General features: G+C 40.4%; 55 protein-coding genes, 1 tRNA gene, 1 riboswitch and 2 other annotated features (1 of these 59 running past the window's edge). Of the genes, 2 read left to right on the plus strand and 54 right to left on the minus strand.

Going from position 1 to position 57671, the window contains the following annotated elements; all coding sequences use genetic code 11:
- Nucleotides 1-1364: 1364 nt before the first annotated feature.
- The 24 genes from MLE13_RS15925 to zapA form a co-directional block, all read right to left on the minus strand.
- On the minus strand, nucleotides 1365-1970 hold the full coding sequence (locus MLE13_RS15925; RefSeq protein WP_346429180.1) for a tyrosine-type recombinase/integrase: 606 nt from the start codon (nucleotides 1968-1970) through the stop codon (nucleotides 1365-1367).
- Nucleotides 1971-2284: 314 nt separating this feature from the next.
- The gene (locus MLE13_RS15930) at nucleotides 2285-3256 is read right to left on the minus strand and encodes a tyrosine-type recombinase/integrase (protein ID WP_240750705.1); all 972 of its coding nucleotides are present in this window, start codon (nucleotides 3254-3256) and stop codon (nucleotides 2285-2287) included.
- 123 nt (nucleotides 3257-3379) lie between these two features.
- A tRNA-Arg gene (locus MLE13_RS15935) sits at nucleotides 3380-3453 on the minus strand.
- Between the two features lie 144 nt (nucleotides 3454-3597).
- Complete coding sequence (locus tag MLE13_RS15940) at nucleotides 3598-4203, minus strand: XTP/dITP diphosphatase (protein ID WP_240750706.1); 606 nt, start codon at nucleotides 4201-4203, stop codon at nucleotides 3598-3600.
- Nucleotides 4200-4949 (minus strand): ribonuclease PH, encoded by a 750-nt coding sequence (rph, locus tag MLE13_RS15945; protein ID WP_240750707.1) that lies wholly within the window; start codon nucleotides 4947-4949, stop codon nucleotides 4200-4202. Before rph ends, MLE13_RS15940 begins: the two co-directional genes overlap by 4 nt.
- A 76-nt stretch (nucleotides 4950-5025) precedes the next feature.
- Nucleotides 5026-5829, minus strand: a complete 804-nt coding sequence (racE, locus tag MLE13_RS15950) for a glutamate racemase (protein WP_240750776.1) — start codon at nucleotides 5827-5829, stop codon at nucleotides 5026-5028.
- A 16-nt stretch (nucleotides 5830-5845) separates the two neighbouring features.
- Nucleotides 5846-6298, minus strand: a complete 453-nt coding sequence (locus tag MLE13_RS15955; protein ID WP_240750708.1) for a MarR family winged helix-turn-helix transcriptional regulator — start codon at nucleotides 6296-6298, stop codon at nucleotides 5846-5848.
- Nucleotides 6299-6372: 74 nt separating this feature from the next.
- Nucleotides 6373-6840 carry an acyl-CoA thioesterase gene (locus tag MLE13_RS15960; RefSeq protein ID WP_240750709.1) on the minus strand — a complete coding sequence of 156 codons (468 nt, stop codon included), beginning with the start codon at nucleotides 6838-6840 and terminating at the stop codon, nucleotides 6373-6375.
- Nucleotides 6841-7040: 200 nt separating this feature from the next.
- On the minus strand, nucleotides 7041-7811 hold the full coding sequence (gene sdhB / locus MLE13_RS15965; protein WP_240750710.1) for a succinate dehydrogenase iron-sulfur subunit: 771 nt from the start codon (nucleotides 7809-7811) through the stop codon (nucleotides 7041-7043).
- 22 nt (nucleotides 7812-7833) lie between these two features.
- Nucleotides 7834-9582 carry a succinate dehydrogenase flavoprotein subunit gene (gene sdhA / locus MLE13_RS15970; RefSeq protein WP_240750711.1) on the minus strand — a complete coding sequence of 583 codons (1749 nt, stop codon included), beginning with the start codon at nucleotides 9580-9582 and terminating at the stop codon, nucleotides 7834-7836.
- Nucleotides 9583-9627: 45 nt separating this feature from the next.
- The gene (locus MLE13_RS15975) at nucleotides 9628-10242 is read right to left on the minus strand and encodes a succinate dehydrogenase cytochrome b558 subunit (protein WP_240750713.1); all 615 of its coding nucleotides are present in this window, start codon (nucleotides 10240-10242) and stop codon (nucleotides 9628-9630) included.
- A gap of 354 nt (nucleotides 10243-10596) precedes the next feature.
- Entirely contained in the window at nucleotides 10597-11859 is a 1263-nt protein-coding gene (locus tag MLE13_RS15980) for an aspartate kinase (protein WP_240750715.1), read from the minus strand.
- Nucleotides 11860-11985: 126 nt separating this feature from the next.
- A riboswitch (Lysine riboswitch) is annotated at nucleotides 11986-12160 on the minus strand.
- A 36-nt stretch (nucleotides 12161-12196) separates the two neighbouring features.
- Complete coding sequence (gene uvrC / locus MLE13_RS15985) at nucleotides 12197-13993, minus strand: excinuclease ABC subunit UvrC (RefSeq protein ID WP_240750717.1); 1797 nt, start codon at nucleotides 13991-13993, stop codon at nucleotides 12197-12199.
- A 51-nt stretch (nucleotides 13994-14044) separates the two neighbouring features.
- Nucleotides 14045-14359, minus strand: a complete 315-nt coding sequence (gene trxA, locus MLE13_RS15990) for a thioredoxin (RefSeq protein ID WP_215098855.1) — start codon at nucleotides 14357-14359, stop codon at nucleotides 14045-14047.
- Nucleotides 14360-14562: 203 nt separating this feature from the next.
- A complete protein-coding gene (locus MLE13_RS15995) occupies nucleotides 14563-15528 on the minus strand; it encodes an electron transfer flavoprotein subunit alpha/FixB family protein (protein ID WP_240750719.1) in 966 nt (321 codons plus the stop codon).
- A 120-nt stretch (nucleotides 15529-15648) separates the two neighbouring features.
- Entirely contained in the window at nucleotides 15649-16422 is a 774-nt protein-coding gene (locus MLE13_RS16000) for an electron transfer flavoprotein subunit beta/FixA family protein (protein ID WP_240750721.1), read from the minus strand.
- A 20-nt stretch (nucleotides 16423-16442) separates the two neighbouring features.
- Complete coding sequence (locus MLE13_RS16005; protein ID WP_240750722.1) at nucleotides 16443-17216, minus strand: enoyl-CoA hydratase; 774 nt, start codon at nucleotides 17214-17216, stop codon at nucleotides 16443-16445.
- 17 nt (nucleotides 17217-17233) lie between these two features.
- On the minus strand, nucleotides 17234-17818 hold the full coding sequence (locus MLE13_RS16010) for a TetR/AcrR family transcriptional regulator (RefSeq protein ID WP_430905221.1): 585 nt from the start codon (nucleotides 17816-17818) through the stop codon (nucleotides 17234-17236).
- Between the two features lie 123 nt (nucleotides 17819-17941).
- Nucleotides 17942-19633, minus strand: a complete 1692-nt coding sequence (locus MLE13_RS16015) for an AMP-binding protein (protein WP_240750726.1) — start codon at nucleotides 19631-19633, stop codon at nucleotides 17942-17944.
- A gap of 245 nt (nucleotides 19634-19878) precedes the next feature.
- Nucleotides 19879-20292: a DUF350 domain-containing protein gene (locus MLE13_RS16020; RefSeq protein WP_240750728.1), complete on the minus strand. Its 414-nt coding sequence runs from the start codon at nucleotides 20290-20292 to the stop codon at nucleotides 19879-19881.
- A 23-nt stretch (nucleotides 20293-20315) separates the two neighbouring features.
- A complete protein-coding gene (locus tag MLE13_RS16025; RefSeq protein WP_240750729.1) occupies nucleotides 20316-22676 on the minus strand; it encodes an endonuclease MutS2 in 2361 nt (786 codons plus the stop codon).
- Nucleotides 22677-22732: 56 nt separating this feature from the next.
- Nucleotides 22733-24442, minus strand: a complete 1710-nt coding sequence (gene polX / locus MLE13_RS16030; protein WP_240750731.1) for a DNA polymerase/3'-5' exonuclease PolX — start codon at nucleotides 24440-24442, stop codon at nucleotides 22733-22735.
- 56 nt (nucleotides 24443-24498) lie between these two features.
- On the minus strand, nucleotides 24499-25035 hold the full coding sequence (locus MLE13_RS16035) for a CvpA family protein (protein ID WP_040850398.1): 537 nt from the start codon (nucleotides 25033-25035) through the stop codon (nucleotides 24499-24501).
- 5 nt (nucleotides 25036-25040) lie between these two features.
- A complete protein-coding gene (zapA, locus tag MLE13_RS16040) occupies nucleotides 25041-25301 on the minus strand; it encodes a cell division protein ZapA (RefSeq protein ID WP_008432279.1) in 261 nt (86 codons plus the stop codon).
- Nucleotides 25302-25383: 82 nt separating this feature from the next.
- Between zapA and rnhC the strand changes: the two genes are divergently transcribed.
- A complete protein-coding gene (rnhC, locus tag MLE13_RS16045) occupies nucleotides 25384-26313 on the plus strand; it encodes a ribonuclease HIII (RefSeq protein WP_240750733.1) in 930 nt (309 codons plus the stop codon).
- A 64-nt stretch (nucleotides 26314-26377) separates the two neighbouring features.
- Here the strand turns inward: rnhC and pheT are convergent, their stop codons facing one another.
- The 9 genes from pheT to MLE13_RS16090 all read right to left on the minus strand — a co-directional run bounded on the left by pheT (nucleotide 26378) and on the right by MLE13_RS16090 (nucleotide 35244).
- Entirely contained in the window at nucleotides 26378-28777 is a 2400-nt protein-coding gene (gene pheT / locus MLE13_RS16050; protein WP_240750734.1) for a phenylalanine--tRNA ligase subunit beta, read from the minus strand.
- 14 nt (nucleotides 28778-28791) lie between these two features.
- Complete coding sequence (gene pheS, locus MLE13_RS16055; RefSeq protein ID WP_240750735.1) at nucleotides 28792-29829, minus strand: phenylalanine--tRNA ligase subunit alpha; 1038 nt, start codon at nucleotides 29827-29829, stop codon at nucleotides 28792-28794.
- 38 nt (nucleotides 29830-29867) lie between these two features.
- Nucleotides 29868-30094 (minus strand) — a binding site (T-box leader).
- Nucleotides 30095-30139: 45 nt separating this feature from the next.
- Nucleotides 30140-30907 carry a TrmH family RNA methyltransferase gene (locus tag MLE13_RS16060; RefSeq protein WP_240750737.1) on the minus strand — a complete coding sequence of 256 codons (768 nt, stop codon included), beginning with the start codon at nucleotides 30905-30907 and terminating at the stop codon, nucleotides 30140-30142.
- Nucleotides 30908-30953: 46 nt separating this feature from the next.
- Nucleotides 30954-31403: a small multi-drug export protein gene (locus MLE13_RS16065; protein ID WP_240750738.1), complete on the minus strand. Its 450-nt coding sequence runs from the start codon at nucleotides 31401-31403 to the stop codon at nucleotides 30954-30956.
- Nucleotides 31400-31900, minus strand: a complete 501-nt coding sequence (locus MLE13_RS16070) for a hypothetical protein (RefSeq protein ID WP_240750739.1) — start codon at nucleotides 31898-31900, stop codon at nucleotides 31400-31402. Before MLE13_RS16070 ends, MLE13_RS16065 begins: the two co-directional genes overlap by 4 nt.
- Nucleotides 31890-32105, minus strand: coding sequence for a helix-turn-helix transcriptional regulator (locus MLE13_RS16075; protein WP_240750740.1), 216 nt, complete (start codon nucleotides 32103-32105; stop codon nucleotides 31890-31892). Before MLE13_RS16075 ends, MLE13_RS16070 begins: the two co-directional genes overlap by 11 nt.
- A 269-nt stretch (nucleotides 32106-32374) precedes the next feature.
- Nucleotides 32375-33337 carry a nuclease-related domain-containing protein gene (locus tag MLE13_RS16080; RefSeq protein WP_240750741.1) on the minus strand — a complete coding sequence of 321 codons (963 nt, stop codon included), beginning with the start codon at nucleotides 33335-33337 and terminating at the stop codon, nucleotides 32375-32377.
- A gap of 257 nt (nucleotides 33338-33594) precedes the next feature.
- Nucleotides 33595-34683 (minus strand): M42 family metallopeptidase, encoded by a 1089-nt coding sequence (locus MLE13_RS16085; protein ID WP_240750742.1) that lies wholly within the window; start codon nucleotides 34681-34683, stop codon nucleotides 33595-33597.
- A gap of 75 nt (nucleotides 34684-34758) precedes the next feature.
- Entirely contained in the window at nucleotides 34759-35244 is a 486-nt protein-coding gene (locus MLE13_RS16090) for a dUTP diphosphatase (RefSeq protein ID WP_240750743.1), read from the minus strand.
- 95 nt (nucleotides 35245-35339) lie between these two features.
- Between MLE13_RS16090 and MLE13_RS16095 the strand changes: the two genes are divergently transcribed.
- On the plus strand, nucleotides 35340-35735 hold the full coding sequence (locus MLE13_RS16095; RefSeq protein ID WP_240750745.1) for a sigma-w pathway protein ysdB: 396 nt from the start codon (nucleotides 35340-35342) through the stop codon (nucleotides 35733-35735).
- On the opposite strand, the gene MLE13_RS16100 is transcribed toward MLE13_RS16095, so the two are convergent.
- The 21 genes from MLE13_RS16100 to icd form a co-directional block, all read right to left on the minus strand.
- Nucleotides 35732-36010 carry a DUF1294 domain-containing protein gene (locus MLE13_RS16100; protein ID WP_240750747.1) on the minus strand — a complete coding sequence of 93 codons (279 nt, stop codon included), beginning with the start codon at nucleotides 36008-36010 and terminating at the stop codon, nucleotides 35732-35734. The genes MLE13_RS16095 and MLE13_RS16100 overlap by 4 nt on opposite strands.
- A gap of 373 nt (nucleotides 36011-36383) precedes the next feature.
- Nucleotides 36384-36743, minus strand: coding sequence for a 50S ribosomal protein L20 (gene rplT, locus MLE13_RS16105; protein ID WP_008496473.1), 360 nt, complete (start codon nucleotides 36741-36743; stop codon nucleotides 36384-36386).
- Between the two features lie 167 nt (nucleotides 36744-36910).
- On the minus strand, nucleotides 36911-37111 hold the full coding sequence (gene rpmI / locus MLE13_RS16110; RefSeq protein WP_008432253.1) for a 50S ribosomal protein L35: 201 nt from the start codon (nucleotides 37109-37111) through the stop codon (nucleotides 36911-36913).
- A 27-nt stretch (nucleotides 37112-37138) separates the two neighbouring features.
- Nucleotides 37139-37645: a translation initiation factor IF-3 gene (gene infC, locus MLE13_RS16115; protein ID WP_039863440.1), complete on the minus strand. Its 507-nt coding sequence runs from the start codon at nucleotides 37643-37645 to the stop codon at nucleotides 37139-37141.
- A gap of 83 nt (nucleotides 37646-37728) precedes the next feature.
- Nucleotides 37729-37869: a sequence feature (ribosomal protein L20 leader region), on the minus strand.
- Nucleotides 37870-37926: 57 nt separating this feature from the next.
- Entirely contained in the window at nucleotides 37927-39855 is a 1929-nt protein-coding gene (gene thrS / locus MLE13_RS16120; RefSeq protein ID WP_240750749.1) for a threonine--tRNA ligase, read from the minus strand.
- A gap of 640 nt (nucleotides 39856-40495) precedes the next feature.
- A complete protein-coding gene (gene dnaI / locus MLE13_RS16125; RefSeq protein WP_240750752.1) occupies nucleotides 40496-41431 on the minus strand; it encodes a primosomal protein DnaI in 936 nt (311 codons plus the stop codon).
- On the minus strand, nucleotides 41432-42808 hold the full coding sequence (locus tag MLE13_RS16130; RefSeq protein ID WP_240750755.1) for a replication initiation and membrane attachment family protein: 1377 nt from the start codon (nucleotides 42806-42808) through the stop codon (nucleotides 41432-41434).
- 11 nt (nucleotides 42809-42819) lie between these two features.
- Nucleotides 42820-43296 (minus strand): transcriptional regulator NrdR, encoded by a 477-nt coding sequence (gene nrdR, locus MLE13_RS16135; RefSeq protein ID WP_008432247.1) that lies wholly within the window; start codon nucleotides 43294-43296, stop codon nucleotides 42820-42822.
- 113 nt (nucleotides 43297-43409) lie between these two features.
- Nucleotides 43410-43793, minus strand: a complete 384-nt coding sequence (gene speD, locus MLE13_RS16140; RefSeq protein WP_240750757.1) for an adenosylmethionine decarboxylase — start codon at nucleotides 43791-43793, stop codon at nucleotides 43410-43412.
- Nucleotides 43794-44108: 315 nt separating this feature from the next.
- Nucleotides 44109-45128, minus strand: coding sequence for a glyceraldehyde-3-phosphate dehydrogenase (locus tag MLE13_RS16145; protein ID WP_240750758.1), 1020 nt, complete (start codon nucleotides 45126-45128; stop codon nucleotides 44109-44111).
- A gap of 100 nt (nucleotides 45129-45228) precedes the next feature.
- The gene (coaE, locus tag MLE13_RS16150) at nucleotides 45229-45834 is read right to left on the minus strand and encodes a dephospho-CoA kinase (protein WP_240750759.1); all 606 of its coding nucleotides are present in this window, start codon (nucleotides 45832-45834) and stop codon (nucleotides 45229-45231) included.
- Between the two features lie 9 nt (nucleotides 45835-45843).
- Nucleotides 45844-46713, minus strand: a complete 870-nt coding sequence (mutM, locus tag MLE13_RS16155) for a bifunctional DNA-formamidopyrimidine glycosylase/DNA-(apurinic or apyrimidinic site) lyase (protein ID WP_240750760.1) — start codon at nucleotides 46711-46713, stop codon at nucleotides 45844-45846.
- A gap of 15 nt (nucleotides 46714-46728) precedes the next feature.
- A complete protein-coding gene (gene polA / locus MLE13_RS16160; RefSeq protein ID WP_240750762.1) occupies nucleotides 46729-49365 on the minus strand; it encodes a DNA polymerase I in 2637 nt (878 codons plus the stop codon).
- A 64-nt stretch (nucleotides 49366-49429) separates the two neighbouring features.
- Nucleotides 49430-50401: a protease modulator HflC gene (hflC, locus tag MLE13_RS16165; protein ID WP_240750763.1), complete on the minus strand. Its 972-nt coding sequence runs from the start codon at nucleotides 50399-50401 to the stop codon at nucleotides 49430-49432.
- A complete protein-coding gene (gene hflK, locus MLE13_RS16170; RefSeq protein ID WP_240750764.1) occupies nucleotides 50401-51366 on the minus strand; it encodes an FtsH protease activity modulator HflK in 966 nt (321 codons plus the stop codon). The genes hflC and hflK overlap by 1 nt, the downstream gene beginning before the upstream one ends.
- Nucleotides 51367-51536: 170 nt before the next feature.
- Nucleotides 51537-52754: a carboxylate--amine ligase gene (locus tag MLE13_RS16175; RefSeq protein WP_240750765.1), complete on the minus strand. Its 1218-nt coding sequence runs from the start codon at nucleotides 52752-52754 to the stop codon at nucleotides 51537-51539.
- 14 nt (nucleotides 52755-52768) lie between these two features.
- Nucleotides 52769-54166, minus strand: coding sequence for a two-component system histidine kinase PnpS (gene pnpS, locus MLE13_RS16180; RefSeq protein ID WP_240750766.1), 1398 nt, complete (start codon nucleotides 54164-54166; stop codon nucleotides 52769-52771).
- Nucleotides 54163-54870, minus strand: coding sequence for a response regulator transcription factor (locus MLE13_RS16185; RefSeq protein ID WP_240750768.1), 708 nt, complete (start codon nucleotides 54868-54870; stop codon nucleotides 54163-54165). Before MLE13_RS16185 ends, pnpS begins: the two co-directional genes overlap by 4 nt.
- 75 nt (nucleotides 54871-54945) lie before the next feature.
- Nucleotides 54946-55392, minus strand: coding sequence for a MaoC/PaaZ C-terminal domain-containing protein (locus tag MLE13_RS16190; RefSeq protein ID WP_240750770.1), 447 nt, complete (start codon nucleotides 55390-55392; stop codon nucleotides 54946-54948).
- A 158-nt stretch (nucleotides 55393-55550) separates the two neighbouring features.
- On the minus strand, nucleotides 55551-56489 hold the full coding sequence (gene mdh / locus MLE13_RS16195) for a malate dehydrogenase (RefSeq protein ID WP_240750771.1): 939 nt from the start codon (nucleotides 56487-56489) through the stop codon (nucleotides 55551-55553).
- Between the two features lie 150 nt (nucleotides 56490-56639).
- A protein-coding gene (gene icd / locus MLE13_RS16200; RefSeq protein WP_240750773.1) for an NADP-dependent isocitrate dehydrogenase crosses the window boundary here: on the minus strand, nucleotides 56640-57671 show its 3' portion. It continues 237 nt past the right edge of the window; 1032 of the gene's 1269 nt are visible here — the last part of the coding sequence; its start codon lies off the right edge, out of view; the stop codon is at nucleotides 56640-56642.

The following is a 57671-nucleotide window of genomic DNA, read 5'->3' on the forward strand; positions in this document are numbered from 1 at the left end:
TTCTCTGCGCTCTCGCGTTGTGTAGCGTTGTGATGCGTTCATTTCAATTCCTTCTTTCGTTTAGTTGTTTCCGTGGCGTTTGTGTCTCTGCTTATTTTTGCGCATTCAAAAAAGCCTAGCGCTATTGCGCCGGGCTCTTCCGTTTAATGCCTTTATATACGAAGTCCTTCAAAGGTGCTTTAGGTCTACACTAATCACAAACTTATTTACCCCTTCAATATATAGTACGACTAAAGCCCCTAATTATAACCCTCAAAACTAAAAAGGTACTAAAGAATTTTACTCCTTCATAATATAGTACGACTAAAGACCCTTTTGGACTACACGATTTTCAAAATAGCCTAAATAAATTTATCCCTTCAATATATAGTACGACTAAAGACCACAAATACAGGGTCTATACGCAAATATCTTAAATAAATATAATCAACCGCCCATCTGACGCTATAACATTATGCAAAAAGCCGCCTCTGCATCTTAAAGCGCAATCACTTCGCTATTGAAGCGCAATCAACTACGAGAAAAGCCGCTTATGTTAACGCTTTAGCGCTTTAATGCGTTGAATTATCACTATATGAATTAAGACGCCTTTCTGCGCTCCTCCATTATGGAGCCTCGCTTATGCTAATGCTATTGCGTAGCAGTGTTACGGCATGTTATCTAAACGGAAATCTTCCGCAAACTCGATGCTATTGCGCTGGCTTTCGGTATTGTGAGGGCTCCGAAAGGCTTACGCAATGATTCCGAATAGGTTCCGAATTTACTAGGTAGCGCGTTCATGACGTATGGGCCTCGGAAATCCTCAAGGAAGCGTGTTTTCTGCGGAGCTTTGACGTTGAGAAAGGCGCGTGCTTATTCGTTTAGTTCCGCTTTATCCTAAGACTGCGCCTAACGGCTTGTCTGCACTCGCGCGGCTCGTGCCCCTACGTGTTTATATACTTCTTGCGTAAATAATACCTTTGCAATGATAGATATTATAGGTACGCATGAGCTTTAGCGAATGCAGGCAAGGCTTTAGCCGCCGCCTAAGGCTCTGCCGCTTTGCGTAGCCCTTTATAGATACGACTGATATAGATAGACCAGCTTTTTTTAAATGCCTTAAATTATGCAATAATATCGTATAAAAAACCATATATAGTTATATAAAATGCATAAATAGTCTATATATTGTATATTTACGCGTTTTTATCTTTTTCGAAAGTGTTCCCTAAAAGCATGGTATCTAGCCAGTTTTGTTCCCTAAAAGCATGCTACTTTAATTAAATATATTCGGAAACCGAAGTAATTATATATAAAAAAACGGCAAAAAGCCGAATCTCTCCGCTTTCTACCGCTCCGCTTGCGTATGAATCCGCTTGCCTCACTCATAATTTAAAGTCGCGCAACGTCTCCGCTATCTCGTCATTGCGTATACCGATATACCGCTTAGTAGTCGCTTGGCTATCGTGATTAAATATCTCCATTAGCGTTGCTACATCGTGAGTACGTTTGTAATAGTGATAACCGAATGTCTTACGCAATGTATGAGTACCTATATCCTTGCGCCCTATAAGCTCTGCCGCCGCCGCGAGAATACGATAAGCCTGTGTAGTGCTGATATGACTTGGCTTAGCATTAGCGCCGCCTTTGCGCGAAGAGAATAGATACTCTTGCGAAGGCTCTAACGCATCTACATAGTCGGCAATATCCGCCATCAATGCGGAAAGATGTACTGTACGCATCTTTTCCGTCTTGCCTTCACGTATCACGAATGAGGAGCGGCCTTTTACGTCCTCTATCCGCATCTTGACTATATCGCCAATGCGGAGCCCCGTATTAATTCCGATATTGAACAGTAGCAAATTCCTCGCCGCCATTGCCGCACTCTTTGCCGATACTTTTATCGCATCCCTAAACTCTGCAATCTCTGCCGCCGTTCTCAAGGGTTGAACGTCTACCGTCATATCTTTCTTTGCCAATGTATTCGCCATGTTTGCCTCCACCCTTTCGTGTATGGTATTACGTATATACCTAAATTAGCATACATTCAAATGTAATACAATAATATAATACCGAATCTATGCGTTTCTTTACGTATCCTTTTACATAAAAGCATACATTCATTTAACGCAAAAAGAAAAGCAAGAACGATGTTAGCCGCTCCTGCTCCGATTGCTTCTTCTCTTTCGCGCATGGTTTCCGCTTCACTAATTTGAGCGGCATACCCCCCGGGGGCTATCGCATACCCCTACGCCGTCTGCCGGGTGCACCGAAATTGCCTACAAAATTTTAAATCCGTAAGCATTTACAAATAATCGCGCAAGTTCTCCGCAACATCCTCTTTATCTAAATACAGATAACGCGTAGTCACTTCAATATCGCCGTGCCCTAATGCCTTCGATATAAGCGCAATATGTGCGCCCTTATCCAGTAAGCTCTTTGCGAAACCGCGCCGCAATGCTTGAGGATTAATATTCTTTAAACCGTATTCGCGCGCATACTTGTTAAGCCGCTTCTGTATATTGTTATTCGTAGGGCTCGACGCAATACTTCCGCCATACTTCGTAATAAATACGAGACTATTGCTAACGCCGTAATGCCTCCGCACTTGCTCATTCTGTTGCAATAGTACCTCAAGCATGCGCGCGAGCTCGTCGCTAATCGGCAAGAACATCTGCTGATGATTCTTAAGCAGACTGCCGCCAACCTTTAAGAGTTTTTGCGGTATATCTATATGGCTTGCATCCAATTGTGCAACCGTGCTCACGCGTAAGCCGGTCTGACTCATTAAGAGTATTGCCGTAGCATCCCGAAACTGTACAAAGTCGCTTAAATCGAGTATTTGCAGTAGCATCGCAATATCTTTAGCAGAAGAGCCCTGTTTAACGGCACTATCAACGCGTATAACGATTGCGCGCCAAAAGTTCGACTGCAACCAACCCGAATCGAAACAACGCCCTAGAAAGGCTTTGAGGCACTTTAAGCGCGTGAGCTTCGTTTGATTGCTTACGTTCATGCTCGCAAGCCAATCGTATATATGCGATGCTTCTAGCTCTTCTAACGTCTCCGCCCCTGTAATTTCCGCAAAGTGTTTAACATGTAACGTATAATCACTTATCGTGCGCGGTCGATAGCCGGTAGTCTTCATATTTCGCGTAACGACTTCGAGCGCCTTTAGGAGCGGCACCCCTCCGCTCTTCTTCGGTTCCTCTTGCTTCTTCGCAAACATTCCGTTTAAATCGCCTTGTACCGTGAAAGCTGAATTTTTTTTCGTCATAACAAAAAAGCCTCCTAATGCGTCTGATTTACGGCTGAAATTCGGATGGTGACCGATTCAGTGACCGTTTCATTAGACGCCTTAGAAGGCTGTTCCGACGCTGTTTAAGCGCTATTCCTATAATGTCCCAGGAGGGATTCGAACCCCCGACCGACGCCTTAGAAGGGCGTTGCTCTATCCAGCTGAGCTACTGAGACGAAAGCTTTCTTAAAGTCTAGACGGTGGCGCCGGCTTTCGCTGACGGCTTTGCTTTTCTATTGAAAGACAATTTTAATTATAGAAATGATTTAAAGAAAAGTCAACGCTATTTTAAAAAAACATTAAAATAAATTTTCAATGGCTTAGTTTTGTTCACTCAACCAATTCGGCATACTGTGTTTAAGTTCACGTAACGCATTGCCGCGATGTGAAATTGCTGCTTTTTCATGCGGCAATAGCTCAGCCATAGCTTTTTCTAGGTTCGGCACATAAAAAATCGGATCGTAACCAAATCCATTTTCGCCCTGACGTGTATCTAGAATTCTACCTTCGCATGACCCTGAGAAAGTTTGCGTTTGTTGTCCTGGAGCTGCGACTGCTAGCACGCATCGGAAACGGGCTGTGCGTTCGTTTTCTGCCACGCTAGCTAATTTCTCAAGCACTTTATCGATATTCGCATTGTCGCTCTTTTCGCCACCTGCATAACGCGCAGAGTATACACCTGGTTCACCGTTTAACGCATCAATTTCCAAACCGCTATCGTCAGAAATAACCGGGATGTTCAACTCTTTTGATACCGCTTCTGCTTTTAAGATGGCGTTTTCTTCAAATGTTACACCGGTTTCTTCCACGTCCATATCTTGTGCCACATCCAAAAGCGTTAATACTTCATACCCTAGTGGTGCAAGTAGCGCTTCAAAATCTTTCGCTTTTCCTTTATTTTGAGTTGCAATTACTATTCGTTTCATAGTTCTGCTGGCACCCTTTCGCCAATTCGTTCAGCTAGTTCACCTAATGCATCTTGTTGCATCGCAATCAATTGACGAATTCCAGCTTCTCCAAGGTCCAGTAACTCGTTCAACTGAGCACGTGTAAAGGTTGATTCTTCACCTGTGCCTTGCAGTTCAACAAAATGGCCTGCACCGGTCATCACTAAGTTCATATCTACTTCCGCACTTGAATCTTCAACATAATTCAAATCTAGAATCGGTCCATTTTCAGCAGTAACACCTACACTTGTAGCCGCAAGAAAATCCGTTACTGGAAATTCTGTTAGTTCAAGCTTACCAATAGCCATTGTCATTGCTATAAAGGCACCTGTAATAGATGCTGTACGAGTTCCACCATCTGCTTGGATGACGTCGCAATCTATCCATAGCGTACGTTCGCCTAGTTTCTCTAAATCAACGACCGCGCGCAATGCACGACCGATTAAGCGCTGAATTTCCATTGTACGTCCACCGATTTTACCCGCAGAAGCTTCGCGGCGATTCCGGCTATTTGTCGCACGTGGTAACATAGAATATTCTGCTGTGATCCAGCCTTTTCCTTGGCCACGTAAAAAACCTGGAACTTTTTCTTCAATGGTTGCCGTACAAATTACTTTTGTTTGGCCCACTGTGATTAATACCGAACCTTCTGGGTGAATCAAGTATTCAACGTCCACAGTTATGGGACGCAATTCGTTTGTTTGTCTATTATCTATGCGTGTCATTAAAATCCTCCTTAATATATGCTCAATAGCTTACCATATTTCGAACATAACGACAAAAACCTGACAGCGTTAGCTATCAGGTTTTTGGAAATCGGATTGAATGAATGATCGGCTCTTCAATCTCCAACCATTTTCGAACAATCGAGCTAAAGATTTGGGTAGACCCAGATGTATAAAAACGGTGTACTGGAGGTTTTTCTCGTTTGGCAAATTGATTTTTGTAGTTTAAGTAACGTTCAACATCTTTCGCTGTTTCTTCTGCTGACGAAAGAACATGGACAGTATCTCCAAGCACTTCTTCGATAAAACCTTGTAGTAAAGGATAATGGGTACAGCCTAAAATGGCCGTATCAAATTCTTCATAAGCGATAGTTGCCAATGTTTCTTGAACAATCCGATGCGCAAATTCCCCTTCGTATTCATCACTTTCTACAAGAGGGACAAATCGCGGACATGCAAGCTGAACCACATGAGCTGAAGATACTAACGACAAGATGGCTTTTTCATAAGCTCCACTTTTTACCGTTCCTGATGTACCTAACACAGCTATTTTATTGGTTGTAGAAGATTTAACCGCAGCGCGGGCTCCCGGAAAAATAACACCGATTACTGGAATCGGCAAGTTTTTTTGTAGAGAGTATAAAGCAGCTGCTGTTGCCGTATTGCAGGCGATGACCAACATTTTTATGTTTTTTTTCATCAATGCATTCGCCATTTGCCACGTATAAGTCCGAACTTCTGATAGCGGACGCGGACCGTATGGACAACGCGCATTATCACCAATATAACAAATTTGCTCATTCGGCAATAGCCTCATAATTTCTTTTGCGACAGTGAGTCCTCCGACTCCCGAATCAATTACTCCAATTGGCGCATTCAACGTCATCGCCTCTATCCTATTTCATGTTTGTGTGCAGTTTTTCAAGTAATGCTGCAAATTGCTCTGATTCATCTTCAGTAAAATCTTCTAATACCGTATTCAAGTATTCACGACGCTTTTGAATCACTTCTTCAATTACCCGTTCGCCTTCTTTTAACAATTTAATCCGGACAACACGACGATCTTGTTCTTCTCGTATACGGACGACCATCTCATTTTTCTCCATACGATCAACCAAGTCAGTTGTGGTGCTGAACGCTAAGAACATTTTGTTCGACAAATCACCGATTGTCATATCTCCGTGTTCGAACAGCCATTGCAAGGCAACAAATTGAGGCGGTGTAATCGTATAGGAATTTAATATCTCTCGCCCTTTTTGCTTAATAATGCCCGAAATATAACGCAATTCTTTTTCCATAAATGCGATGCGTTCTAAATCATGTTTTGTTTCTTTGTAATCTTCTTTCATAACTAGTTACCACTCCTCAAAAACCCTATCGTATTTCTATAGTGCAGGTTTTTTATCGATATAGCAAGAGCTCCTTATTTTTTTGCAACAGCTAATTGTTGCGATTGAAGCATTTCAATTTCTTCTTTTGTCCACGGATAGCCTTTATTTGTTTGCTTAGAAATTTGGACAATCGCTCCTCTACCGGTAAAACAAGTTTCTCCTTTTTCATTGACTGTCCAATAATGAACATCGACAGAAGAAGTGCCAATACGCGCGATTTTAACATGAACATCTAATTTTTCATCAAAAAAGACTTGCTGCACAAAATCCACTTGCATATCTGCCACCACCGGAAACAACTCATTTCCTGCTTTGAGCCAGCGCTGCATCAAGCCCATCTCTTTCATAAATTCAATCCGTGCAAATTCAAAATAAGCGATTGGCACTGTATTGTTCACATGACCAAACATATCCGTTTCAGAAAAACGCACTTGAACGGGTGCAGAAAAGAAAAAATCTTGCTTCCACTCTTCGAAATTTTCAATGTAATTTGCTTTCATGACGACCTCCAGAAAATTGACTTGTCGATTCAGCAAAATTCACGCGAGAACGCGTAGCTGATTTGAGAATTCCACTAAAATTTCTATCGTACTTGAATTATATATTTCATTTGATTAGTATATCAAAAACTTTAGAAAAGAGCAGGCGTTTTTATTAGACAAAAAGAAAAACCCCGCCTCAGCGGGGTTTTTACTAAATACTAGTCAACCATTCTGTCACTTCCGAAGAAGTTACGGAACATTTGAACTGTTGTATCGCGGTTCAATGCTGCGATTGAAGTTGTTAAAGGAATTCCTTTTGGACAAGATTCAACACAGTTTTGAGAGTTACCGCAGCTTGCTAATCCACCTTCACCCATGATCGCGTTCAAACGAGCATCGCGATTCATAGCACCAGTTGGATGCGCGTTCATCAAACGAACTTGTGAAAGTGGTGCAGCTCCGATAAAGTCAGATTTATCGTTGACGTTCGGGCATGCTTCAAGACATACACCACAAGTCATACATTTAGAAAGTTCATAAGCCCATTGGCGTTTACGCTCAGGCATACGTGGTCCTTCTCCAAGATCATGCGTACCATCGATTGGCACCCACGCTTTTACTTTCTTCAATGAGTCGAACATACGGCTGCGGTCTATGATCAGGTCACGGACAACAGGGAATGTTTTCATCGGCTGAAGGCGGATTGGCTGTTCTAGTTGATCAACTAAAGCCGTACACGATTGACGCGCTTTGCCGTTGATGACCATAGAGCATGCCCCACAAACTTCTTCAAGACAGTTCATGTCCCAAGTTACAGGCGTGGTTTTTTTCCCGTCCATGTTGACAGGGTTACGACGAATTTCCATTAATGCCGAAATGACATTCATGTTCATCTTATATGGCAATTCGAACTTTTCCCAATACGAATTTTCATCCGTAGAGTTTCTGCGTTCGATTTCAAATATTACCGTTTTTGCTGCTTCACCCATGGTAAATTAGCTCCCTTCATAATTATGCTTTTGCTGAATAATCACGTTTACGCGGTGGAATCAACGATGTATCGACTTCTTCGTAATGGAAGATAGGTGCATCAAAGCCATTAAATTTAGCCATTGTCGTTTTCATGAATTCCTCATCGTTACGTTCCGGGAAATCCGGTTTGTAATGAGCTCCGCGACTTTCGTTACGGTTAAGCGCTCCGATTGTGATTACACGAGCTAAATGAAGCATATTGCGCAATTGACGCGTGAACATTGCGCCTTGGTTACTCCAAAGTTGCGTATCCGTAATGCTGATATGGTTAAAACGCTCAAGAAGTTCTTGGAGTTTTTCATCCGTCTTCTGCAAGCGATCGTTATAGCGTACCACTGTTACATTATCCGTCATCCACTCGCCAAGTTCTTTATGAAGAACATAAGCGTTTTCTGTTCCGTCTAATGCTAAGATTTCTTCCCATTTACGTTTTTCTTCTGCTTCGTGCTGATCAAAAATCGTTGAAGGAAGATCTTCCGCTAAGACATCAAGGCCTTTCGCATAGTCAAGCGCATTTGGTCCTGCAACCATCCCGCCGTAGATAGCTGAAAGCAATGAGTTTGCGCCTAAACGGTTACCTCCGTGCTGAGAATAATCACATTCACCTGCTGCTAAAACACCAGGAATGCTTGTCATTTGGTGATCATCAACCCATAGTCCACCCATTGAATAATGAACAGCTGGGAAAATTTTCATTGGTACTTTACGTGGGTCATCACCTGTAAACTTCTCATAGATTTCGATGATTCCGCCAAGTTTAATATCAAGCTCTTTAGGGTCTTTGTGTGAAAGATCCAAATAAACCATGTTCTCGCCATTAATACCGAGTTTTTGGTTAACGCAAACATCAAAAATTTCGCGTGTTGCAATATCACGCGGAACTAAGTTTCCGTAAGCAGGGTATTTTTCTTCAAGGAAATACCAAGGCTTGCCGTCTTTATAAGTCCAAATACGTCCGCCTTCTCCACGAGCCGATTCTGACATTAAGCGCAGTTTATCGTCTCCAGGAATCGCTGTTGGGTGAATTTGGATAAATTCGCCGTTTGCGTAGTATGCGCCTTGTTGATAAACGATAGAAGCCGCAGAACCTGTGTTTATAACAGAGTTCGTCGATTTCCCGAAAATAATTCCCGGACCACCAGTTGCCATAATGATAGCATCTGCGCGGAACGATTTAATTTCCATTGTCGTCATATTTTGAGCTGTGATTCCTTTACCTACGCCCTGTTCGTCAAGAACAAGTCCAAGGAATTCCCAGCCTTCATATTTCGTGATAAGTCCGGCTACTTCGTAGCGACGAACTTGCTCATCTAGTGCATATAATAATTGCTGACCAGTAGTTGCACCGGCAAACGCTGTTCTATGGTACATTGTACCACCAAAACGACGGAAATCTAAAAGACCTTCCGGCGTACGGTTGAACATAACGCCCATACGATCGAACATACGGATAATTCCAGGTGCTGCATCTGCCATTGCTTTCACGGGACGTTGATTCGCTAGGAAATCGCCTCCGTAGACCGTGTCATCAAAGTGGATATCTGGGGAATCCCCTTCACCTTTTGTATTGACCGCTCCGTTGATCCCGCCTTGTGCACATACTGAGTGGGACCGTTTAACGGGAACGATTGAAAATAAATCAGCGGGAGAGCCTGCTTCTGCAACTTTAATTGCTGCCATTAAACCAGCAAGGCCGCCTCCGACGATAGAAATTTTGCCCTTCGCCATGTTAGTATTCACTCCTCTTTTAGTTCACCAATGATTGAAACATTCTTAAACGAACGCAAACAATGCTCTGATACCAATTACCGATAACACAATAAATACTAGAAGTGTGAAATAAGTTGCATATTTTTGTGCTGCTGCAGATTGTGTAATTCCCCAAGTAACAAGGAAAGACCAAAGTCCGTTTGATAAGTGGAAAGTTGCTGACAACACACCAATAATATAGAATGCTAACATCCATGGATTACTTAAGATGTTCTCCATCATGTTAAAATCTGCTTCAGCTGCATTTCCAATTGCCACTTGGAATCTTGTTTCAAAGACGTGCCAAGCGATAAAGACTACTAGGAAGACGCCTGTATAACGTTGTGCAATAAATAACATATTGCGCATATAGCTATAATGTCCAGGATTGTTCTTCGCAGTAAACGCTATGTATAGACCGTAAAACGCATGATACATGAGCGGCAAGTAAATGACAAAGATCTCCAAGAAAATAACAAATGGAAGATTTGCCATGAAATGAGATGCAGTATTAAATGCTTCTTCACCTTGTGTTGCAAAATGGTTGACGATTAAGTGCTGCGTTAAGAATAAACCAATAGGAATAATTCCTAACAATGAGTGCAGCCTGCGCATTAAAAATTCACGATTGTTATCCAAAATTTTACCCCCCTCAAAACTTTAATTGGTAGCGTTCAGAGCAGACGTTTATTGGGAAAGCATCTGAAGCCACGCACCATCATGATACAATAATATGACATATTTATTGTACTCCCCCCCTTTAGGAGCGTCAAGGCAACGAATCTCTTTTAAGCACATAGTTATCACGTCTTTTAGCGGTAATAAACAAGCGATTCCCACTAAATGGTTGTGAAATGTAAACGTTTGAATAGATTTACGATAAAAAGCGATTCTCTAATTGAGAATCGCTTTTTCTGACTAATCTACTGGGTTCACTCATGTCGCGATTGTTATCTAGTTACAGTTGAGAATTTGAACATTTTGTGAATATTTTCACGAACTAGTATTTAAAGAGAACTTTGACGTATCTTCAATCAATTCTTCTTCAGACAAACCATACGCATTATGCAAAGCATTTGCGGATTTCGTCATTTCTATTTCTGGCACTACGACTGAAATTTTAATCTCAGATGTGCTGACCATTTTAACCGGAATTTCTTCGCTTCTTAAAATATCAAACATACGTGCGGCAACTCCTGGGTTTGATACCATGCCTGAACCTACTATTGAAACTTTCGACAATCCAACTTCCACATTCATTGAGAGAAAACCAATTTCCTCTTGGGACTCCGTTAACACACGGCGCGTTTCTTCAAGACTTTCTTGACTGATCGAAAACGAAACTGAAGGCGGGAATTCATCACTGATGCTTTGGACGATGATATCGACGTCAATTTGGTTTTCCGCAAGCTTATTGAAAATATTAGCAAGTGAGCCATTAAAAGGTTTTTTATAAGTTACAGTGACACGCGCGACTCCCGGTTCAAATGCCACACCTCTAACGATTAAGTTTGTTTCCACAGTGATCACCTCTTGTATGATTGTGCCAGGTTCGTCTGAATAACTTGCTCTGACAGATAATGGTACATGATTATTTTTTGCGAATTCTACTGCACGGGGATGCAACACACCCGCTCCGAGATTAGCTAATTCTAACATTTCGTCATAAGAAATTTGCTGAAGTTTCCGTGCGCCCGTAACATATCTTGGATCAGACGTATAAACACCATTAACGTCTGTATAAATTTCACATTTCTCTGCTTTTAATGCGGCTGCAAGTGCCACAGCTGTTGTATCTGACCCACCTCTACCTAGAGTGGTAATATTGCCGATTTTATCTACTCCTTGGAATCCTGCGACGACACAAAAATAGCCGTTTTCCAATACACGTTCGAGGCGTTCTGTATGAATCTGCTCAATGCGCGCATTGCGCGGAACCGATTCGGTTTCGATTCCCGCTTGCCAGCCGGTAAATGATAAAGCTTCATGACCTAATTTTTTAAAAGCCATCGCCAGTAAAGAAATGGTTACTTGCTCTCCTGTAGCTAATAGCATATCCATTTCACGCTTTGGTGGCTCTGAAGAAATTTCTCCAGCTAATCCAAGCAACGTGTCTGTCGTTTTGCCCATCGCCGAAACGACAATAACGACACGCTTGCCTTTCTCTTTTTCACGAATTGCTCTTTTTGCCACACCAATAATTTTTTCCGGTGTTGCAACAGATGTACCACCAAACTTCATAACGATTGTTTCCATTCCATCCACTCCCACATTTAGTATGTGGCCCTCAAAATGACTAGCGATTTACCTACTAGACACAAAAAGAGGCAGCTCACCGCAAACGCGGCAAACTACCTCTTTTATCATGTACGAAAAACGTCCATGTGAGATAGCCCTCCAGAGATTGACTCTGACAGCCCTGCACTTCTTAAATGCAGAACCAGCATGCGCAATAGCAGTAAAACGCACACTTCGGCGATCGCCCCTTTCACCATCCATCTCAGATTCTGCAAATCTCCGAATGCTTACTATTGACGTTCGCGCCTCTATCATCACTTTTCCAAGTGATTTAATTATTCACTACAATACCACGTTATGATTCACTTGGCAATGTATCTTCTGCAAAATGCTTTTCGATGGACTGTGCCAAAGCTTCAGGCATTCCTGCTTCTTTAATTTCTTCTACGGACGCTTCTTTAATTTTTTTGACAGATCCAAAATGTTTCAATAATTGCTGTTTACGTTTTGGACCTACTCCTTGTAGCCCATCAAGTGCAGATTGAATTGAATTTTTGCCCCGCAATTGACGGTGGAACGTAATAACAAATCGGTGGACTTCGTCTTGGACTCGTTGCAACAAGTAAAAAGCTTCACTAGTCCGTTTAAGCGGCACAATTTCAGCCGGTGAACCGTATAGCAATTGTGAAGTTTGATGCTTAGCGTCTTTTGCAAGACCTGCAATAGGGATCGACAAGCCAAGTTCGTCTTCTAAAATTTCACGCGCCGACTCCATTTGCCCTTTTCCTCCATCGATGACAATCAAATCTGGCAAAGGCAAACCATCTTTTAATACACGTGAATAACGCCGACGAATCACTTCACGCATCGCCGCGTAATCATCAGGCTTTGATGCATTGCGTGTTTTGTATTTACGATAGTCTTTTTTAGATGGTTTACCGTCAATAAACGTAATCATCGCGGAAACAGCATCAGCACCTTGAATATGCGAGTTATCAAAAGCTTCGATACGTAAAGGCGTTTCGATATTCATCGCTTCTCCTAAATCTACACAGGCACCAATTGTTCGTTCTTCTTGACGTTCTAACAGCTGAAATTTTTCTTTGATCGCCACTTCGGCATTTTTTTTCGCTAATGCCACTAATTCTTTTTTCTTGCCACGTTGTGGAACAAGTACACGGACACCGAGCCACTCTTTCAACATATCCGGATCATCCGCCTCCGGAATTAGAATTTCACTCGGTTTCACATGGTTGGCTTTTTCGTAAAATTGACCAAGAAAAGTTAAAAACTCTTCTTCCGGGTCACGGTAAAGCGGGAATAGCGAGACGTCGCGTTCGATCAATTTACCTTGACGGACAAAAAAGACTTGTACGCACATCCACCCTTTATCAACTGCATACGCAAAAACATCACGATTGGTAAAATCGTTCATCGCCATTTTTTGTTTTTCCATAACAGTTTCAATCATATTGATTTGATCACGGTATTCTTTCGCACGTTCAAATTCCAGATTTTCTGCCGCTTCAGACATTTTTTCGACCAATTGCTCTTTTACTTCACGGAATCCACCATTCAAGAACTTCGTAATTCCATCAATCAATTCTTGATAGGTCTCTTTTTCAACTGGTTTTACACATGGTGCTAAACATTGCCCCAAATGGTAGTACAAGCATACGCGATCTGGCATGGTATGACATTTACGTAATGGGTATAACCGGTCTAATAACTTTTTCGTTTCTGCCGCTGCGTATGCGTTGGGATAAGGTCCAAAGTATTTACCCTTGTCTTTCTTCACTTGTCTTGTCGTAATCAGTTTGGGATGACGTTCTCCTGTAATTTTCAAATAAGGATAGCTTTTATCATCTTTTAACATTATATTGTATTTCGGATCGTATTTTTTGATCAAGTTCAATTCTAGAATTAGCGCTTCTTTATCAGAAGACGTAATAATGTATTCAAAATCGACAATTTCGTTAACCAACCGCTGCGTTTTTGTATCGTGGCTGCCTGTAAAATAAGAGCGTACACGATTTTTTAACACCTTTGCTTTCCCGACGTAAATAACCGTATTTTGACGATCTTTCATCAAATAACAGCCGGGCTGGTCAGGCAATATTGCCAATTTATGTCGAATCAATTCGTTTGCCATGTTTATCACCCTATTAAAAAACCGGGTACCATCACTGGACCCGGTTAAGAATTATGCGTGTTTTTCAACCAATTCAGCTAATGCTTCTTTTGGTCGGAAACCAACTACTTTATCAACTGTTTCGCCGTCTTTCAACAATAGTAAAGTTGGAATTGACATAATGCCATAGTTTCCAGCTGTTTCTTGGTTTTGATCGACATCAACTTTTACGATTTTTACTTTATCGCTCATTTCAGCGTCTAATTCTTCTAGCACAGGAGCGATCATTTTACATGGTCCGCACCAAGTTGCCCAAAAATCTACTAAAACGAGTCCTTCTGATACTTCTTGTGAAAAGTTCTGATCTGTACCGTGTACAATTGCCATGAATAATTCCTCCTTATGATTAACCAAACTATATACAGAGTATAGCATGTGCCAAAAACACTAGCTATTTTTTTGCCTACTCTTTTATTACCCTCATTTAGTTCGATTAAACGGCGGGATTTTGGTTTTACACGCCGATAAAATCGATAAACAAAAACAGGTAGAGAAAGTTACGTAACTTTCTCTACCTGTTTAAATTTGATTTACATCACTTTTTTAAACTCTTCTGTTAACATCGGGATGACTTCGAACAAGTCACCAACGATTCCATAGTCTGCAACTTTAAAGATATTTGCTTCTGGGTCTTTGTTGATAGCTACGATAACTTTTGAGTTAGACATACCCGCCATATGCTGGATTGCTCCAGAAATACCAGCTGCGATATACAAGTCAGGCGTTACGACTTTACCTGTTTGGCCAATTTGTAGTGAATAATCGCAATAATCCGCGTCACATGCCCCGCGAGATGCACCAACAGCACCACCAAGAAGATTTGCAAGTTCTTGTAAAGGTTCGAATCCTTCCGTACTCTTCACACCACGACCTCCAGCTACGATTACTTTCGCTTCCGAAAGATCGACACCTTCAGTTGATTTGCGGACAACGTTTTTAATAATTGTGCGCAAGTTTGTGATATCAACAGATAGAGAACTTACATCACCAGAGCGCTCTTGTCTTTCAAGAGGTGCAATATTGTTCGCACGTACTGTAATAAAGTCAATGCCATCTTTTAGTTTTACCTTCTCGAATGCTTTACCAGAGAAGATTGGGCGAATAAATACGGCATCGTCGCCTTCACCTTCAATGTCCGTTACATCTGAAATTAATCCAGCTTGTAATTTAGAAGCAATTTTTGGTGCCAAGTCTTTACCAACTGATGTGTGACCAAAAACAAGTCCTTCTGGGCTTTCTTGTTCAACGACTGCCATGAATGCTTGACCATAGCCATCAGATGTATATGATTTCAAATGTGGATGTTCAACTGTAACAACACGATCAGCCCCGTACGCAACTAACTCAGCGCCGAAGTCTGCAACCGCATCCCCAATTAAAACACCTACTACTTCGCCGCCGCCAGAAATTTTCTTAGCAGCTGCAATTGCTTCAAATGAAACATTACGTAAAGCGCCTTCGCGCGTTTCGCCTAAAACTAATACTTTCTTCGCCATAGTCCGTTTACCCCCTAAGTAGATGTGAAAACTGTTCCTGATTTTACGAGATAGAAATTCATAGTAATCATGAATTGATTTTTAAAATTTATAGTGAATCTTTAAGAGATTTGAAATTTATTAAATAACTTTCGCTTCGTTACGTAGTAAGCTAACTAGTTCTGTTACTTGGTTTGAAAGATCGCCTTCAAGAATACGGCCAGCTGCTTTTTTCGGTGGCAAGTAAATTTCGATTGTTTCTGTTTTCGCTTCTACATCGTCTTCTTCGATATCTAAATCATCCAATTCCAATTCTTCAAGCGGTTTTTTCTTCGCTTTCATGATTCCTGGAAGTGATGGATAGCGCGGCTCGTTTAAGCCTTGTTGAGCTGTTACTAGAAGAGGTAGTGAAGTTTCTAACTCTTCTGCATCGCCTTCGATATCACGGATAATCGATACTTTTTCGCCCTCAATGCTTAAGCTAGTAATCGTCGTCACATAATTGATGCCTAGTAAATCTGCAACACGTGGTCCAACTTGTCCAGATCCACCATCAATTGCTACGTTACCTGCTAAAATCAAATCTGCTTTTTTGTCTTTCAAATATTCAGCCAGTATGTATGCAGAAGTAAATTGATCCATTTCTTCAACATCGTCTTCTGTATTGATTAATACGGCTTTGTCAGCTCCCATTGCTAGTGCTGTGCGAAGCTGTTTCTCTGCTTCATCATTACCGATTGTAATTACTGTGACTTCTCCGCCATGTGCATCGCGGACAGTTATTGCTTCTTCAATTGCGTACTCATCATATGGATTAATGATGAATTCCGCACCATCTTCCTGGATTTTCCCACCTGAAACAACGATTTTCTCTTCTGTGTCAAACGTACGTTTTACTAATACATAAATGTTCATGAACGTAAACCTCCCAAGTATTATTTCCCTTTAAATTGTGCTTCACGTTTTTCCAGAAATGCCTGGATTCCTTCTTTAGCATCTTCTGAAACAAATACCGTTCCAAAAGACTGCGCTTCTGCATCTACACCTTCATAATAAGATGCAGGTTTTGAATACTGCAACATTTGAATTGCCGCTTTAACAGAAACCGGACTTTTCTTTGCAATTTTCCGCGCAATTGTAAGCGTTTCCGAAAGTAGGTCTTCTTCTGAATATGCACGGTTAGCTAAGCCATATTGCGCAGCTTCTGTTCCAGTGATTGGATCACTCGTCAATAACATTTCAGCTGCTTTCGCTGCGCCTACATATCTCGGCAATCGCTGTGTTCCAGCAAAACCGGGAATCAACCCTAGTTGAAGCTCCGGTAATCCTAGTTTAGCATTTTCAGTGACAAATCGCATGTGACAACTCATTGCCAATTCCAATCCACCACCTAAAGCTGCCCCATGAATTGCCGCTATGACTGGCTTATGGAAAGTTTCAACTCGCTCAAAAACTTCCTGGCCACTCGCTGACAATTTCGAAAATTCTTCTCCTGAAGAAACTTGAGTAAACTCTTTAATGTCTGCTCCTGCAGAAAAGAACCTTCCTTCTCCGTGCAAGACAATCACGCGAACTTCATCATCATTCTCCACTTGGTTTAACAATTCATCAACTTCTAAAATAAGCGAACGCGATAGCGCATTTGCCGGTGGACGATTGATCGTCGCAATAGCTACACCATCTTCTTTTTTCCAACTAATAAATTCCATCTAATGAGCCCCTTTCTTTAAGCTTGCATACCTTTAAGCAGCAAACGTTGAACTTGTGGTGCGAGGTCAACTAAATTGTATTTATGTTCATTCATGACCCAAGTTGTAATGGTCTCATCCATTGTACCAAAAACCATCTGTCTAGCTAAACGAATATCCATTTCTTTATCAAATGCTCCGTCATCCATACCTTGAATCAGAATTTTATCCATCAATTTTAAATACTCCCGAAGCACATTATTTATTTTTGTACGAAGTTCAGAATTTGATTGACGCAATTCTAATTGCGTCACAATCGCCAAGTGGATATCGCTTGCTAACAAGTCAAAATGACTTTCGATCATTAATCCTAACTTTGTTGAAGCACTCAAGTCACGTGCGATAATTTGTTCGAGTTTATCAACAAAAACGCCCATCTTTTCTTGAAATACAGAAATCAAAATGTCTTCCTTGTTTTCAAAATACAAATAAATGGTTCCGTCAGCTACTCCTGCTTGTTTAGCTATTTTCGAAACTTGCGCTTGATGATAGCCATTTTCAGCAATCACAATAACTGCCGCATCTATAATTTGCTTATATTTCGGCTTATTTCTTTTCTCCACTACGTCACCACCCAAAAAAATATGAAAATATGAATGGCGATTCATTCATATTTTCATATTATAGTGTATTTTATAAAGTGTCAAGTTTTATAAGCTTTTACGTGTAAGGCTATTACAGGCTGTTTATGACGGTACCGCTTCGTTTTGTTTAGCAACTTCTTCATCCACTAACGAACGGCGTAGAATTTTACCAATTGCTGTTTTCGGTAATTCTTTGCGGAACTCGTATACGCGCGGCACTTTAAATGAAGCTAGCTGCTCCCGACAATACGCATTAAGTTCTTCTTCTGTTACAGTATACCCTTCTTTCAACACGATGTAAGCTTTTACTGTTTCGCCGCGATATGGATCTGGAATTCCGGCTACCACACATTCTTGCACAGCTTCGTGTTCATATAAAACTTCTTCAATTTCGCGTGGATAAATATTAAAACCACCTGCGATAATCATGTCTTTTTTACGATCGACGATAAAGAAATGTCCTTCGTCATCCATATATCCAAGATCTCCAGTGAGTAACCAGCCGTCAACGATGGTAGCAGCCGTTTCTTCAGGTTTGTTCCAATACCCCTTCATCACTTGAGGCCCTTGAATTGCAATTTCACCAATTTCACCATTTGGAATCGGAGTTGTGGTGCCTGTTTGGAAAATCTTACAATCTGTATCCGGGTAGGGTATTCCAACAGAACCTTTTATCCGCTCTCCCCAAACTAAATTAGAATGCGTAACTGGAGAAGTCTCTGTTAATCCATAACCTTCAACTAACTTCCCGCCCGTTAATGCTTCAAACTTTTCTTGTACTTCTGCAGGTAGTGGTGCAGAACCACTCATACAAGCTTCTATAGAAGATAAGTCGTATTTCGCAATATCAGGGTGACTCATCAATCCAATATACAATGTTGGTGCACCTGGGAACAAAGTAGGTTTTTGCTTATTAATCGTTTTCAATGCCGTTTCAGGATCAAATTTTGGTAAGAGAACCATTTTATTTCCTAGCATAACAGAAAGGATCAATACCGTCGTTAAGCCATATACGTGGAATAACGGGATAATGCCCATAATGGTTTCTTCGCCTTTTTTGCATTTATACAGCCAGCTATCACACATTGTCGCATTCGAGATCAAGTTTTTATGCGTCAACATGACTCCTTTTGGAGAACCGGTTGTTCCTCCTGTATATTGAAGCAAAGCTAAATCTTCTTCAAAATCAAAAGGGGTTTCCACAACAGTTGGTTGAGCCGTTTTCATGATTTCAGTGAACAAGTGATTAATGCCTCTATGCTCAACTTTAACCGTCATGCCGTATTGCTTTTTCTGGATAAACGGATAAACAAGATTTTTAGGGAATGTCAAATAATCTTTAATCCCTGTCACAATGACATTTTCCAATTGGGTTTCTTTTATTGCTTTCGAAATTCTTGGGAACAAAATATCTAAGCTGATAATCGCTTTTGCTCCAGAATCATTCATTTGATAGACGATTTCACGTTCTGTATAAAGGGGATTTGTCATAACGACAATACCACCAGCATACAATATACCGTAAAAGCTAATCACTGCTTGTGGACAGTTTGGCAACATAATTGAAACTCGGTCACCTTTTTTAATGCCAAGCTTTTGTAGATAGTTGGCGAACTTCATAGAAGACTGATACAGTTCTTCGTAAGAAAGTTCTTTCCCCATAAAGTGAACTGCTACTTTTTGCGGGTATTTTTTGTAAGCCTGTGTCAAATATTCTTGTACAGGCATACTTGGATAGGTCAGCGTATGGGGCACTTCTGGTGGATAATGCGCGAGCCAAGGCTTTTCAGTCATTCTTTTGACCTCCTAATTTATGATAGAATCGTGCGAATATTCCTATTTTTCATTATAGAGAAGAATGACACCGCTTACAACTTTATTTCTTTAAGCTAGAAAAAATACTTACCGGCATATAAAAAAGCCAGCTAAAAAGCTGGCTTCGATCATTATAAAAGAAACAAGAAAATAACTCCTACAATCATAAAGATTGCACAAAAAACAAACAAAATTTTTATGAGATTTTCCACAACGTCCAACTCCTATTGAATACTAGCGCCTATCACAAACGACAAGCCGACAGAAATAGTCAGAGAAATAAATCCAACTGAGCGATTATCTCGTTCAATTTCGTCATCTACTTTAAACTTCGGTGTCAAAAACTCAAACAAAATATAAGCAAAGATTAGCAAAGTAAAACCGTATAATCCCCACGCAACCATTTCAAACAATGAATTATGTTGTTCAATTGAAAAACGAAAAATATTGGTTACTCCAAATATTTTCCCGCCAGTAGCCATCGCTACCGCTAGGTTTCCTTTTTTAATTTGTTCCCAGTTATTGTACTTTGTCACCATTTCAAAAATTACCATAGCAACGATTAAACACAATACAACTACACTAAAATAGCCAGCTGACTCGACTAAAGGGTGTGTCCAAAATCCTGTTTCTGTCATTTCTTATACTCCTCTTCGGAAACTTACTTTAATTCAGCGACAGTGACACCAGAGCCGCCTTCTCCTGCTTCACCAAAACGATAGCTTTTCACGCGTGGATGCTTTTTCAAATATTGCTGAACACCTTGGCGCAAGGCACCTGTTCCTTTTCCGTGAATAATCGATACTTGGTGGTAATTTGATAATAACGCATCGTCTAAGTATTTTTCAACACGCGCCAATGCGTCTTCGTATCGTTCACCACGTAAATCAAGTTCCATTTTCACGTGACTATCACGGTCTTTCAACGTCGCCATAGTCCGCGTTTCTTTTTGCTTTTCTGGTTTTGTGAAAGACAAATCAGATTCTGGTAATTTCATTTTCAAAATACCAATTTGAACAATCCATTCATTTTTAGATACTTTTTCAACCAAAGTTCCTTTTTGCCCAAAAGAAATAACTTTAACTTCATCATTCGGCTGCAAAGGTTTCGCTGCGTTATCTTTTGCGGCTTTTTTCAAAATACGATTTTGAGGCATAGCGTCTTCTAATCGTTTTTTAGCATTAATCAATTCATGTTCTTTGACTGATGAACCTTGATTAAGTTGCATTTTGCGCAATTCCGATATAACAGATTCTGCTTCTGCTCTAGCTTCATCTACGATTTTCCGCGCTTTTTCTTTTGCTTTTTCTTCTCTTTGTTCTTTTTGTTTTTCATACTCTTCTAGCTGCTGAGCCAATTCTCTTTTCAATTGTTCAGATTCTGACAACACTTCTTGAGTACGTTCCGCATCTTGTTCTGCTTCCCGGCGGCTCTTTTCAAGTGAAGCAATCATGGAATCGACCGCTTTGCTATCGGTTCCTGTAAAGCTTTTCGCATGGCTAATAATATGCTCTGGCAATCCAAGACGCTTAGAAATTTCAAATGCATTGCTTCGTCCTGGCACACCTATCAATAATCGGTAAGTCGGACTTAATGTTTCCACGTCAAATTCCACACTTGCGTTCGCAACACCTGGACGGTTAAATCCATATGCTTTTAGTTCAGGATAATGTGTTGTTGCGATAACACGCGCACCTCTGCCGTGAACTTCATCTAACAATGAAATTGCGAGTGCGGCACCTTCTTGAGGGTCTGTACCCGCTCCAAGTTCATCAAAAATGACAAGTGAATTTTCATCAAACTTTGTTAATATATCTACTATATTGACCATATGAGAAGAAAACGTACTCAAACTTTGCTCAATCGACTGTTCATCACCGATATCTGCAAATATTTGATCGAATACTGCAAGTTCAGAGCCATCAAGTGCTGGAACTGGTAAACCAGATTGTGCCATTAATGTCGCAAGGCCTACTGTTTTCAATGTTACCGTCTTACCACCTGTGTTCGGTCCAGTAATAACAATTGCCGTAATCTCTCGACCAAATTCAATATCGTTTGGCACCACTTCATCTTTTGCAATCATCGGATGGCGTGCTTTTTTCAAGTTTATATAGCCTTCTGTATTCATTGTTGGTTTGGTGCCTCTTTGCGCCGAACCATATTTTGCTTTTGCTAAGATTAAGTCGATTTCCCCAAGCACATCTACTAATACGAAGAGCTCGTGAGCAACTTCTTGCACTTGCGCTGACAGCATCAATAAAATACGATCAATTTCTTCTTTTTCTTTCATTTTCAAACGACGGACTTCGTTATTAGCTTGTACGACAGAATCGGGTTCGATAAACAAGGTTTGCCCAGACGAAGATTGGTCATGAACAATGCCGCCGTAATGGCTGCGGTATTCTTGTTTAACCGGAATAACAAAACGGTCATTCCGAATTGTCACAATCGAATCCGACAACATTTTCGATGCATTTTTGCCACGAACCAAACTTTCTAATCGTTCACGAACGCGGCTCTCCTGTGTGCGTAACTGTTGTCGTATCGAGCGCAACTCTGTACTGGCACTGTCCAAAACACCGCCATTGTCGTCAATACAAACGTTAATAGCATGTTCGAGTGCTGTTAAAATTGGCATTGATTCTTTTTTCTCTAAAAAATGAGGAATTTGTACAACGCCTTCTTCTTGAATCGTTTCAAAAAACTGACGCAAAATACGGCTTGCCCGAACAGTCGATGAAACTTCCATTAATTCCATCGGACTTAGGCTACCCCCAATTTGCGCTCTTCTCGCTTGAAGGCGAATATCAAAAATACCGCCCATTGGGACATTGTTTTTCACTCGCAATACTTGTGCGCCTTCGTCCATTTGCTCTAACAGTCGATTGACTTCATTGATATCCGTAGACGGTAGTAAATTATCTACGTGTGCTTTTCCGAGTGACGATGTGCAAAACCTCGCTACTTGGTCTCGGATTTTATAAAACTCAAGTGTTCTTAATGCGCGTTCTGCGATCATTTAAGAACCTCCTAACTTTGAATATGTGATAAATCTTATCTTGTGTGGCTGATTTGTTATTTTGGCTTATTGATAAATGCTTTGAATTTCTCCAGTGACCATGTATTGACCACAGTGTCTTTTTTCAACCACGCTTTTTGAGCATGGTTAACCCCTGTCTCCATCACTTCTAATCCTTCAATTGCGTGAGCATCTGTATTAATAGCGACTGGCACCCCTTTTTCTTGCGCCATCACTAAATACGGAACCGCCAAATCTAAGCGATACGGGCTGGCATTTAACTCGACAATTTTGCCGTATTCTTTTGCCCAATCTAAAATCTGCTCAACGTCTGGATTATACCCCTCACGCTGTCCTACTATTCTCCCTGTCGGATGCGCAATCATGTGCACATTTGGGTTTTTCATCGCCGTTAAAATGCGGTCCATAATTTGCTCTTGTGGTTGTTGGAAACTCGAATGAATGCTGGCAATGACAAAGTCCAATTTTTGAAGCATATCGTCATCAAAATCTAAAGTTGCATCCGGTAAAATATCCATTTCTGTCCCTGACAACACTTCAATTTCTGAGTATTTCTTGTTTAATTCACGAATTTGGCCATTTTGGTCAGTTAAACGTTCCGGTGTTAGCCCGTTGGCGACTTTTAAGTATTGTGAATGATCGGTAATGACCATGTATTGGTACGATTTCGCTACACAAGCATCAATCATTTCGGTTAATGAATTAGCCCCGTCTGACCATGTTGTGTGCATATGCAGATCACTTACAATATCTTCAATCGTCACCAATTCAGGTAGTTCTTCTAAACGGTCGAGTTCTCGTCCATCTTCACGAACTGATGGCGGAATAAAAGGCTGACCAAAATGAGCGAAAAATTCGGTTTCAGTTGAAAACGTTTGGATGCTGCCGTCTTCTTGCTCGACACCATATTCACTAATTTTTTTGTTTTGCGATTTAGCCAATTGGCGCATCTTCACATTATGATCTTTGGACCCTGTGAAATGATGCAGCGCAGTCACAAATTCTTCCGGTGCAACCAACCGGAAATCCACATCAATCGGCTCTAAAACTTCCACTGTTACAGAAACTTTTGTGTCTCCAGACGCAATGGTTTCTTGAATTGGCAAAGCTGCTAGTAATTGTTCTTTTACTTTTGCAGGTTCAGCTGTTGCAATAATAAAATCGATGTCTTTACTTGTTTCTTTTGTCCGGCGGAAACTGCCAGCAACCGAAAACTCAGTAACTTCCGCAATAGATGTTAAGACGTCTTTGATAAACGCCACGGTTTCTTCTGTTTTCCAAATAGGCTGACGGTCAGGTTTTGTTTCAAACTCATTCAGCTCTTTCAGAATTTTTTCTTCTGATTTCGGACCGAATCCGGGAAGCTTTTGGATTTCTTCATTCAGACATGCAGCTTTTAATGCTTCCATCGAATCAATACCTAATTCTTTATACAGTTTGGCAATTTTCTTTCCACCCAATCCTTGAAGTTTCATCATTGGAATAAGCCCTTTTGGCACTTCTTCTTGAAGCTCTTCTAGAACCGTGGATTTATTGTCGTTGATGAGTTCAAGAATCACGTCACCTGTTCCTTTGCCGATGCCTTTAAGTTTTGTTACATCTTCAATTTCATCCAAGCTACGCTGATCTAACTCTAACGCTTGCGCGGCTTTTCGAAAAGCCGACACTTTAAACGGGTTTTCCCCTTTAAGTTCCATGTATAACGCAATTTTTTCAAGTGTTCTGATGATGATTTTCTTATTCACCAAAAGCCCTCCCCGTTTCGATTAAAAAAACTTCCCTCGTAAGAGAGAAGTTCCTACTACATATAAATATACCACCATTCTTTTACTTTCTCAGAGAAATAAGGTGTATGCTCGAGCATTGCTTGGGCAATTCCGGAATTCTCCAATTGGTTTTGTACCGCATCTATTGGAAGCAGTGCAAACACATAAATGAAAATAAACAACAGTATGTATGCTTCGATAAACCCTAATACTGCACCGAGTACTTTGCTGAAAAAACCAAGTACCGGTAAATACTTTAAGAAATCAAACATGGATGCAAGCAATTGCAACGCAAACTTAACCACAAAGAAAATAACCGCGAATGCTAATAGTTGATAAAATGTTTGGTCTAAGTCCAATTGATCGACTACTAGCGTAAACTGGGAATTTTCATTGATAGCTGGATATGGAATCCATAGAACAAAGTATTCAGATAAAGGTTTATAGTATTTATAAGCCGCGACTAAAGCAATTACAAAGCCAACCATATGAATCAACTGGACAACAAAACCTCTTTTTGCGCCCACGATGATGCCACCGATCAGTAAGACGAGTAAAAGTATATTAAGCATTCACGTCAACCTTTCAGTTTTTTCAATTCATTTTCTAATTGTTCTACTTGCTCTTTCAGTTTAAGATAGTCATGTACCGCATTTGATGCAGTCAAGACGGCAAGCTTCGCCTGATCTAGAGATGGATTCAAGGCATTAATCTCGCGCATTTTGCTATCGACCATCGATGCTACAAGACGCATATGACCAGAAGTTTCGGTTCCAACCATTTTATAGGTGTTGCCATAGATGTCAACGACCGTGTGAATTTTATGTTGCTCTGACAATGCAATATCCCCCTTTGGAATTCTATAACCCATCATACCATGAACACAAGCCGATTGTGAATCAAAGAAAGGTGACTCGCCCATGTCTAATACTGTTCTGAAACTACCGGAGGAAAGTCTCCTCCAAGTGATTGCCCATTACCAGAAAAACAAAATTGCTTCCAAAAATCCATATGCACGATTTAGTGCAAAATTACCAGACACTGTCGTGACCGTTTACACCTCCGGAAAAGTCATGTTTCAAGGAAACGGCGCAGATCGTGAAGCGGCAAAATGGGGAACTGTTCCTGCTTCTGCCAAAGTTGTCTCGACAAAAGGTGATAAATTGCCTGAAGGCTTTGCCAAACAAGCTGTCCTTGGATCTGACGAAACAGGTACGGGTGACTTTTTCGGTCCGATTACTGTTGCAGCCTGCTACGTGCCAGCCGATAAAGTTGCACTCGCATACGAACTTGGCGTTAAAGATTCTAAACAATTAACCGATGACTGGATGCGTAAAGTCGCGCCCAATTTAAAAGAAGCATTCACTCATAGTGTGCTCACTTTAAATAATGACAAATACAATAAAGTTCAAGCTCAAGGCTGGTCACAAGGGAAGATTAAAGCATTGCTTCACAACCAAGCACTCAAGCATGTACTCACTAAAATCGCACCTGAGAAACCGGAAGCTATTCTGATTGACCAATTTGCTGAACGTGCGATTTACTATAAGCACATAAAAGACGAAACGGAAATTGTCCGAGAAAATGTTTTATTCTCTACAAAAGCAGAAGGTCTTCATGTGTCTGTTGCTTGTGCATCGATCATTGCCCGCGTGGCGTTTCTTGATGAAATGGACCGGATGAGTGCAGAAGCTGGCGTTACTTTACCAAAAGGTGCTGGAAAGATTGTAGATGAAACCGCTGCTAAGATTTTATTAAAGCATGGAGAAGTTTATTTGAAAGGGTTAACAAAATTTCATTTTGCTAATACGAAAAAGGCGATTGGATTGGCTAAAAAGCGTCGGTCATAAAAAAATTTTACAAAAAGGATGAATCCAATGGATTCATCCTTTTCATATGATAATCAAACTTATTTTAACTTCTTAGCTCTGCTCCAACTTCTGTTAAGGCTGCTAATACTTTGTCGTGCGCTTTTGTTACTTCTTCATCCGTCAATGTTTTTTCAGGATCAAAGTACGTTAACGAGAAGGCTACTGATTTTTTACCTTCTTCCATTTTGTCGCCTTCGTAAAGATCAAATACGCGAACGTCTTTTAGAAGTTTACCACCAGCGCTACGAATAACATTTTCGATCGTTGCTGCTTCAACAAATTTAGAAAGGACTAAAGCTACGTCTCGTGACATAGATGGATAGCGTGGAACTTGTGTGTAAACTAACGATTCTGTTTCAAGGTTCAACAAAGCCGCTAAATTTAATTCCATAACTACGGTTGTTTTCAAGTCACGCGCTTTTTGTTCAGACGGGTGCAATTGACCAATGACACCAATACGTTGACCACCTAATACGACGAAGGCCGTTCTGCCCGGGTGTAAGTCGTCCATTTGACCGCGCTCGAATGTTAACTCGGCACCAAGTTTCGCGCCAAGACCTTCTACAATGCCTTTAAGCACGAAAAAATCAACTGGTTTTTTCTCCCCTTGCCAGCTATTGTCGAGCCACAGTCCCGTGATTGCCACTGCCAAATGTTCTTGTTCGTTTAATAGTTCGTCATTACCTTTTAGGAAAACCGCTCCCGTTTCATATAACGCTACCGAATCTATTCTTCTCGCAGTATTATAAGTCACCGATTCCAATAAATGCGGCAATAAGCTTTGACGCAAGATACTGCGCTCTTCGCTCATTGGCATTAATAAACGTGTCGTTTCTGTTTTTTCCAAAGCAAATTGTTTTGCCGACTTTTCAGACGTTAACGAATACGTCGTTGCTTGTAACAAACCTGCGCCTTCTAAGAAGTTACGAACAATGCGACGTTTTGCTTGATAAGGTGTCAAGCCACCAGGAGTTGTTTCTGCTTCTGGCAATGTTGCAGGAATTTCATCATATCCGTGCAAGCGCGCTATTTCTTCAATAATGTCTTCTGGAATTTGAATATCTTGACGACGTGTCGGTACAGAAATGACCAATTGACCATTGACGGCTTCAGTCGTGAATTTCAAACGATTTAAAATATCTAACATTTCTTCAAATGCAATTTTCATACCAAGACGGCTGTTAATGAAGTCTGGCGAAACTTTAACGATTTTTTCATCTTTTGACACTTTATCAAATACAACAGAACCAGACAACACTTCGCCACCAGCTAGTTCAGACAATAATTGTGCTGCACGTTCAGCTGCCGGGATGACACGATTTGGATCTACGCCTTTTTCAAAACGTGAACTTGCATCGCTGCGAAGACCGTGATCTTTTGATGTTTGACGAACAGATCCTGACTCGAAATAAGCAGACTCGATAACAACTGTTGTTGTTGCATCACTTACTTCTGAATTTGCGCCCCCCATTACTCCTGCAATCGCGACTGGTTTTTTACCATTTGTAATGACTAATTGATGAGCAGATAATTTGCGCTCCGCGTCATCTAAAGTTGTAATCATTTCGCCTTCTTTAGCGTGCCGAACCGTAATATTGCCTGTTCCCAACAAATCATAGTCAAATGCGTGAAGAGGCTGACCATATTCCATTAATACATAGTTTGTAACGTCAACGACATTATTATGAGGACGCACACCTGCAGCCATTAAACGTTGTTGCAGCCACATTGGCGATTCTTGCACTTTAATGTTACGAATAACTTTAGCAACATATAAAGGATTTGCTTCAGGCGCATCAACCGTTAAGGTCAACATAGATGCTGCTGTGTCTGCCGATTCTTGGTAGCTGATTTCTGGTAATTTAACTTCTTCAGATAAAATTGCTCCGACTTCATATGCAACACCCAACATACTCATCGCATCTGCACGGTTTGGTGTTAACCCAAGTTCAAGAACAGTATCGTCTAAATTGAAGTTCGCAATAACGTCTGATCCTGTTTCTGAGTCTGCTGGCAATACATAAATACCTTCAGCATAAGCTTTCGGTACAAGCTTGCCTTCGATGCCAAGTTCTTGAAGCGAACAAATCATGCCATTCGATTCTTCTCCACGAAGTTTCGCTTTTTTGATTTTCATGCCACCTGGAAGTTTTGCTCCAGGACGTGCCACAATGACTTTTTGGCCTTCTGCAATATTGGGAGCGCCGCAAATAATTTGTGTTGTTTCTTCGCCAACATCTACTTGGCAAATTGATAATTTATCAGCTTCGGGGTGTTTAACACAAGACTCAACATAGCCCACAACGACATTTGTCATGCCGTGTGAACGGTCGATTACTGCATCTACTTCGATACCTGAACGCGTTATTTTTTCACCTAATTCAGCAGGTGGTAATTGTTGTGTATTTACATAGTCTTTCAACCAATTTATGGATACGAGCATGTTTTATTTCCTCCTTAAAGTTCTGTACGTTGGAATTGAGATAAAAAGCGAACATCGTTTGTGTAGAAATGACGGATATCTTCGACGCCATATTTTAACATTGCAATACGTTCTGGACCCATACCAAAAGCAAATCCTGTTAAGCGTTTCGAGTCATAACCGGCCATTTCAAGAACATTTGGATGCACCATTCCTGCGCCCAGAATTTCAATCCAGCCTGTTTTTTTGCAGACGTTACAGCCACTGCCGCCACATTTAAAGCATGAAATATCCATTTCAACAGAAGGCTCTGTAAACGGGAAGAAACTTGGACGAAGACGGATTTCGCGATCATCACCGAACATTTTCTTAGCAAAGACTGAAAGTGTTCCTTTCAAGTCGCTCATGCGGATATCTTCGCCGATAACCAATCCTTCGATTTGTGTGAATTGGTGTGAATGCGTCGCGTCATCACTATCACGACGATACACTTTCCCAGGGCAAATAATTTTAATCGGCTCTCCGCCTTTTGCTTCCATTGTCCGTGCTTGTACAGGAGATGTATGCGTACGCAGTAAAACATCTTCTGTTATATAGAAAGAATCTTGCATATCACGAGCAGGGTGACCTTTTGGCAAGTTTAACGCTTCAAAATTATAATAGTCTTTTTCAACTTCTGGACCTTCTGCCACTTCGTAACCCATTGAAATGAATAAATCTTCAATTTCCTCGACAACTCGCGTTAATGGATGTGAGTTACCTGTTTTAACAGGGCGTCCTGGCAATGTGATATCGATTGTTTCGCTTTGCAATTTCGCATTGATCGCTTCTTCTTCTAACAGGACCATGCGACCTTCTAATTGCGATGTTACTTGTTCACGAACTACATTGACTAAAGCTCCCATTTTTGGACGTTCTTCAGCCGGAAGTTTCCCCATACCTTTTAATAAATCCGTAATCGGTCCTTTTTTCCCTAAATACGCAACACGAACGTCATTTAGTTCTTTAACCGTTGATGCCGAGGCAATTTTTTCAAGCGCCTGTGTTTTCAATTCTTGCAATTGTGCTTCCATTTTTTCTCCTCCTTAGACAGTAAAAAGCCCCGTCCCAGAAAAGGGACGAGGCATTATTCGCGGTACCACCCTAGTTATTGCAAATAGCAATCACTCATTTACATAACGGCTCTTCACCGGCCCATCTTTACAGTATGTCTACTGGTCCCGTTGGGCAGCTCGCGGGGTGAACTTCTGTGGCGTTTACATATCCACACTTCCAGTCAAGGTGCAGAATCTCTGTGATGTAAGGGCGCAACGTACTTTTCCCGTTCTTCGCTTATACTTATTTACCTCTTCATTATACGAAAGTTCTTTAGTTTTATCAAACTTAGTTTTTTGGAACTAAGCTATACAATAAAATTCCTGTAGCGACAGCTACATTTAACGATTCCGCGCTACCATATAGAGGCACCATCAAGTTTTGGTCTGTTTGTTGCAAGAGAACCGGATCAACGCCACTGCCTTCATTGCCAACGATTAATGCAAATTGTTCGAGTGTTTTTGCCTCATGAACAGGTGTCGAGTTTTGAAGCGCTGTTCCGAAAATAGGAATGCCGCTCGCTTTTGTTTGCTCAGTCCATTTCATCAATTCACCTTTAACAACAGGAATTTGGAAATGGGACCCCTGTGCGGAACGAACAGTCTTCGGATTGAACGGATCTGCGCAACCTTTGCCAAGAATAACGGCGTCAATGCCGCTCGCTGAAGCTGTACGAATCATTGTTCCGATATTGCCTGGATCTTGAACCGCATCAATCATTAGTAGCTTTGTCCATAACTTTTGTTCGTCTTCAGTAAACTCGGGTTGTGCACAATGTGCGAAAATTCCTTGCGTATGCTCGGTTTCCGAAATTTCCTTTGCCACAGCAGCAGTTACTGAATAATGAGGTACACCTTCAATATCCCAGCCTTGTGGAATATCTACGCCTTCGCGCACAATAAGTGATTTCACAAGATCTTTTTTACGAAGTGCTTCTTCTGTTAAATGAAAGCCTTCTACTAAGAATTCCGCAAATTTATCGCGCTCTTTCCGAGTAGTACTAAGCTTTTTCCAATGCTTAACGAGTGAGTTTTGACTTGATTCGATTCTTTTCATGTTATGTTCACGCCTTTATTTCAGAATAGCTCAAGTATAGCACAGCTTAGATTTTATCCGTGAAAAAATCAAATCCGAGTGCTGTCAAAAGACCAAAGACAAGCGTCCACGCAGCAATGCTAATCGTCAGCCAAACTGTCGTGTTCTTTTTTGTCGCACCAAGTGTCATACCGATGAACGCGGCAATATGCGTACCGATTAAAATAGGGCCGAGCAATGCGAGACCTGGCAAACCATATCGGTTCCATATTCTTTTAGCACGATCACTTTTTTTCGACGCTGCTTTGCCTTTTGCTTCTTGACGTTTCGTGTACCAGATCTTGAAACGATCGAAACCGATAATCAATGCCAGCACTGTTACCATGTTGCCGATAAATGCCAGAATCATTACCCAAAAAGGTGACAGGCCCCAAACGATGCCGAGCGGAATAACTACAGCGATTTCAAACCAAGGAATTGCGGCTCCTAAAAAGACGAGGAAATATTCATATATCATTCATCTTCCTCCTTAAAATGTGTACGGATTTCCACATAATAAATTACGTATTGAATTAACGCGATTAGTAAAATCACAAAAACGGTGTAAATGCGTGAGAAAGGTGAAAACATTGCAAATACTGCCAGTAGCGGCAAACTCCAAGACATAAATGTGTATACTTTTTGAGATGCTTTTCGTGTAATATGTGTCATCCCTTCATCTTGCTCTAAATATTCAGGAGGACGGATAGGAAAAATCGAAATTTTTTCTGCTGGGTTCTTTTTGTTGTGACGTTTTAATTGTGCGTAAAAAACAATCATCATCAGGCAGTATAAAATGACCGATCCAATAGCGAATACTACACCAATTGGTCCGAGTTCGACCAAAATACTTTGTTCTGTTTCCGTATTGACAATATGAGTCGTCGGCGAGCTTACTCCAAATAAGAACATTCCCAACACCACAATAAACCCCATCATCCACAACGGATATTGCTTGCGAAAATCATTTTTCATGGTCGTCGTCCTCCTCTAACCAAAATAAGTCGTTGACGTTTGTTTGCAGCGCTTTTGCTAGTTTTAGCGATAGTGTGATCGAAGGTGAAAATTCCCCTTTTTCAATAAAAGCAATGGTTTGGCGTGTGACATCTACTTGTTTGCCGAGATCGCTTTGTGTGAAGCCATACCGAGCCCTGAGTTCTTTTACACGATTTTTGAGCATCTGCTTTATCCTTCCCTCTCTTATGTTCGGTTTATATAACATAATGTATACTATACTTAACATTAAGTCAATAATTATGTACATTGTTATTTGAAATTTCTTTGATTGGTTGATATTTTTCGTTGTTTGCGGGATGAGCGAGTTTGTTTGTGAGATAGACTACGTTGTTTGCGCAATCTATCGAGTTGTTTGCAGGAAACGATCGTTTATTTGCGCAAATCGACACTTTGTTTGCAAAACGCAAAAAAACTTCTCACCTAAGTGAAAAGCTAGTCTTTGTTCTTTAAGTGATAAGTTCGGTTGCGTAATGCTCCAGCCGTTTCCAAATTGAAAGTTGCTAACAAGCGCGACGCTACGTACGGGGACTCCAGATTGCAAAATTGCCTTAATTGCTTATTACTCAATTGTGTATGAACGACTGAAAAGTATTCTTGAACCGTAGTTTCAAATGCGAGTGGATCTACCGATTGGCACAACTCGCATATCCAGCCACACCGAGATTTTCGAATCATCTGATGTTTTTTGCAAGTAACACAAAAAATTCCGGTCTTTAGTTCGGTAGAAGCTATAGTATACAACTGGCATAAAGGAAGTCGTTTATAAGGAGTTTGATGTTTTTGAAGAAGTTTATCGATTTTTGATAAATTGGGTCGGGTTTTCGTCTCGGGGAAAGAGTAGAGTATATTGAATATATAATCGATCAATTGATAAGTTTTGCAAATAGCGCTATTTTGTGGCTTTGTAATAAATTCACAATGTTTAGAAGTAAAAACGACAATTCCTTTGATCGGCAAATGAATATTATGCAGTTTAAAAAATTTTGTTAAAAAGCGAATATTTTTGTTTAATTGAATCGTGGGATCTTCCATTACCGTTCGTGCGCCTTCTGAATCCGTACGGGCAAACTCTCCTGTTTGATGATCGAAATAAAGTTGACCGCTATTGTTTTTCGACTCAATAATAATCGCCCCACGTTCTGTCAACAATAATCCGTCTATTTGGATTTTCCAATCGCCAAGTGACAAGCAAACATTCTGCATAAAACGGTAATTTTCTTCTGGACTAAATTCCACTAGTTTTCGTGCTAGTCTGTCTTCTCCTCGTTTTCCTGCAGCACTTCGGTACAATTCAACTTGAAGAAATTGGCGTTGTGGATGATGTTCAGGCAACCGGTATAACAGTCTTTCGAGCGATTCTATTTGTGACAGTAAAACGAGTTCTTTTTTATGCATAGAGCACCTCCTATCAGAATAAATAGAGTATAGCATTCTTTTGAAAACCTGAAAATCTCTAATAATGGATGCTTTTCGCATGCGAAAAGCGAAAAATCTTTGGTTATTTGCGGGATATAGTCATTTGTTTGCGGGATACACAAAGTTGTTTGCGCTAGCTTGATGTTTGTTTGCGGCAACGGAGCCTTTATTTGCGCAAAGTACCACTTTGTTTGCTAAACAAAAAATCCCTCGCCGAGGCGAAGGATTTTCCGATTTTATTCGAAAGTAATACGTGCGACTGTGTCTTTGTCTAGCTTTTTGATGACTTCGATGATTAATTTTACTGCATTTTCGTAATCGTCTCTATGCAGTATTCCTGCATGCGAATGAATATAGCGTGTAGCTACACCGATTGCGAGTGCAGGAACACCGTTCGCTGTTAAGTGAATCGATCCAGCATCTGTTCCCCCGCCTGCAATCGTTTCAAATTGATACGGAATGCCCGCTTCTTCTGCTGTGTCGACCACGAGTTCGCGTAAGCCGCGATGCGATACCATAGAAGCATCGAAAAGCAATAATTGCGGGCCATCACCCATTTTACTGTTCGATTCTTTGCTTGTAATTCCTGGCGTATCTCCAGCGATCCCTACATCAACTGCAAAACCGATATCTGGTTGAATTTTAGCGGTTGCTGTTTTTGCCCCGCGCAAGCCGATTTCTTCTTGAACTGTTCCCACTCCGTATACTATATTCGGATGGTCAACGCCTTTAAGTCCTTTTAACACGTCGATCGCAATGGCACAACCGATGCGGTTATCCCAAGCTTTTGCCATCAACAGTTTGTCGTTGTTCATCACTGTGAATTCGAAATATGGTGTTACCATATCTCCTGGCGTAATGCCCCATTCTTTTACTTCTTCACGTGAAGATGCACCGATATCAATAAACATGTCTTTAATTTCAACAGGTTTTTTGCGTGCTTCGGGAGTTAGAATATGCGGTGGTTTAGAACCAATTACACCCGTAATTTCGTTACCTTTACGCGTAGTAATGGTAACGCGTTGCGCTAGCATGACTTGTGACCACCAGCCGCCTACCGGTTGAAATTTTAAAAAGCCTTTTTCATCTACTTGCGTAATCATAAAGCCAACTTCATCTAAATGACCTGCTACCATAATTTTGGGTCCATCAGCTAATCCCTCTTTTTTGGCGATTAAACTTCCAAGACCGTCTGTTTCAATCGAATCGGCAAATGGTTCTATGTATTTCTTCATAACTTCTCGTGACTGGCGTTCATTTCCTGGAATGCCATTAGCATCAGTCAACTCTTTTAACATCAATTGTGTTTCGTCTAATTTCGTCATTATTTCGACCTCCTAAATAATCCTTTGCTTGTTTATTATAAAGGAATTTCTACCAATTATCAAAACATTCGTTTATTAATAGCCGTCGTGTTGGCGATCGTAATTGGTTTTGTTTTTTTGCATATAGGCTTCAAGGACATCTTCATAGTTAAACTCGAGTGCGCGCGCCAATCCCCCGTAACAACTCCATACTTCCATGTAATTAGACATCGAGTAATTTTCAAGAAATTCTTGAATGGCTTTTTGCGTACGAAGAAATAGTTCCGTCAATTCTTTTTCAGCTATGGGATCTGGCCAGTTTTCTAATGTATTCAAGTTTTTTTCAATGCCGAGCGACAGCAAGAAATGGATAGAATCTACGTACTCTTCTAAAATAACAGATCGTTCTGATGCGCCTTTTGTGCTCCAAAATTTAAAACAGCGTGTTTCATTGGCAAGTTCCGCCAGTTCTACTAATAAAGCCAAACCTTTCTTACGAAACACATCTTCATTGATATTTTGATTTGATTGGATAAAGCGATCGAGTTCTTCTTGCATTTTGAACAATTCTTGCAATTTCATACAAATCTCCCCTTTATTCTATTAAATCGTGAAACCATATTACTTTCAACTCGTATACTAATTAGTAGAAATATGTAAAACAGGAGGTAATTCAAATGGCTTTTTTTATACGCCTCATTGTATTGGCATTAATCATCTATTTATTTTATCGATTGATCCGTTATATCGTGGATCCAAAAAGGAAATTGGATGCCGCTCTTGAAGCAGGAAATTATTATTTTTTAGATGATGTAAAAAATGTACAAAAAAACTTCTTCATCGCACTTCGAGGTGTAATGTTCGAAGGTGAAAAATACTTAGGAACAACTGAACAATCTTTTGAGGTCGTTTCAATTTTTGTATGGGTTGCAGACCCTGATCAATTGCAGGGATTTACAAAAGAAGATTTCCATTTTCTTGAAAAGGAAATCTTGATGAATTATCCAGAAGCGCACATTAGCTGGAAAAATCCAATTGAGCGTTTAATGAAACAAGAAGAAAAAAATATTTAGTTTGGTAAGAAGTTTTGATAACTCCAAATCAAAATTGCACCATCAAGTAGGGCTAATACTAAAAAGCCAATACGGAAATTGGTGTGTTTTGTTTTATGGCGAAAAGTCATCATGCCAAGATACGCACCAATTCCACCGCCGAAAATGGCGACTGTCCATAAGTTTTTTTCTGGGATTCGTTGACCATGGTTTTGCGCCTGGTGTTTGTCGATCTTCATCATCACAAAAGCCATCACAGTCAAAATTGCCATATACACAAAGATAATTAAAAACATCGGATTTTCCTCCATAAGAAAAGACTGACGAAAAATCGTCAGTCTTTTTTATTGTTGCGTTAAATGTCTGTGCATTGCAGCTTTCTAGTTGTGTGATGTCTATGGACTGCAATGAACAGGCACTTTCGCTTTTATTATCTAGCTGCAATGACCTGCTCCTCGGGGCATAAGCTGCCCTTCCTACGCGGCTAAAGCCACTAGGGAAGTTCATCTTATGCCTATCGGGGCAAAACGGTCATTTCCGCTTTTAATTACTATCTAGCTGCAATGCCTAGACCCTCTGGACTTAAGTCAGCCCACCTGTGCGACAAAAACGCCGCTTTGGTGGTCCGCCTTAAGCCTGTGGGGTCTGAACAGGCACTTTCGCTTTTAATTACTTAGTTACTGCTTTTTTCGCTTGGTCAACCAATGCTGTGAATGCAGCTGCATCAGTTACAGCGATTTCAGCTAGCATTTTGCGGTTGATGTCGATGCCTGCAACTTTTAATCCGTGCATTAAACGGCTGTATGAAATTTCGTTCATACGAGCTGCTGCGTTGATACGTGTGATCCAAAGTCTACGGAAATCACGTTTTTTGTTACGACGGTCACGGTAAGCATAGTTACCTGACTTCATTACCTGTTGGTTTGCTACTTTGAAAAGGATGTGCTTTGCACCATAATAACCTTTTGCTAATTTAATGACCTTTTTACGACGCTGGCGCGTCACTGTTCCACCTTTTACGCGTGGCATATCACATTACCTCCTGCTGAATATAAAAAATTCGATTTTTTGTTGCATGTCTAGACTCAAGCACCCAGATTCTCGGGGTCATAAGTCAAAGTGGCTGTGCGGCAAAAAGCGCCGCTTCACCTCTTCGCCTTATGCCCATCGAATCTATACGGGCGCTTTAGCTTTTATTATTTCATGTTATAGATTAATGATTTGATGCGTTTCAAGTCGCCTGAAGAAACAAGTTTCCCTTTGCGAAGTTTACGCTTTTGTTTTGTTGATTTGTTTGCAAATAAGTGGCTAGTGTGTGAGCTGTGGCGTCTTACTTTACCAGTACCCGTTTTTTTGAAACGTTTTGATGCACCGCTATGGCTTTTCATTTTCGGCATTTCGAATTCCTCCTAAACAATGATCTCTTATTCTTTTTCGTTAACTGGTGCAAGCATCAAGAACATGCTGCGACCATCCATTTTAGGGCGCTGCTCAACTGTTGCAACTTCTTTGCACGCTTCTGCGAAACGTTCAAGTACACGTTGTCCAATTTCTTTGTGCGTAATCGCACGGCCTTTAAAACGAATAGAAGCTTTCACTTTGTCGCCTTTTTCAAGGAACTTGATCGCATTGCGAAGTTTCGTGTTGAAATCGTGATCGTCAATTGAAGGGCTTAAGCGTACTTCTTTGACGACAATCACTTTCTGATTTTTACGGATTTCACGATCTTTCTTTTGCTGCTCAAACTTGAATTTACCATGGTCCATGATCCGAGCAACCGGCGGCTTAGCTTGAGGAGCCACAAGAACAAGATCCAAGTTGACACGAGCTGCAATTTCAAGTGCTTCGATACGTGTTTTGATGCCAAGTTGTTCACCGTTTTGATCAATAACTCGCAACTCACGTGCACGAATACCGTCATTTACATTAATGTCTTTGCTAATAGTAATCCACCTCCGGATAGTGTCGCGAATAGCTTAAATGTGTGAACCGGCCGAACCGGTTTACAGGGTTCCGATCAAAACAAAAGCGGGTGAACCACAGAGGTTCACCCGCAAATATGACAACACGCGTCTTTCTGCGTGTAAAAGTCAATCGTGTATACCTGCCAACAATCGGTCGATCAGGTGAGAAGCGGGTGCTCCTGCTTGCACATATAAGTATTCTATAACCTTATTTATAATATCATGTGTACCAATCACTGTCAAGCTGATTAACGAAGTTCGCTTTGAACCAGTTTCACAAAGTCTTCAAACGGCATACTTTCTGATTTCTGTTCGCCGTATTTACGAACATTTACAGAACCATCTTCTAACTCTTTGTCACCTAGAACTAGCATGTATGGTACTTTTTGCATTTGTGCTTCACGAATCTTATAGCCTAACTTCTCATCGCGCTCATCAATATCTACGCGAATTTTGTGAGACTGCAGTTTTTCTTGAAGTTCTTTTGTATAAGCACTATGCGCGTCAAGCGATACTGGGATTAGCTCTACTTGTACTGGTGCTAACCATGTAGGGAATGCACCTTTATATTCTTCGATCAAGAATGCGACAAAACGTTCCATTGTTGAAACGACTCCGCGGTGAATAACGACTGGACGATGTTGTTTACCATCTTCGCCGATATACGACAAGTCAAAACGTTCTGGTAGTAGGAAGTCTAATTGAACAGTTGACAAAGTTTCTTCTTTGCCAAGAGCTGTCTTCACTTGAACATCTACTTTCGGTCCGTAAAACGCCGCTTCGCCTTCTACTTCAATATAGTCAACGTCCAACTCATCCATCGCTTCTTTTAACATCGCCTGTGCACGATTCCACATAGCATCGTCATCAAAGTACTTTTCTTTGTCTTCTGGATCGCGGTAAGACAAGCGGAACGAATAATCATTGATATTAAAATCTTTATACACTTCAACAATCAAATTAACAACGCGTTTAAACTCTTCTTTAATTTGGTCTGGACGAACAAATAAATGAGCATCGTTTAACGTCATTCCGCGAACGCGTTGAAGTCCTGACAATGCACCTGACATTTCATAACGGTGCATCAAACCAAGTTCAGCAATACGAACCGGCATTTGACGATACGAATGAATGCCTTGTTTGAAAATCATCATATGATGCGGGCAGTTCATTGGACGCAATACCAATTCTTCGTTGTCCATTTTCATCACGGGGAACATGTCGTCTTGGTAATGATCCCAATGTCCACTTGTTTTATACAATTCCACACTCCCCATTACTGGAGTATAGACGTGATCGTAGCCTAGACGTTCTTCTTTATCTACAATATAACGTTCAATAATACGGCGAATTGTCGCGCCTTTTGGAAGCCACATAGGCAAGCCTTGGCCAACTTTTTGCGAGTTCATGAATAAATTCAATTCTTTTCCGATTTTACGGTGATCGCGTTCTTTTGCTTCTTCTAACATTTCAAGATGCGCTTTTAAATCTTCTTTTTTGAAAAAGGCAGTTCCATAAATGCGTTGAAGCATTTTGTTGTCACTGTTTCCTCTCCAATAAGCACCGGCCACACTTAGTAATTTAAATTCTTTTAATTTACCAGTTGATGGTACGTGAACACCGCGGCAAAGATCGAAAAAGTCGCCTTGTTCATAAATCGATACTTGATCGCCTTCAGGAATCGCTTCAAGAAGTTCTAATTTATAAGGATCTTCGATTGCTGCAAAACGCTCTTGCGCTTCTGCACGTGACACGTCATGACGAATGATTTCAACATTTTCATTGATGATTTTTTTCATTTCTTTTTCAATCAATGGCAAGTCTTCTGAAGTAATCGCTGATTCTGTGTCGATATCATAATAAAAACCATTTTCAATAACTGGACCAATGCCAAGTTTTGCATCTGGGTACATGCGCTTAATTGCTTGAGCTAGTAAATGCGCACTGCTGTGACGCAAAACTTCTAACGCTTCATCTGATTCAGGTGTTACGATGGCGATTTCGCCATCTTCCGTTAACGGCGTACGTAAATCGACTAGTTTGTCGCCTACTTTACCAGCTAATGCTTTTTTACGTAATCCTGGACTGATTGATTGTGCAATCTCTTCAGTTGTTACACCTTGTTCAAATTCTTTTACTGCTCCGTCAGGGAATGTTAGTTGAATCATGTCTGCCATGCCAATCTCTCCTTTTAATTATATCTAGTGAAATGTCTATACCACAGGGTCTGGTAGACATTTCTTTATTCTTGTCTAGCTTCAATGGCCTGCTCCTCGGGTCATAAACTGTCCTTCCTGTGCGGCAAAAACGCCGCTTCGGAAGTCCATCTTATGCCTGTCGGAGCAAAACGGCCATTTCCACTTTTCTTGTCTGGCTTCAGCGGCTAGAACCTCGGGGTCTTAAGTCGCCCTTCCTGTGCGGCCAAAACATGCCGCTTCGTCAGCTCGCCTTAAGCCCGTCGGTTCTGAACAGCCGCTTCCGCTTTTCTTTTTTTCCACAGAAAAAAGCCCCATCCCAAAAGGGACGAAGCTTTAGCTCGTGGTTCCACCCTTCTTCACTTCAATATAGATAAATCTATATTGAAAGAAGCTCTGCATCGGCTAACGGACCGGTACCGTCAGCTGCTAGTTAGAAAACTGTTCACAGCTGCTGCTCAAAGGGGGTAAACGGAAAAACGATTCTTAAGAAGCTCACAGCCAAGGCTTCTCTCTCTGAAAGTCGTATATGTCCGCTCATGTCCTTGTCAAGGCATGTAAAATCTTGGTTTGATTGTTACTACTATAAACCGAATTGTTTCAAAAGGCAATAGTTCTACTGTTAATTTCGTCGGTTACGACCATCTAGTTTCACTGGCGTTGTTAGTGCACGAATACGTTCCATAATGCGTGCTGCTTTTAAATCTTCTTTTTCGCCGCGCTGCGAATATGTCAAATGATATTCAAGTTCCGAATAACTAAAATTAGAAGACATGAATGTCGGCAGTTTTTCTGACATGCGGTAATGGAGAATAGTGCCCAGCACTTCATCACGTGTCCAACTCGACATCGCTTCGGCTCCAATATCGTCTAACATTAAGACATCTGCCTTCTTCACGTAGTCAACTTTTTCTTGCAAGGTTTGATCACCAATTGCTTGTTTCATTTCACGCATAAATTCCGGCACAAAAACAAGAACAGATTTGACATTAATCTCAGCTAGCTCATTGGCCACTGCACTCAATAAATACGATTTCCCGATTCCGAATTGTCCATACAGGTACAATCCTTTTTCAGGCAAATTGTCACGTCCTGTAGCTTGATCGAGGAAATCCCCAACAGCTCGGAACGCTGCCATACGGCTGTCGTCCAAATCAAAACCAGAAAGTGTTGCTTGCATCACTTCTTTTGGCATATACATGCTGTGAATTAACGAAGAAGCATGACGTTTGTTATCATGTGCTTCTTTTAAACGGCATTTTGTATATGAAATACCTATCGTTCCACGCTCTAACACTAAGTTTGGTTCAAAGCCTTTTAGATGATTGATACAGGCATCTAAGCTCGGACACTTATTGCAGTCGTGGGATTGATCGATATACTCATACAATTTCCCGAGCCCGCGATCGATTGTCGGGGCATCGATTTCATCAGAGTTATTTTCAAGAAATTTTTGGACGCCAGGATGTGCTAGTACTTCTTTACGCATTTCACTATAACGCTCAGAAAAAGCAGGCGCATTGACCACACGTTTTAATGTTTCGCGAATCGGTTCCATTTAACCACCTTTTCCTTTCTTCAGCGCCAGTTTCGCTAGGAGCTTTTGTTTCTCCACTTCTAAACTTTCGTTTTTCGGTTCACCTTTAGGAGCGGGTGTTTGATCTTTTTTATGGAACCATTCCGGCAGTTTTTCTTCACGCACCGGCTTGCGGTTTCCATTGCCCGTAAACGGCTTTGCTACAGTCGTAGGAGAACCTTCTGATTTCCACTTCATGTATTGAGTGTGTTCGACACGCGCAATTTCCATCGCCTCTTTTGCCGTTGTCACGTTTTTCCGTAACCAATGCGAAGCAATCTTTTCTACATACGCTTTTGTTAGTTTCATATCGGTGCGCAATAACACATACTGTAGTAACACATTGACGACCGCCGGCTTCATGCCATGCGTAATCACCAATTGATTGGCTAACTCAACATCCGCAGGCAAAGGTTCACTACCGTTCGCAATATCTCGCAACACTTGAATCGGTGGAGCCGTTTCCAAATAAACGAGTAATTCGTCTTGTTTTGTTTTTGGTGTCTCTACTGCGTCATCTTGCTTTTCAGCTGTCTTATGCACTTGAACAAGCTGCGGCGCTGTCGTAGAGACTGTTAGTTTATAATACTCAGATGCTGATTTTTTCAAACCTTCTACTGTTAATTTATAATCGTCTTCAATGGCTAGTAAAATGACTTTTTGCATTTCTAGCGGTCCCCAACTATATAAATAAGAAAGTTTCGTAATAAAATCTTTAATGGTAGCGGTTAATACTTTTTTGGGCACTAACTGCTCGGATAAGCCTTGTCTAAGTAGATCGAAATCAAATTCAGAATCAGCTTCATAATTGCCCTTTTTTCGTTCTTGTAAATCTTTTTTAACGGACGGATATCCCGCTTTAGCATGCACTGGTTGAAAAATATCTGTGAATGTACGGGATACTTCTTCGTAATCCGTCGGAATTTCCGTGTATACTAAAAAGCGATTTCGTACTCTTCTATAGGAAGATTCTCCGATTTTACTGAATAAAAACATCGATAATAAAGGATCCATAAAAAAAGTTTTCGGATCGAGCGGCGGACACAACTCATAAATAAAAGAGCGGTCGCCTTCGTTACTACTATATGTTTTCAATAATCCGATGGCTTCAAGCTGAATTCTTGCATCGAAAATTTTGGCAATCGGGTTTCCTAATGTGTTCATTAATGTATAATGAGTCGTTTCTTCTCGCGATGCTTCGCCTTCAGCCCACAAAGTCAAATACAATGCTATTGCCTCCGCACCAATCATCGGTTGATACAATAGCGTCAAGAGCTGCCGATCATAATTCGAGAATGGATAAGGCAACCGAATACGATATGGATCAGCAGGCTGCAACTCTTTATAATAAGCAGTCATAAGTTACCACCTCAATCGATTTTCTTGCCTTCTGGTCCTTTGTTTAATAAATCCTTTAGTTCGTCGATAAAAACGGTAATGTCTTTAAATTGACGATACACCGAAGCAAAGCGTACATACGCAACTTCGTCGATGGTTGCTAATCGGTTCATAACCAATTCCCCAACTTCTTCAGACTTCACTTCCGGATTGCCTTCTCTTCGAAGGTCTTTTTCAATGGTAAATACGACTTCCTCCAGCACTTCTAATGATACCGGCCGCTTTTCACACGCGCGAATTAATCCGCGTAGAACTTTCTCACGGCTGAATTCTTCACGCGAGCCATCTTTTTTGACGACAATCAGTGGCATCTCTTCCACTTTTTCAAAAGTGGTAAAGCGATATCCGCAAGCTTCGCATTCTCTTCTTCTTCTGATTGATTTCATTTCGTCTATTGGCCTGGAATCGACAACGCGTGTGCCGTTATGTTGGCAAGCTGGACATTTCATTTTGACATCTCCCTAACTTCTCTATCTAGTGTATATAGTATAACAAAAAATCGTTAGAAAAATAGAAAAAGCAGAGGATTTTATCCTCTGCTTACGTGTTTTTGTTAAATGGATTATACAGTTACTGAAACTTTGGATTTTTCAACACTTACTGGACCCATACCGCGTGGTATTTCTACAAGCTCGCGTGATGTTGAACCTAGTGCTTCTGCGATATATTCCGCTGCAATAGTCGGATCAAGATCGCCGCAAGTGTAAACATCTACACTCGCATAGCCGTGTTCTGGAAAACTGTGGATTGTTAAGTGAGATTCTGAGATAATCACAACTCCGCTAACACCTTGTGGTGCGAATTTATGAAAAGCTACCTCTCTTACTTCAGCTCCAGCTTTGAGTGCTGCATCAACAAAAGTTTGTTCGATAAAATCCATATCGTTTAATTTGTCAAAATCACACTGCCAAAGTTCTGCAATTACGTGACGTCCCATTGTTTCCATGGTTCGTTTTCCCCCTTTGATATCATTTTGGTTTTTGCGCAAAATATTCAAAGTTGACTACCACGGGGGAAAGTTAGTCCAAAGAGATCCTAACCCTTTAAGCAGTCATGTGAATAAAAAATCTTACGCTCCTAATTCCTAGTTACTTTGATGGAAAGTCAGAAGTGGTAGTCGTTTTTTAACTACGATTCATAGTATAAAACGTATTTATTGTAAATGCAATAAATAAATCTTATTATCTCTGAATCCCCCCAAAAAAACCCATAAAAAAAACCCTATTTCTCCCTTGAAATATGGAGAAATAGGGTAATTATATTATTTTGATACGAGAATCATGGCATTCGCTACTTTTTTAGTTAAATCGATGACACGTGCAGAATAACCCCATTCATTATCGTACCAAGCCAACACTTTTACTTTGCGCTCACCAATTACCATTGTCGATAATCCATCAACTATTGCTGAATTTGAATTGCTGTTAAAATCAACAGAAACTAATGGTTCCATTGTGAACTCTAAAATTCCTGCTAAGTCATTTTCTGAAGCTTCTTCAAAAGCGCGATTTACCTCTTCAATTGTAACCGCTGTCTCTAAGTCGACAACTAAATCAACTAACGATACATTCGGCGTTGGCACTCTCAATGCCATACCGTGGAGTTTCCCTTGCAATTCTGGTAATACCAATGATAGCGCTTTCGCAGCACCCGTAGAAGTAGGGATGATCGATTGAGCACAAGCACGAGCACGACGAAGATCTTTGTGCGGATTGTCCAAGTTTTGCTGATCGTTTGTATACGAATGGATTGTTGTCATCAAGCCGTTTTCAATACCGAATTTGTCATTCAACACTTTTACGACTGGCGCTAAACAGTTTGTTGTACAACTTGCATTTGAGATGACATCATGTTGTTCAATATCTAATTTGTCATCGTTAACGCCCATAACAATTGTAATGTCTTCTTGTTTACCTGGTGCGGTTAAAATAACTTTTTTAGCTCCTGCTTCTAAATGTAGAGCCGCTTTTTCACGAGAATTGAACTTTCCAGTCGCTTCAATAACGATGTCAATGCCCATTTCTTTCCATGGAAGATTCAAAGGATCGCGTTCACTAACCAATTGAACTCGTTTCCCGTTAACAATTAATGCATCTTCTTCTGAAGATACGTCACCGGAGAAGGTGCCGTGATTTGTGTCATACTTAATCAAATGCGCAAGGGTCTCAGCTGGATGTGAGGCATTGACTGCTGTAATTGTGACGTCATCCATCATTATCGCCTGTCTGAAAACCATACGGCCAATACGGCCAAACCCGTTAATTGCAATAGAAACTGTCATGTAGGAATCCTCCGTTTGTAATTAAGTTATACTTATGTTTTTAATTTCTAATATAGTATAACACAATTGCTTATTTAGAGAACCTTAAAAAGCATATCTTTTATTCTTTTTCAGAAACAGCTTGCCAATTTACTAAAATCCGACTTAATTGTTGTTTCGTTTCTTCAAGAGTCCCATTGTTGTAAATAACCGCATCTGCTCCATCTTCTTTCACAGACATTGGTAACTGAGAATTAATGCGTACTCGTGCTTCTTTTTCCGTAAAGCCATTTCTTTCCACTAGTCGTTTATATTGATTTTCTTCAGTAACGCTAACGACTAAAATTTTATCTACTATATATTGCAGCCGACTTTCGAATAATAATGGGATGTCCATAATGATGGTTTTAAATCCTTGCTCAAGCAACTCATAGCGCTGCTTGAGCATTTCTTGTCGAATTGCTGGATGAATAATATTATTTAAGGTTTTACGACTTACCGGATCATTAAAAATGATTTCCCCTACTTTTGCGCGATTCATGGTGCCATCCGAACTAATAACTTCAGGTCCAAACGCTTGCCTAATTTGCTCAAGCGTTTCAGAACCTGGTTCTACAACTAGCCTTGCCACCAAATCGGCATCAATAATCGGATAACCTTGGTTTTTTAACATTTCGGATACTGTACTTTTTCCACTGGCAATACTGCCTGTCAATCCAATAATCATTGTTGGTCCTCATTTCTGACATGTCGGGCAATACACGGAAGCCCGACCGCCAATTTTCAAGGTCTTGGTCTCTGTGCCACAATCTGCACATTGTTTTTTTCCGTACATACCAAAACGATTTTGCATGCTACCTGATTCACCGTTAATATCACGGTAATCTGAAATTGTACTGCCACCTGCTCTAATGCTTTCTTGCAAAATGGCAACTATCGATTCGAAAAGTTCTACTTTTCGCTTCCGGCTAATGCGACTAGCTGCACGTTTCGGGTGAATCTTCATTTTAAACAGGGCTTCTGTTGCGTATATATTGCCACAGCCAGAAATAATTTGTCCGTCCATAATAATTTCCTTGATCGCCTTATTTTTGTATTTCGGACTTTCAGCCAGTGCAAGAAAATGCTCAAGTGCACCTTCGTGAAAGGGTTCTGGAGCCATCAACAATAAAGGCGGAAAATCTCCTTCTTGTTGCAATACGCGCATTTCTCCGAAACGACGAATATCTGAAAACGCTAACAAATTGCCGTCGCTTAATGTGAACACAATATGGACATGGCGTCGAAACTTATCTTCAGGAATCGACTGGAGCTGGTCGACATAAAACCAAGCTCCGGACATCCCTAAATGATTAACTAACAAAAATTCATTGTCTTTTCGCAATGTGAAATAGATATATTTGCTGCGACGTTCGACTTGAACGATTTGTGCTCCGGTTAATCTTTCGATAAAACCGTCAGCTTCTATTCGCTTAATAATGGCTTCCTTACCATTTTCTTTTGATAAGCGGATGACGTCCGACACCGCTACTGCCTCAATTTTTTTGCCAATCGAAACGGGGCGGATTTGCCGAACAACTCCTTCGACTTCTGGAAGTTCAGGCATATCAATGCCCTCCTATCATTTAGTATCGTACCAAGTTGAACCGTGAGCGATATCCACTTTTAAGGGAACATTCAACTTCACTGCATTTTCCATAACTTGTGGTACTAATTTCATCAATTGATCTAACTCTTCAGGTGGCGCTTCAAAAATCAACTCATCGTGAACTTGTAAAAGCATGCGAGCTTGCAATCCTTCACGCTCTAACGCTGCATCCATATCAATCATGGCTTTTTTGATAATATCTGCCGCACTGCCTTGAATTGGTGTATTCATCGCCGTGCGTTCTGCAAAGCTTCTTAAATTAAAGTTTGAACTTGTGATGTCTGGTAAATAACGGCGACGATTCATCAAAGTTGTAACAAAGCCGTCTCGCTTGGCATCAGACACAATGTTCGTCATATAACTTTTGACGCCTGGGAAGCTAGTAAAATAACGCTCAATAAAATCAGCCGCTTCTTTACGCGGAATATTTAAATTTTGAGACAAGCCATAATCACTAATCCCATAAACAATTCCGAAGTTAACCGCTTTAGCCGCTCGGCGCATGTCACTCGTTACTTCTTCTTCAGCTACGTGGAAAACATCGCTCGCTGTTGTCGTGTGAATATCACGGTCGTCTTTAAAAGCTTGTACTAATCGTTCATCTTCAGACATATCGGCGAGCACACGCAATTCAATTTGAGAATAATCTGCCGCTACCATGACCCAACCCGGCTCTGACGGCACGAAAGCTTTACGAATTTTGCGTCCTTCTTCAAGACGAACTGGAATGTTTTGCAAGTTAGGGTTGATTGAACTTAATCGTCCAGTTGTCGTGAGTGCTTGTTGGAAACGCGTATGAATTTTTCCATCTTCATGAATTTCTTTTAATAAACCTTCAATATAAGTAGACAATAGTTTTCCTAATTGGCGATACATCAAAATATGAGAAATAATTTCGTGTTGACCTTCTAATTTTTCTAGAACATCCGCTGCTGTCGAATAGCCGGTTTTTATTTTCTTTAAAGGCGGCAATCCCAGTTTTTCAAATAAAATAACACCTAACTGTTTTGGAGAATTAATATTAAATTCTTGCCCCGCTAGTCCATGAATATCTGACTCGATTTTCTCTAGTTTATGAGACAACTCTTTGCCCATGTCGACTAATTGCTCGCGGTTTACCATTACACCAAGAGATTCCATTTGCCCTAAAACTGTGGCGAGTGGTAATTCTAATTTATCATACAAATCAAATTGCTCGTTTTCTTCGAGTTTTTCCATAATGAGTGGACGAACTTTCCAAATGGTGCGGGCTTTTCTAGCAATATGCTCATGTAAAATAGCGTCTTCTGGAACTTTCTTTTTAGCTCCTTTGCCGTAAACTTGTTCATTCGTCGAAACGTCGTTATGACCATATTCTTGAACAATGCTCGCCATATCGGTATACGTTAAAGATGGATTGACGATATAAGCTCCTAACATTAAATCGAAATCCACGCCTTTTAGTTCAATACCAAAGCGTAAAAATGCTGCCGTTGCTGCTTTAGAATCTGCCATGAATTTTTTCTTTGATGGATCTTTAAACCATGCACGAAAATCTTCTGACTGCTCAACAACGTCCATCGGAATAACGTAAGTATCCGTTTCAGTCGCGAGTGAAACCCCCAGCAAATCACAACTATGATAATGATCATCGTAAAGTTCAAGATGAACTGCCATTTCATCTTTTAATATAGATGAATCGATTGTTGTCAGTAATTCAAATTTCAACTCTTCTTTTACCGTTTCTTCTGCTGTGTATTCCATTTTTTCTAGTAAAGATTTAAACGCTAGTTCTTTCCATACTTTAACCAACTCGTCTTGGTCCGGTCCGGAATAGCTCAATTCATCGATTTGAATTTCAATCGGTGCTTGTCGTTCAATTGTTGCTAATTGCTTGCTAATATAAGCAAGGTCTTCATTGGCAATTAGTTTTTCCTTCATCTTTCCTTTTTGTTGCTCGATAGCTTCATATACACCTTCGACTGAACCGTGAGCCGCCAATAATTTCAGCGCTGTCTTCTCTCCAACACCTGGTACACCTGGAATATTATCCGAAGCATCGCCCATAAGACCTTTCATATCGATAATTTGAAGAGGCGTTAAACCATACTTTTCTTTAATATGCTCTACTGTATATTTTTCGATATCCGTTATGCCTTTTCGCGTAATGTAAACCGTCGTTGTGGGTGAAGCCAATTGCGTTAAATCTTTATCTCCAGAAATAACGATAACTTCGTCACCTTTTCGCTCAGCTTCTAAACTTAAAGTGCCAATAATGTCGTCTGCTTCGTAGTTTTCCAATTCGTAGCGTTTGATCCCATAAGCATCGATCAATTTGCGAAGGTAAGGAAATTGCTCCGATAACTCAGGCGGAGTTTTTTGTCTTCCACCTTTGTATTCACTAAACGTTTTATGGCGGAATGTCGTTTTTCCCGCATCAAAAGCCACAATCATATGTGTAGGTTGTTCTTCATCGAGTATTTTTTGAAGCATCATGGTAAATCCGTATACAGCATTCGTATGAATGCCATTTTCATTGGTTAATAGCGGTAAAGCGAAAAATGCGCGATACGCCAAACTATTCCCATCTAATAAAAGTATTTTCTTTGCCACAAAAATTACCCCTTCCATAAAAAAGCCGTCATTCCCTTTATTTTACCACGCGGGCAAATAGAAGAGAAATGACGGCCTTAGCCTAATTGAAATTACCTGACAAGATATCTGCATACGGTGAATCTGATGGCAAAATAATAACCGTGTCATCACCAATGGTTTTCTTATAAGATTCTAGTGAACGGTACAATTCGTAAAACTCTGGGTCTTTTGAAAATGATTCGTTGTAAATTTTAGCAGCTTGGGATTCTCCTTCTGCTTGGATCAATGCAGCTTCTTTACGAGCAGTCGCAATGACTTCTTGCGCTTCTCGGTCTGCTTGTGCTTCCATTTCGCGTTTTTTCGCGTCTCCTTGAGACAAATATTCTTGAGCCGTAGACTCACGTTCTGAAATCATTCGTGTATATACAGACTGTTCGTTTTCCTCTGGTAAATCCGTTCGTTTAATGCGAACATCCATAACTTGAATTCCATATTTATCTTTGTCGAGCAGCTCGTTCACTTTCGCTGTTACAGCATCATTTATGCTACCTCGAGATGAGTTTTCATCGTTAATGATTTCATCGTAATTTAATTGCCCAAGTTCTGTCCGGACAACCGAATAGATAAATTCTTCCATTCGAGATTCTGCATTGACGATCGTTCCCGCATTTGAAATCAATTCAAGGGGATTGACTACATGCCAAACGGCATAATTATCAATAATGATCCTCTTTTTATCTTTTGTATTGATTTCGGCTTCAGACACATCATACGTCATTTGATATTTTGGCAATGTCGTGACGCTTTGAATAAATGGAATTTTCATTTGAAGGCCTGGATCTTCTTGAATTTTCACCACTTCACCAAATTGACGAACCACCCGGTACTCGCTTTCTTTCACAACATAAACATTTGTCAGCAAAATTAGTAAAAGAACAAATGCGACAACTAAACCAACAATCAATTTCCAATATTTTTTAAAATCAATTGGATCTCTCGGTTCTCTAGTCTTTTTTGGTCGTTGGTAAGGATTGAATTTTTTTACTTCACCTAAAGGTTTGTTGGGTTCCATTAGTTGCCACTCCCTTCTGTGCTCTCAGTTGCTGGTGGAATCGTTGTTTGCAAGCCTTCTAGTGGTAAATACTTCATCGTGCCACCTTCATCGTTCATAATATATAATTTGGCATTTGGTAACACAGTTTCTAACGTTTCCATAATAATTCGCTGTTTTGTAACTTCCGGGTTGCTTTCATATTCTTTGTACAGTTTATCAAATAACGCGACATCCCCCGTTGCCTGTTGAACGCGTGTCACTTTTTGTCCTTCAGCTCGGGAATTGATAGCTGCTTTTTCACCTAACGCTTCATTGCGTTTTTGATTTTCGTATTTCTTGGCTTCGTTAATTTTTGTATTCATCGTTTCACGAGCATCTGTGACGTTCGTGAATGCTGCGCGTACTTCTTCGTTCGGAAGCTCGACATCTTGTAGTTTTACAGCTAAAACTGTAATCCCAATATCGTATTTTTCAATTAAAGAAGCAAGCAAGTCGCGTGTTTCGGCTTCGATTTCTGCTTTTCCGGACGTCAATGCATCATCAATCAATGAATTACCGATGATTGAGCGAATCGAAGCTGAAGTGGCATCGTGTAAAATATCTTGCGGTGCCTCTGCATTAAATAAGTATTTTTTAGGGTCAGTGATTTTCCATTGAACGACGAGATCAGTCAAAACGATGTTTTCGTCTCCGGTAATCATTTTTGTTTCTTTGTCGAATGCGACAATTTCACCTTCTGCGTTTTGGTTGTAGCCGAATTGCAGACTATAAGTTTCTTTTGATAAAATTTCTGCTTTTTGAATTGGCCACGGCATCTTAAAATGTAATCCTGCTTCAGTAATCGTTTCATTCGCTACACCAAACGTGATGATGACCGCCTGTTCAGATTCATCTACTGTATACCAAGAAGTAAAAACTGCAATGAGCAGCAGTATTCCCGCAATAGATAAACCGATCACTGCCAGCAATTTTTTTGTTGTCATGATGGGTCCCCCTTTTAGTTGTTATCTGTAATACGGAATAATAGTGAAATAGTTTCATAAAACAAGAAAAAGAGTCCCGGGGAAGGGACTCTTTTTAAATCATGCGGTTGAAGGGGGTTCTATTTAACTTTAACACCCAAGTATGAAGCTAGTGTTAAGCTTCTGTAAATTCACCATTGATTATTTTTATACTTCTTATAATAGTTAAATTGGCGCGCCAATAAATATAGTTTGCGTTTTAAATGCTTATCTTTTTTATAAAATAACGGATTGCCATATTGCCCTTTTTTGATAAGACGTTTAATATCTTTGAGCACGGCTTTATTATGAACAAAATTGCGCAAAACAGCTTTTGGAACGACAGTGAACAAAAAGTCCTCATTTAAATATGTCACAGGCTTTTCTGTTTGATAGATTAAATCATCCACAAAATACTCTGCCATGTTGTGACCAAGAGCCGTTACGTAATAACTTGAACGACCTTGACGAATGTTCACTTCAAATACTTTGAACTTTTTATCTCGTGCATCGTATTTCAAATCGAAGTTTGCGAATCCTTGATAACCAACAGCTTCAAGGAAGTTTTGCAATTTGACCATCATGTCTTTATCAAAGCGTGTGATCAATGCCGTATAGTTTCCGATTGCCGTCACCGTATGTTCTTGCAAAACAACTTGGGCAAAAGTCACTAATTGCGTTTTCCCTTTAGAGTTCGCATAGATAACTGAATCCCACATAAACGTATCGTCTCCAGGAATATAATCTTGGATGATCAATTCATCGCGGTAGCCACCTGCTTTGATTTGTTGAATTACTTCATGCAATTCTTTCGGACTTTCAACTTTATACACTTTTTGTTGGCCATCAAATTTGTTTCTGCTGTACTCAATACCATTACTCGGTTTAATGATCACTGGGAACATCATTTCTTCTTCAAACGGTTCTTTTGAATTGCAGTCATAAAAGAAGGTTGTCGGTGTATCAATACCGTGAACTTTACAAAGCTCATAAAAATTAGCTTTGACTTGCAGCTGATTCATCAAATCTTCGTTAATATAATTAAACACATAATGCTCACGTAAAACTCTTGCATTTTCAATAATTAAGCGAACATAAAGATCATTCGTCCCAATAAGTAAAAGTGTTTTTCCAGGAGCTCTGTATTTATCTGCGATATCCATTAAGATATTCGCAAATTGAGCATCGTCAGCCAAACTTGAACGCAATTCAATCGTTTCGGTAATGGTGCTTAATGACGTAAATGATAAAGGTTCTTTTCCGACTAAAATCGGCTTAATGCCATATGCTTCGTGAAATGAAATAGCCATATTGTATGCATTCATATCTGTGCCGACAATAATCGGTAAAAATGGGTGTTTAGTTTCCATGCTTTCCTCCTAGATTAAATAGCCAAAGGCAAATAGATTGTAAAAGTGGTGCCAACTCCGACTGTGCTGTCGACTTCCACTTGTCCATGATGCGCCTCGATTAAGTGTTTAACAATAGATAACCCAAGTCCGGTGCCGCCTGAATTGCGACTTCGCGCTCGATCGACTCGGTAAAAACGTTCAAATAACCGTTCAATCTCTGAGCTTTCAATGCCGATTCCTTGGTCTTCTACTTGTATAATGGCTCGATTATCTTTCCTAAAGAGCCGGATTGTAATTTCAGTGTGGTTGCTTGAATATGTAACAGCATTGATCAGCAGATTCATCATCACTTGTATTAAACGGTTTGCATCCCCTAAAACAGTTACAGGTTGAATCTCCAGTTTTAAGTGAATCGATTTTTCGTCAATTTTTGGTTGAATCATTTCTCTAGCACGTTTAATGACGGCTTCCATATTCATAGGTTGCGCATTTACTCTAAAACCGCTTTGTTCAACCTTTGATAAATCAAGCAAATCATTAATGAGCATCTCTAATCGATTGCTCTCAGTATGAACGATTTCCAAAAATGACAATAAAGTTTCCGTGTCTTTATAAGCGCCATCTAACAAGGTTTCTGAAAATCCTTTAATAGAAGTTACCGGTGTACGAAGTTCGTGAGATACATTGGCAACAAAATCTTTACGAATTTGTTCCAACTTTTTGAGTTCGGTAATATCTTGAAAAACAATAACAATACCTAACCAGCGCTCATGTTCTCCAATTACCGGTGCTCCGTATACATTAAAGTTTTTGAGTTTTAATCCTGATAAAAACTCAATTTGTACACGCGAATGCGTTTCCGTCATAAACACACTTTCAATGAAATTTTCAACTTCTATAGGAACTTGAATTTCTTTGTAAAATTTCCCCATAACAACATCGGGAGTTAGTTCGAACTCTTCTAAAAAAGGTTTATTAACAAGAGAGACGGCTCCTTGTTTGTCAATCATGATCAACGCACTGCCCATGTTCTCGATGAGTGTCTTTAACCGCTCTTGTTCCATGACACGAACTGCTGTGATTTCTTGCAAATTTCGCGCCAAAACATTGATCGTCCTGCTTAACTCGATACTGTTGTAGGCATTCGATTCAGATGCGCGTGCAACATAATTACCTTTAACAAGCTCCATCGCAGTTTCTGTAGCATTTTCAATTGGCTTAATCGCAACCCCAATAACTCGGCTACCGACAATCGCAGATAATACTAAAGCGACAACAAGTGAAAAAAACAAGAGCATCCATATATCGGATTTATCCTCAGCATTTTCGTATATCGGCAATAACTGCAACATGACGATAAACAAGCCGGCTAACATCATACCTATCCAGACTAATAATGTGGTCAGCAAGCGCTGGCGTAAAAACCTCATAAGCCTTTTGGTTCCTCAAACTTATAGCCAAGTCCCCGAATCGTTTTAATAAAAGTTGGTTTTCGGCTATTTTCTTCTATTTTCTCGCGTAAATGACTAATATGAACATCCACTATGCGCGTATCCCCCGCAAAGTCATATTTCCAAACTGCACTAAGCAATTGATCACGGGTGAGCACGCGATTTTTGTTTTCCATTAAATAGACAAGCAACTCAAATTCTTTTGGTGTAAATTCTAGCTGCTCTTTGTTTAGGAATACTTCAAATCTGTCAGGATAAACATCCAGTTTACCGAGAGAGATTGGTTGAGAAGCATCTTGCTGTGGAGTTGGAACATTACTCGCTCTTCTTAATACGGCTTTTATGCGTGCCAGAACTTCTCTAGGACTAAAAGGTTTTGTCATATAATCATCTGCGCCGAGTTCTAATCCCAATACTTTATCAAATTCATCGCCTTTAGCTGTCAACATAATGATTGGTGTATTGATTTTTTGCTGACGCAGCGATTTACAAACTTCTACTCCGTCCATCGATGGCAACATTAAATCCAACACAATTAATGATGGATTTTCACTTAATGCCAAATCATAGCCTTGCTTGCCATCATTGGCAATGATTGTTTCAAAACCCGCTTGCACCAAATTATAAGATAGTAATGTCGCGATTGAATGTTCATCTTCGATAATCAATATTTTCTTCAGCATTTTACATCCTCCACACTCAGTTTGAAACCCCCATCTCAAACCGCGTTAAAAATCATCTGTTGCATGAGTCGTCAATTATTCAATTGTTCGCGGTGGATTAGCAGTAATTTGTCCTTGTACTACTATTACACCTTGCTCATCGATTCCTTCAACTTGGACGATGACTCTATTGTGCACGATATCCACTTCGACAACTTCCAATGTAAAGTCGACTGTCGCGTAATGATAAACCGGTTTTAAAAACTTTAACTGTTGGCTAGTAATGTATGATCCAGGTCCCGGTATATATTTAGATATCGCAGACGTTAGAATACCCGTCAACATAATATTCGGTACTACAGGCTTTTCAAAAGTTGTCTGTGACGCGAAATCATGTTGAATATAAAGCGGATTGCTATCATTCGTTAAACCAAGATAAAGAAGAAGATCCTTGTCTTCAATCTTTTCTGTCAGCTTTAAGTTCTCACCGATTTTAATGTCTTCCACACGTCGACCTAATTTCCGCTTTTTCCCAAGCAACAAACAACATCCCTCCATTTTCTTGATACTCTTATAGTATCAATTTAGCCAATGAAAGTGCAAGCGCCTAAGGTAGCAGGAAAACTAGAGTTCACTTTTCTTATGCGAAAAAACTTCATAAAAAAATGAGTAAGAAATAATCTTACCCATTTTTCTATCATTTATGCTAAAACTTTCATAACTGCCTTAACGGACTCAGCTGATTGAGCTAACAATGCTCGTTCTTCTTCATTTAAGTCGATTTCAATAATTTTCTCAATGCCACCTGCTCCTAAAATTGTTGGCACACCTAGATAAATGCCATTCATGCCATACTCACCTTCTAAATAAGCGATAGACGGCATAATACGACGTTGATCTTTTATAATGGCTTCGGCCATTTCTACAAGTGACGCAGCTGGCGCATAATAAGCAGAACCATTCCCTAACAAATTAACAATTTCGGCGCCACCTTTACGCGTTCTAGCAACAATTTCGTCTAAGCGTTCTTTAGACATTAACGACTCTAACGGCACACCACCGGCATAAGAATACCGAACAAGCGGAACCATATCATCTCCGTGACCACCTAAGACGAACCCTGTAACGTCTTTAACCGACACATCCAATTCTTCGGCTACAAATGTTCTAAAACGTGCCGTATCTAAAACACCCGATTGCCCAATGACCCGCTCTTTCGGTAGTCCAGATGCTTTGAATACAGTATAAGTCATTGCATCGACCGGGTTGGTTAAAACAATAATTGTTGTTTCAGGAGAGTATTTCATAATATCTGCCGTTACAGATTTCATCACTTTCTGGTTGGTTTGGACCAAATCATCACGACTCATACCTGGCTTACGTGCAATTCCCGCAGTAATAATAACTAAATCAGAGTCTTTTGTGTCTTCATAATTAGCTGTTCCTTTTATGCGAGCATCAAACCCAAGCACTGGGCCAGCTTCTGCCATATCTAAGGCTTTACCTTTTGCGGGGTCTTCCATATTCGGAATATCGACCAAAACAATATCAGCCAATTCTTTTTGAGCCAATAAGAAAGCTGCTGTCGACCCAGTAAAACCAGATCCGATCACTGAAATCTTTGTACGTTTGAATGTCATAAAATATCTCTCCTTTTAACGTATTTGAATTAATAATAGCAAGTTGAATTTGCATTATGATTCTGTAGTTTAAAATAACATAAAAATACAAAACATCTTATTAGTAGGTACAAAAAAAGAGGGGAATTTCCCCTCTTTTGGTTTTTACTCTTATAGGTTTTTGATTAATTCATCAGCAAACTCAGAGCATTTTACTTCTGTAGCGCCGTCCATTAGACGTGCAAAGTCGTAAGTTACAACTTTAGAAGCAATTGTTTTCTCCATAGAGTTTGTGATCATTTTAGCAGCTTCAGCCCATCCTAAATGCTCAAGCATTAATACGCCCGAAAGGATAACAGATGATGGGTTTACTTTATCAAGACCAGCATATTTAGGAGCTGTTCCGTGAGTAGCTTCGAAAATCGCATGTCCAGTATCGTAGTTGATGTTCGCTCCAGGAGCGATACCAATTCCGCCTACTTGAGCAGCCAAAGCATCAGAAACGTAATCTCCGTTCAAGTTCATTGTTGCAACAACATCGAATTCGCTTGGACGTGTAAGGATTTGTTGTAAGAAGATATCAGCGATTGAATCTTTAACAAGAATTTTGCCTGAAGCAAGAGCTTCTTCTTGTGCTTTGTTCGCAGCGTCTGTACCTTTTTCATCTTTAATTGCATCGTATTCGTTCCAAGTAAATACTTTATCGCCGAATTCTTGCTCAGCCACTTCATAGCCCCAGTTTTTGAAAGCTCCTTCAGTGAACTTCATGATGTTACCTTTATGAACAAGTGTTAATGATTCGCGGCCTTCAATGATTGCATAGTTGATAGCAGCACGAACTAAACGTTTTGTTCCTTCTTCTGAAATTGGTTTGATACCAATACCTGAAGACTCAGGGAAACGGATGTTTTTAACGCCCATTTCGTCTTGTAGGAATGCGATTAATTTTTTAACTTCATCCGAACCGTTAGCATATTCGATACCAGCGTAGATATCTTCAGTGTTTTCACGGAAAATAACCATGTCCGTATCTTCTGGACGCTTAACTGGTGAAGGTACACCTTCAAAATAACGAACTGGACGCAAGCAAGTGTATAAATCTAACTCTTGACGTAGTGCCACGTTCAATGAACGGATACCGCCACCGATTGGCGTTGTCAAAGGACCTTTGATTGCGATCAAGTATTCACGGATAACATTAAG

The organism is Planococcus halocryophilus (assembly GCF_022489025.1).
Taxonomy (GTDB): Bacteria; Bacillota; Bacilli; order Bacillales_A; family Planococcaceae; genus Planococcus; species Planococcus halocryophilus_A.

Coding starts and splice junctions, on each gene's coding strand:
- MLE13_RS15925 (WP_346429180.1), bottom strand. CDS start 1,970: ATGGCGAATACATTGGCAAAGAAAGATATGACGGTAGACGTTCAACCC.
- MLE13_RS15930 (WP_240750705.1), bottom strand. CDS start 3,256: ATGACGAAAAAAAATTCAGCTTTCACGGTACAAGGCGATTTAAACGGA.
- MLE13_RS15940 (WP_240750706.1), bottom strand. CDS start 4,203: ATGAAACGAATAGTAATTGCAACTCAAAATAAAGGAAAAGCGAAAGAT.
- rph (WP_240750707.1), bottom strand. CDS start 4,949: ATGACACGCATAGATAATAGACAAACAAACGAATTGCGTCCCATAACT.
- MLE13_RS15955 (WP_240750708.1), bottom strand. CDS start 6,298: ATGAAAGAAGATTACAAAGAAACAAAACATGATTTAGAACGCATCGCA.
- MLE13_RS15960 (WP_240750709.1), bottom strand. CDS start 6,840: ATGAAAGCAAATTACATTGAAAATTTCGAAGAGTGGAAGCAAGATTTT.
- sdhB (WP_240750710.1), bottom strand. CDS start 7,811: ATGGGTGAAGCAGCAAAAACGGTAATATTTGAAATCGAACGCAGAAAC.
- sdhA (WP_240750711.1), bottom strand. CDS start 9,582: ATGGCGAAGGGCAAAATTTCTATCGTCGGAGGCGGCCTTGCTGGTTTA.
- MLE13_RS15980 (WP_240750715.1), bottom strand. CDS start 11,859: ATGGAAACAATCGTTATGAAGTTTGGTGGTACATCTGTTGCAACACCG.
- uvrC (WP_240750717.1), bottom strand. CDS start 13,993: ATGGCAAACGAATTGATTCGACATAAATTGGCAATATTGCCTGACCAG.
- trxA (WP_215098855.1), bottom strand. CDS start 14,359: ATGGCAATTGTACACGGTACAGATCAGAACTTTTCACAAGAAGTATCA.
- MLE13_RS15995 (WP_240750719.1), bottom strand. CDS start 15,528: ATGGCGAAGAAAGTATTAGTTTTAGGCGAAACGCGCGAAGGCGCTTTA.
- MLE13_RS16000 (WP_240750721.1), bottom strand. CDS start 16,422: ATGAACATTTATGTATTAGTAAAACGTACGTTTGACACAGAAGAGAAA.
- MLE13_RS16005 (WP_240750722.1), bottom strand. CDS start 17,216: ATGGAATTTATTAGTTGGAAAAAAGAAGATGGTGTAGCTATTGCGACG.
- MLE13_RS16015 (WP_240750726.1), bottom strand. CDS start 19,633: ATGACTGAAAAGCCTTGGCTCGCGCATTATCCACCAGAAGTGCCCCAT.
- MLE13_RS16020 (WP_240750728.1), bottom strand. CDS start 20,292: ATGACAGAAACAGGATTTTGGACACACCCTTTAGTCGAGTCAGCTGGC.
- MLE13_RS16025 (WP_240750729.1), bottom strand. CDS start 22,676: ATGATCGCAGAACGCGCATTAAGAACACTTGAGTTTTATAAAATCCGA.
- MLE13_RS16035 (WP_040850398.1), bottom strand. CDS start 25,035: ATGCTTAATATACTTTTACTCGTCTTACTGATCGGTGGCATCATCGTG.
- rnhC (WP_240750733.1), top strand. CDS start 25,384: ATGTCTAATACTGTTCTGAAACTACCGGAGGAAAGTCTCCTCCAAGTG.
- pheT (WP_240750734.1), bottom strand. CDS start 28,777: ATGCTCGTATCCATAAATTGGTTGAAAGACTATGTAAATACACAACAA.
- pheS (WP_240750735.1), bottom strand. CDS start 29,829: ATGGAAGCACAATTGCAAGAATTGAAAACACAGGCGCTTGAAAAAATT.
- MLE13_RS16060 (WP_240750737.1), bottom strand. CDS start 30,907: ATGAAAAGAATCGAATCAAGTCAAAACTCACTCGTTAAGCATTGGAAA.
- MLE13_RS16065 (WP_240750738.1), bottom strand. CDS start 31,403: ATGATATATGAATATTTCCTCGTCTTTTTAGGAGCCGCAATTCCTTGG.
- MLE13_RS16070 (WP_240750739.1), bottom strand. CDS start 31,900: ATGAAAAATGATTTTCGCAAGCAATATCCGTTGTGGATGATGGGGTTT.
- MLE13_RS16075 (WP_240750740.1), bottom strand. CDS start 32,105: ATGCTCAAAAATCGTGTAAAAGAACTCAGGGCTCGGTATGGCTTCACA.
- MLE13_RS16080 (WP_240750741.1), bottom strand. CDS start 33,337: ATGCATAAAAAAGAACTCGTTTTACTGTCACAAATAGAATCGCTCGAA.
- MLE13_RS16085 (WP_240750742.1), bottom strand. CDS start 34,683: ATGACGAAATTAGACGAAACACAATTGATGTTAAAAGAGTTGACTGAT.
- MLE13_RS16090 (WP_240750743.1), bottom strand. CDS start 35,244: ATGAAATTGCAAGAATTGTTCAAAATGCAAGAAGAACTCGATCGCTTT.
- MLE13_RS16095 (WP_240750745.1), top strand. CDS start 35,340: ATGGCTTTTTTTATACGCCTCATTGTATTGGCATTAATCATCTATTTA.
- MLE13_RS16100 (WP_240750747.1), bottom strand. CDS start 36,010: ATGTTTTTAATTATCTTTGTGTATATGGCAATTTTGACTGTGATGGCT.
- rplT (WP_008496473.1), bottom strand. CDS start 36,743: ATGCCACGCGTAAAAGGTGGAACAGTGACGCGCCAGCGTCGTAAAAAG.
- rpmI (WP_008432253.1), bottom strand. CDS start 37,111: ATGCCGAAAATGAAAAGCCATAGCGGTGCATCAAAACGTTTCAAAAAA.
- thrS (WP_240750749.1), bottom strand. CDS start 39,855: ATGGCAGACATGATTCAACTAACATTCCCTGACGGAGCAGTAAAAGAA.
- dnaI (WP_240750752.1), bottom strand. CDS start 41,431: ATGGAACCGATTCGCGAAACATTAAAACGTGTGGTCAATGCGCCTGCT.
- MLE13_RS16130 (WP_240750755.1), bottom strand. CDS start 42,808: ATGACTGCTTATTATAAAGAGTTGCAGCCTGCTGATCCATATCGTATT.
- nrdR (WP_008432247.1), bottom strand. CDS start 43,296: ATGAAATGTCCAGCTTGCCAACATAACGGCACACGCGTTGTCGATTCC.
- speD (WP_240750757.1), bottom strand. CDS start 43,793: ATGGAAACAATGGGACGTCACGTAATTGCAGAACTTTGGCAGTGTGAT.
- MLE13_RS16145 (WP_240750758.1), bottom strand. CDS start 45,128: ATGACAGTTTCTATTGCAATTAACGGGTTTGGCCGTATTGGCCGTATG.
- coaE (WP_240750759.1), bottom strand. CDS start 45,834: ATGATTATTGGATTGACAGGCAGTATTGCCAGTGGAAAAAGTACAGTA.
- mutM (WP_240750760.1), bottom strand. CDS start 46,713: ATGCCTGAACTTCCAGAAGTCGAAGGAGTTGTTCGGCAAATCCGCCCC.
- polA (WP_240750762.1), bottom strand. CDS start 49,365: ATGGAAGGGGTAATTTTTGTGGCAAAGAAAATACTTTTATTAGATGGG.
- hflC (WP_240750763.1), bottom strand. CDS start 50,401: ATGGAACCCAACAAACCTTTAGGTGAAGTAAAAAAATTCAATCCTTAC.
- hflK (WP_240750764.1), bottom strand. CDS start 51,366: ATGACAACAAAAAAATTGCTGGCAGTGATCGGTTTATCTATTGCGGGA.
- MLE13_RS16175 (WP_240750765.1), bottom strand. CDS start 52,754: ATGGAAACTAAACACCCATTTTTACCGATTATTGTCGGCACAGATATG.
- pnpS (WP_240750766.1), bottom strand. CDS start 54,166: ATGAGGTTTTTACGCCAGCGCTTGCTGACCACATTATTAGTCTGGATA.
- MLE13_RS16185 (WP_240750768.1), bottom strand. CDS start 54,870: ATGCTGAAGAAAATATTGATTATCGAAGATGAACATTCAATCGCGACA.
- mdh (WP_240750771.1), bottom strand. CDS start 56,489: ATGACATTCAAACGTACAAAGATTTCAGTGATCGGATCTGGTTTTACT.